This window comes from Paenibacillus sp. T2-29 (assembly GCF_052921365.1).
In genome coordinates this window covers 401210-458880 of sequence record NZ_JBREVE010000004.1, presented here as the reverse complement: position 1 = coordinate 458880, position 57671 = coordinate 401210, and the positions used below count along the sequence as shown (strand labels likewise).

At 46.7% G+C, this 57671-nt stretch carries 51 protein-coding genes and 2 pseudogenes (2 of these 53 running past the window's edge); 43 read left to right on the top strand and 10 right to left on the bottom strand.

Translation table 11 applies throughout. From position 1 onward, the window contains the following. The 20 genes from ACU1JV_RS14860 to ACU1JV_RS14765 all read left to right on the top strand — a co-directional run. A protein-coding gene (locus tag ACU1JV_RS14860) for an ABC transporter permease (protein WP_016822455.1) crosses the window boundary here: on the top strand, positions 1 to 748 show its 3' portion. The gene continues 215 nt to the left of window position 1, outside the view; the window shows 748 of its 963 coding nt (coding positions 216-963); its start codon lies off the left edge, out of view; its stop codon occupies positions 746 to 748. An 11-nt stretch (positions 749 to 759) separates the two neighbouring features. Further along, on the top strand, positions 760 to 1683 hold the full coding sequence (opp4C, locus tag ACU1JV_RS14855) for an oligopeptide ABC transporter permease (protein ID WP_013373903.1): 924 nt from the start codon (positions 760 to 762) through the stop codon (positions 1681 to 1683). Between the two features lie 13 nt (positions 1684 to 1696). Beyond that, complete coding sequence (locus ACU1JV_RS14850) at positions 1697 to 2680, top strand: ABC transporter ATP-binding protein (RefSeq protein ID WP_040102459.1); 984 nt, start codon at positions 1697 to 1699, stop codon at positions 2678 to 2680. Continuing rightward, a complete protein-coding gene (locus ACU1JV_RS14845) occupies positions 2677 to 3642 on the top strand; it encodes an ABC transporter ATP-binding protein (protein WP_025679381.1) in 966 nt (321 codons plus the stop codon). Before ACU1JV_RS14850 ends, ACU1JV_RS14845 begins: the two co-directional genes overlap by 4 nt. A 160-nt stretch (positions 3643 to 3802) precedes the next feature. Next, positions 3803 to 4744: a D-alanyl-D-alanine carboxypeptidase family protein gene (locus ACU1JV_RS14840; protein ID WP_413987267.1), complete on the top strand. Its 942-nt coding sequence runs from the start codon at positions 3803 to 3805 to the stop codon at positions 4742 to 4744. A 234-nt stretch (positions 4745 to 4978) separates the two neighbouring features. After that, entirely contained in the window at positions 4979 to 6040 is a 1062-nt protein-coding gene (locus ACU1JV_RS14835; RefSeq protein ID WP_413987526.1) for an LCP family protein, read from the top strand. Positions 6041 to 6085: 45 nt separating this feature from the next. After that, on the top strand, positions 6086 to 6514 hold the full coding sequence (locus ACU1JV_RS14830; protein ID WP_013373897.1) for a CBS domain-containing protein: 429 nt from the start codon (positions 6086 to 6088) through the stop codon (positions 6512 to 6514). 120 nt (positions 6515 to 6634) lie between these two features. After that, the gene (locus ACU1JV_RS14825; RefSeq protein ID WP_013373896.1) at positions 6635 to 6937 is read left to right on the top strand and encodes a MazG-like family protein; all 303 of its coding nucleotides are present in this window, start codon (positions 6635 to 6637) and stop codon (positions 6935 to 6937) included. A gap of 5 nt (positions 6938 to 6942) precedes the next feature. Further along, complete coding sequence (locus ACU1JV_RS14820; RefSeq protein WP_413987266.1) at positions 6943 to 7860, top strand: DUF2232 domain-containing protein; 918 nt, start codon at positions 6943 to 6945, stop codon at positions 7858 to 7860. 11 nt (positions 7861 to 7871) lie between these two features. Beyond that, entirely contained in the window at positions 7872 to 9860 is a 1989-nt protein-coding gene (locus tag ACU1JV_RS14815) for a DHH family phosphoesterase (protein WP_013373894.1), read from the top strand. Beyond that, on the top strand, positions 9857 to 10300 hold the full coding sequence (gene rplI, locus ACU1JV_RS14810; RefSeq protein ID WP_413987265.1) for a 50S ribosomal protein L9: 444 nt from the start codon (positions 9857 to 9859) through the stop codon (positions 10298 to 10300). The genes ACU1JV_RS14815 and rplI overlap by 4 nt, the downstream gene beginning before the upstream one ends. Before the next feature lie 2 nt (positions 10301 to 10302). Beyond that, complete coding sequence (gene dnaB / locus ACU1JV_RS14805; protein WP_013373892.1) at positions 10303 to 11661, top strand: replicative DNA helicase; 1359 nt, start codon at positions 10303 to 10305, stop codon at positions 11659 to 11661. Positions 11662 to 12037: 376 nt separating this feature from the next. Further along, positions 12038 to 13324 carry an adenylosuccinate synthase gene (locus ACU1JV_RS14800; RefSeq protein WP_040102464.1) on the top strand — a complete coding sequence of 429 codons (1287 nt, stop codon included), beginning with the start codon at positions 12038 to 12040 and terminating at the stop codon, positions 13322 to 13324. A 230-nt stretch (positions 13325 to 13554) separates the two neighbouring features. Further along, positions 13555 to 14211 carry a hypothetical protein gene (locus ACU1JV_RS14795; RefSeq protein ID WP_013373890.1) on the top strand — a complete coding sequence of 219 codons (657 nt, stop codon included), beginning with the start codon at positions 13555 to 13557 and terminating at the stop codon, positions 14209 to 14211. Positions 14212 to 14520: 309 nt separating this feature from the next. Continuing rightward, entirely contained in the window at positions 14521 to 16044 is a 1524-nt protein-coding gene (locus tag ACU1JV_RS14790) for a peptidoglycan DD-metalloendopeptidase family protein (RefSeq protein WP_413987264.1), read from the top strand. A gap of 234 nt (positions 16045 to 16278) precedes the next feature. Next, positions 16279 to 17010 carry a response regulator YycF gene (gene yycF / locus ACU1JV_RS14785; protein WP_013373888.1) on the top strand — a complete coding sequence of 244 codons (732 nt, stop codon included), beginning with the start codon at positions 16279 to 16281 and terminating at the stop codon, positions 17008 to 17010. Beyond that, the gene (gene walK, locus ACU1JV_RS14780) at positions 17007 to 18836 is read left to right on the top strand and encodes a cell wall metabolism sensor histidine kinase WalK (RefSeq protein WP_013373887.1); all 1830 of its coding nucleotides are present in this window, start codon (positions 17007 to 17009) and stop codon (positions 18834 to 18836) included. The genes yycF and walK overlap by 4 nt, the downstream gene beginning before the upstream one ends. Further along, complete coding sequence (locus tag ACU1JV_RS14775) at positions 18833 to 20173, top strand: YycH family regulatory protein (protein ID WP_013373886.1); 1341 nt, start codon at positions 18833 to 18835, stop codon at positions 20171 to 20173. The genes walK and ACU1JV_RS14775 overlap by 4 nt, the downstream gene beginning before the upstream one ends. Positions 20174 to 20191: 18 nt before the next feature. Continuing rightward, complete coding sequence (yycI, locus tag ACU1JV_RS14770) at positions 20192 to 20956, top strand: two-component system regulatory protein YycI (protein WP_013373885.1); 765 nt, start codon at positions 20192 to 20194, stop codon at positions 20954 to 20956. A gap of 6 nt (positions 20957 to 20962) precedes the next feature. Further along, positions 20963 to 21769 (top strand): MBL fold metallo-hydrolase, encoded by an 807-nt coding sequence (locus ACU1JV_RS14765; RefSeq protein WP_013373884.1) that lies wholly within the window; start codon positions 20963 to 20965, stop codon positions 21767 to 21769. Here ACU1JV_RS14765 and ACU1JV_RS14760 read toward each other — a convergent pair. Then, positions 21738 to 21944, bottom strand: coding sequence for a hypothetical protein (locus ACU1JV_RS14760; protein ID WP_446724577.1), 207 nt, complete (start codon positions 21942 to 21944; stop codon positions 21738 to 21740). The genes ACU1JV_RS14765 and ACU1JV_RS14760 overlap by 32 nt on opposite strands. Before the next feature lie 503 nt (positions 21945 to 22447). On the opposite strand from ACU1JV_RS14760, the gene ACU1JV_RS14755 reads away from it, so the two are divergent. Beyond that, complete coding sequence (locus tag ACU1JV_RS14755) at positions 22448 to 23683, top strand: S1C family serine protease (protein ID WP_013373882.1); 1236 nt, start codon at positions 22448 to 22450, stop codon at positions 23681 to 23683. Between the two features lie 86 nt (positions 23684 to 23769). On the opposite strand, the gene ACU1JV_RS14750 is transcribed toward ACU1JV_RS14755, so the two are convergent. After that, positions 23770 to 25488 carry a cellulase family glycosylhydrolase gene (locus ACU1JV_RS14750; RefSeq protein WP_413987262.1) on the bottom strand — a complete coding sequence of 573 codons (1719 nt, stop codon included), beginning with the start codon at positions 25486 to 25488 and terminating at the stop codon, positions 23770 to 23772. Positions 25489 to 25694: 206 nt separating this feature from the next. On the opposite strand from ACU1JV_RS14750, the gene ACU1JV_RS14745 reads away from it, so the two are divergent. From ACU1JV_RS14745 to ACU1JV_RS14730, 4 genes are all read left to right on the top strand, one after another. Then, positions 25695 to 26459 carry a class I SAM-dependent methyltransferase gene (locus ACU1JV_RS14745; protein WP_192442897.1) on the top strand — a complete coding sequence of 255 codons (765 nt, stop codon included), beginning with the start codon at positions 25695 to 25697 and terminating at the stop codon, positions 26457 to 26459. A gap of 105 nt (positions 26460 to 26564) precedes the next feature. Continuing rightward, positions 26565 to 26732 carry a CxxH/CxxC protein gene (locus tag ACU1JV_RS14740; protein ID WP_013373879.1) on the top strand — a complete coding sequence of 56 codons (168 nt, stop codon included), beginning with the start codon at positions 26565 to 26567 and terminating at the stop codon, positions 26730 to 26732. Between the two features lie 80 nt (positions 26733 to 26812). Continuing rightward, positions 26813 to 27721, top strand: a complete 909-nt coding sequence (locus tag ACU1JV_RS14735) for an AraC family transcriptional regulator (RefSeq protein ID WP_413987261.1) — start codon at positions 26813 to 26815, stop codon at positions 27719 to 27721. A 28-nt stretch (positions 27722 to 27749) separates the two neighbouring features. Next, positions 27750 to 28238: a DinB family protein gene (locus tag ACU1JV_RS14730; RefSeq protein WP_413987260.1), complete on the top strand. Its 489-nt coding sequence runs from the start codon at positions 27750 to 27752 to the stop codon at positions 28236 to 28238. Between the two features lie 82 nt (positions 28239 to 28320). Here the strand turns inward: ACU1JV_RS14730 and ACU1JV_RS14725 are convergent, their stop codons facing one another. Continuing rightward, entirely contained in the window at positions 28321 to 28665 is a 345-nt protein-coding gene (locus ACU1JV_RS14725) for a helix-turn-helix domain-containing protein (RefSeq protein WP_413987259.1), read from the bottom strand. A gap of 177 nt (positions 28666 to 28842) precedes the next feature. Here ACU1JV_RS14725 and ACU1JV_RS14720 point away from each other — a divergent pair, with 177 nt between their 5' ends. Beyond that, a complete protein-coding gene (locus ACU1JV_RS14720) occupies positions 28843 to 29676 on the top strand; it encodes a hypothetical protein (protein ID WP_058830910.1) in 834 nt (277 codons plus the stop codon). A gap of 178 nt (positions 29677 to 29854) precedes the next feature. Beyond that, positions 29855 to 30334, top strand: coding sequence for a 23S rRNA (pseudouridine(1915)-N(3))-methyltransferase RlmH (gene rlmH / locus ACU1JV_RS14715; protein WP_044786744.1), 480 nt, complete (start codon positions 29855 to 29857; stop codon positions 30332 to 30334). Between the two features lie 118 nt (positions 30335 to 30452). Here the strand turns inward: rlmH and ACU1JV_RS14710 are convergent, their stop codons facing one another. After that, on the bottom strand, positions 30453 to 31340 hold the full coding sequence (locus ACU1JV_RS14710) for an NAD(P)H-binding protein (protein ID WP_040102476.1): 888 nt from the start codon (positions 31338 to 31340) through the stop codon (positions 30453 to 30455). 148 nt (positions 31341 to 31488) lie between these two features. On the opposite strand from ACU1JV_RS14710, the gene ACU1JV_RS14705 reads away from it, so the two are divergent. Continuing rightward, positions 31489 to 32034, top strand: a complete 546-nt coding sequence (locus ACU1JV_RS14705) for a TetR/AcrR family transcriptional regulator (RefSeq protein WP_040102477.1) — start codon at positions 31489 to 31491, stop codon at positions 32032 to 32034. Positions 32035 to 32347: 313 nt separating this feature from the next. Here the strand turns inward: ACU1JV_RS14705 and ACU1JV_RS14700 are convergent, their stop codons facing one another. After that, positions 32348 to 32950 carry an isochorismatase family protein gene (locus tag ACU1JV_RS14700; RefSeq protein ID WP_413987258.1) on the bottom strand — a complete coding sequence of 201 codons (603 nt, stop codon included), beginning with the start codon at positions 32948 to 32950 and terminating at the stop codon, positions 32348 to 32350. A gap of 142 nt (positions 32951 to 33092) precedes the next feature. On the opposite strand from ACU1JV_RS14700, the gene ACU1JV_RS14695 reads away from it, so the two are divergent. Further along, a complete protein-coding gene (locus ACU1JV_RS14695; protein ID WP_413987257.1) occupies positions 33093 to 33935 on the top strand; it encodes a helix-turn-helix transcriptional regulator in 843 nt (280 codons plus the stop codon). A 796-nt stretch (positions 33936 to 34731) separates the two neighbouring features. On the opposite strand, the gene ACU1JV_RS14690 is transcribed toward ACU1JV_RS14695, so the two are convergent. Next, positions 34732 to 35154 carry a tetratricopeptide repeat protein gene (locus tag ACU1JV_RS14690; RefSeq protein ID WP_326051220.1) on the bottom strand — a complete coding sequence of 141 codons (423 nt, stop codon included), beginning with the start codon at positions 35152 to 35154 and terminating at the stop codon, positions 34732 to 34734. Positions 35155 to 35188: 34 nt separating this feature from the next. After that, positions 35189 to 35347, bottom strand: coding sequence for a hypothetical protein (locus ACU1JV_RS14685; protein WP_165082207.1), 159 nt, complete (start codon positions 35345 to 35347; stop codon positions 35189 to 35191). Between the two features lie 146 nt (positions 35348 to 35493). Here ACU1JV_RS14685 and ACU1JV_RS14680 point away from each other — a divergent pair, with 146 nt between their 5' ends. The 11 genes and pseudogenes from ACU1JV_RS14680 to ACU1JV_RS14630 all read left to right on the top strand — a co-directional run bounded on the left by ACU1JV_RS14680 (position 35494) and on the right by ACU1JV_RS14630 (position 50630). Next, positions 35494 to 36120, top strand: coding sequence for a hypothetical protein (locus tag ACU1JV_RS14680; RefSeq protein WP_413987256.1), 627 nt, complete (start codon positions 35494 to 35496; stop codon positions 36118 to 36120). A gap of 70 nt (positions 36121 to 36190) precedes the next feature. Next, positions 36191 to 36559, top strand: coding sequence for a hypothetical protein (locus ACU1JV_RS14675; RefSeq protein WP_040102481.1), 369 nt, complete (start codon positions 36191 to 36193; stop codon positions 36557 to 36559). 49 nt (positions 36560 to 36608) lie between these two features. Then, the gene (locus tag ACU1JV_RS14670; RefSeq protein ID WP_274597488.1) at positions 36609 to 37022 is read left to right on the top strand and encodes an AAA domain-containing protein; all 414 of its coding nucleotides are present in this window, start codon (positions 36609 to 36611) and stop codon (positions 37020 to 37022) included. 225 nt (positions 37023 to 37247) lie between these two features. Further along, entirely contained in the window at positions 37248 to 39212 is a 1965-nt protein-coding gene (locus ACU1JV_RS14665) for a GTP-binding protein (RefSeq protein WP_413987255.1), read from the top strand. A 293-nt stretch (positions 39213 to 39505) separates the two neighbouring features. Further along, positions 39506 to 40159: pseudogene (locus tag ACU1JV_RS14660) on the top strand (BBE domain-containing protein); the annotation flags it as partial. Between the two features lie 674 nt (positions 40160 to 40833). Next, positions 40834 to 46926: a DUF7601 domain-containing protein gene (locus tag ACU1JV_RS14655; RefSeq protein ID WP_446724576.1), complete on the top strand. Its 6093-nt coding sequence runs from the start codon at positions 40834 to 40836 to the stop codon at positions 46924 to 46926. Between the two features lie 19 nt (positions 46927 to 46945). Then, a complete protein-coding gene (locus ACU1JV_RS14650) occupies positions 46946 to 47725 on the top strand; it encodes a class B sortase (protein ID WP_193189567.1) in 780 nt (259 codons plus the stop codon). Positions 47726 to 47928: 203 nt separating this feature from the next. Continuing rightward, positions 47929 to 48521 (top strand): annotated as a pseudogene (locus ACU1JV_RS14645) (uracil-DNA glycosylase). Positions 48522 to 48697: 176 nt separating this feature from the next. Continuing rightward, positions 48698 to 49258 carry a DUF4303 domain-containing protein gene (locus tag ACU1JV_RS14640; RefSeq protein ID WP_165082199.1) on the top strand — a complete coding sequence of 187 codons (561 nt, stop codon included), beginning with the start codon at positions 48698 to 48700 and terminating at the stop codon, positions 49256 to 49258. Positions 49259 to 49309: 51 nt separating this feature from the next. After that, a complete protein-coding gene (locus ACU1JV_RS14635; protein ID WP_165082197.1) occupies positions 49310 to 49951 on the top strand; it encodes a hypothetical protein in 642 nt (213 codons plus the stop codon). A gap of 142 nt (positions 49952 to 50093) precedes the next feature. Next, positions 50094 to 50630: a hypothetical protein gene (locus ACU1JV_RS14630; RefSeq protein ID WP_413987253.1), complete on the top strand. Its 537-nt coding sequence runs from the start codon at positions 50094 to 50096 to the stop codon at positions 50628 to 50630. Between the two features lie 67 nt (positions 50631 to 50697). Here the strand turns inward: ACU1JV_RS14630 and ACU1JV_RS14625 are convergent, their stop codons facing one another. The 3 genes from ACU1JV_RS14625 to ACU1JV_RS14615 form a co-directional block, all read right to left on the bottom strand. Next, positions 50698 to 51078 carry a hypothetical protein gene (locus ACU1JV_RS14625; RefSeq protein WP_165082193.1) on the bottom strand — a complete coding sequence of 127 codons (381 nt, stop codon included), beginning with the start codon at positions 51076 to 51078 and terminating at the stop codon, positions 50698 to 50700. Positions 51079 to 51286: 208 nt separating this feature from the next. Continuing rightward, positions 51287 to 53281 carry a serine hydrolase gene (locus tag ACU1JV_RS14620; RefSeq protein WP_165082191.1) on the bottom strand — a complete coding sequence of 665 codons (1995 nt, stop codon included), beginning with the start codon at positions 53279 to 53281 and terminating at the stop codon, positions 51287 to 51289. A 166-nt stretch (positions 53282 to 53447) separates the two neighbouring features. Continuing rightward, the gene (locus tag ACU1JV_RS14615; protein WP_013373855.1) at positions 53448 to 54536 is read right to left on the bottom strand and encodes a GntR family transcriptional regulator; all 1089 of its coding nucleotides are present in this window, start codon (positions 54534 to 54536) and stop codon (positions 53448 to 53450) included. A 289-nt stretch (positions 54537 to 54825) separates the two neighbouring features. Between ACU1JV_RS14615 and ACU1JV_RS14610 the strand changes: the two genes are divergently transcribed. The 3 genes in view from ACU1JV_RS14610 to araA are tightly spaced (at most 41 nt apart) and all read left to right on the top strand, a layout consistent with a single transcriptional unit that may run on beyond the window. Next, positions 54826 to 56439 carry a xylulokinase gene (locus ACU1JV_RS14610; RefSeq protein ID WP_413987252.1) on the top strand — a complete coding sequence of 538 codons (1614 nt, stop codon included), beginning with the start codon at positions 54826 to 54828 and terminating at the stop codon, positions 56437 to 56439. 1 nt (position 56440) lies between these two features. Beyond that, positions 56441 to 57136: an L-ribulose-5-phosphate 4-epimerase gene (locus ACU1JV_RS14605; RefSeq protein ID WP_413987251.1), complete on the top strand. Its 696-nt coding sequence runs from the start codon at positions 56441 to 56443 to the stop codon at positions 57134 to 57136. A 41-nt stretch (positions 57137 to 57177) separates the two neighbouring features. Then, on the top strand, positions 57178 to 57671 hold the 5' portion of the coding sequence (gene araA / locus ACU1JV_RS14600; RefSeq protein ID WP_025678176.1) for an L-arabinose isomerase. It continues 931 nt past the right edge of the window; only the first 494 of its 1425 coding nucleotides appear in the window; its start codon is at positions 57178 to 57180; its stop codon lies off the right edge, out of view.

Sequence of the window (57671 nt, the reverse complement as noted above, 5' to 3'; positions counted from 1 at the left end):
GTTAAAGGGAAATATGGGGGATTCATTGCAGCATAAGCAGCCAGTAACGAAGGTCATTGGCAATTATGTATGGAACTCTTTTATTATCGCTTTTTTTAGTCTTATTTTTAGCTGGCTAATTGCAGTTGTTGCAGGGGTATTTTCAGCTAAGTTTCAATATTCGTTATTCGATAAGTTCGTTACGTTATTCATTTTCTTATGTATGTCACTGCCTTCATTTTTTATTGGTTTATTGGTCATCAAAATATTTGCCCTTGAATGGGGGATTCTTCCGGTTGGGGGCATGACCACAGCAGGGATGGAAGCAGGCTCGTGGGCTTATATGGTGGATGTCCTCAAGCATATGTTCCTGCCGACACTCGTACTTACGATGCTGAGTACAGGAAGCCTGACTCGTTATTTCCGTACAGGCATGTTGGAGGTCATCCGTCAGGATTATATCCGTACCGCACGCGCCAAGGGTTTGAAGGAACGGACGGTTATTTTCAAACATGCACTGCGCAATGCCCTGATTCCAGCAATCACACTGCTCGGGTTCGAGCTTCCAGCCTTATTTGGTGGGGCGATGATCCTGGAAAAGGTATTTGTATGGCCAGGTGTGGGGCAGGTTTATCTGGAGTCGATTAGTATGCGGGATTATCCGTTTATGCTGGGCTTCACCATTTTTCTGGCCGTTCTCACGCTCATCGGTAATCTACTGTCTGATGTATTGTATGGCATGGCAGATCCAAGAATTCGCTTGAAGTAGGAGGGATACTATTGTCCGCAGAAACAGTCACGATTGAAACGAATCAAAAGGCGGCGATCCGTCCTGAAGCGTCTCCATGGAGAATCGCCATTCGTCGTTTTAACCAAAACCGCCTGGCTTTGGCAGGTCTCGTTATATTAATTCTCATGGTTATCATTTGTGTATTTGGCCCCATGATTTCACCTTATCATTTAGATGATTACAAGCTATCTGACAAAAATTTATCCCCTAATGCGAAGTACTGGCTTGGTACGGATAAGTTTGGTAGAGATATTTTACTGCGTACGATGCTTGCCGGCCGTATTTCTTTGACAGTGGGGCTGGTCGCCACGTTTATTTCGGTCATGATCGGGGCGACGTTGGGTGCGCTGGCAGGGTTTTATCGTAAAGGCGTCGATACGGTTATTATGCGGATTGCCGATATTTTCATGGCGCTGCCTACATTGCCGCTGCTTATTATTTTAGGTGCTGTTCTGTCGGATTTGAAGGTTGATCCGTCGAACCGTATTTATTTTCTGATGCTTATTATCGGAATCCTGAGCTGGACGAGCTTGTCCCGTCTGGTCAGAGGGCAGATTCTTACACTGCGTGAACAGGAGTTCATGCAGGCGACGGAAGCGCTGGGGTTGAGAGACCGCCGTAAAATATTCCGACATCTGCTGCCGAACACGATTCCTACTATTATTGTTACGGCTACGCTTGGAGTAGCTGGTGCGATTATTACAGAATCTGCGCTCAGTTACTTGGGGATTGGCGTTGTGCCGCCCACACCTTCGTGGGGGAACATGATATCGGCTGCGAATAACCTGATTGACTTCCGCAAACGGCCCTGGATATGGGTACCACCGGGAATGTGTATTCTAATTACTGTTGTAGCGATTAATCTGATTGGCGACGGTTTGCGGGACGCGCTGGACCCTAAAATGAAGAAGTAGGAGACGAACGTTTATGGAAAATGCTTTGATTGAATTTCGTAACCTGAAAACCCACTTTCATACCTCTAACGGAACTGTCAAAGCGGTCAATGACGTCAGTTTTAAAATTCGTGAGGGTGAAACGCTCTGTGTGGTAGGAGAATCTGGCTGTGGTAAGAGTGTAACTGCGATGACGATGATGCGGTTGATTGATTCTCCCCACACCTCCGACGGACAAATCTGGTTTGAGGGCAAAGACCTCCTAAAACTCAATAAAGGTCAAATGCAGCAAATTCGCGGTAATGACATTTCGATTATTTTTCAGGAACCGATGTCTTCGCTGAATCCAGTGCTTACGATTGGGGAACAGATTACGGAGCCGTTGCTAATGCATACATTAATGAGTAAAAAAGAAGCACGCGCCCGGGCAATTGAATTGATTAATTTGGTGGGCATTTCGCGATCGGAGGAAATATTCCATTCCTATCCTCATGAATTGAGTGGCGGTATGCGCCAGCGGATTATGATTGCTATTGCTTTAAGCTGCAATCCGAAGCTGTTGATTGCGGATGAACCGACAACGGCACTGGATGTAACAATTCAGGCGCAGATTCTTGATTTAATGCGGGATTTGAAGGATAAGCTTAAAACGTCCATTATGCTGATTACGCACGACTTGGGTGTCGTGGCAGAAATGGCCGATTATGTGGTCGTTATGTATGCCGGTAACGTTATTGAAGAGGCTCCTGTCATTGAGCTGTTCAAAAATCCGCAGCATCCGTATACTCAAGGGCTATTAAAGGCTAAACCTGTCATTAATCAGAAAATGGATCGGCTGTATTCCATCCCAGGACAGGTGCCAAACCCCATTGAGCTGGGTGAAAATTGCCATTTTCATGATCGGTGCGCACATTGCATGCAAATATGCAAGGATCAGGCTCCTCCCTTAAATGAAAAGGAGAATGGTCATAAGGTTGCCTGCTGGCTATATGAGAAAGAAGGAGGGCAACGGATATGAGCGAGCCTTTGATTCAAGTGGAAGGGCTGAAAAAGTATTTCCCGATCACAGGAGGGGTTTTTCAGCGTACGGTCGGACATGTAAAGGCGGTCGATGATGTATCATTTCACATTCATAAGGGTGAATCCTTTGGTCTGGTAGGAGAATCAGGCTGCGGTAAAAGTACGATTGGACGCACGATTCTCAGATTAATGGATAAGACAGAGGGATCAGTACGGTACAAGGGCGAAGACTTGCACGCGTTAAACAAGGAGCAGATTCGTGCGCTTCGTCCGAAGCTGCAAATCGTCTTTCAGGACCCCTTTAGCTCACTGAACCCGAGAATTAAGGTTGGTGAGGCGATCGGAGAGGCTTTGCTGGATCACGGGTTGATTGATCGTAATGAGCTGCGGCAAAAGGTCAACGAAACGCTGAATATTTGCGGTCTATCCTCGTATCACTATGATCGTTATCCGCATGAGTTCTCAGGTGGTCAGCGGCAGCGGATCGGGATTGCCCGGGCCTTGATTTTGAATCCTGATTTTATTGTGGCTGACGAGCCGGTATCTGCTCTGGATGTATCGATTCAGGCCCAGATCATTAACTTGTTAAGCGATTTGCAGCAGGAACGCCAACTGACATACCTGTTCATCTCGCATGATCTGAGTGTAGTCGAGCATCTGTGTAGCCGGATTGGTGTGATGTATCTGGGCTCAATGGTAGAGTTGGCCTCCAAGGAGGAGTTGTTCAGCAATCCGCTTCACCCGTACACCAAGGCTTTGCTATCAGCAGTACCGATTCCAGATCCGACGATCAAAAGACAGCGGATTGTGTTAAAAGGGGACATCCCATCTCCGGCTAATCCGCCGTCAGGATGCAAGTTTCATACACGTTGTCCTATGGCGGAAGCACGCTGTAAAACAGAGGCTCCAGTATATCGAGATGCAGGCGACCAGCATTTTGTAGCCTGTCATTTTGCTTAATACGTCATACTGAAGAAGCAAAATATCCGCCTTCCTGTAACAGGGATTGGCGGGTATTTTGTTGTGAAATAAAAAAAGGTAAAAAAATTGTATCTTTTTTTCGAAAAATTGCAGACAAAATGGATTTTTCATCGTCTAATAAGGTATGGAGGTTATTACGATGATGAAAAAACATTGGTTACGTTGGGCTATTGTCGTCCCGGTACTTATTATATTGATTTTTATTACACTTGGACCCCGCTTGTTGATCGGAAAGCCGAATGTGGATGCAGACGCTGCAGTGCTAATGGACATGCATACCGGGGAATTACTGATGGATGTGAATGGCGATAAGCCTATGCCCTCCGCAAATATGTCCAAGCTCATGACCGAGCTACTGGTACTGGAGGATATTCGGACCGGACGGTTAGGCTGGAATGATGAGGTGCGCATTAGTCGTTATGCCAGTACGGTGGGTGGTGTGAATCTGTCTCTTCGGTATGGGGAAAGAATGACCGTATCTGAACTGTTCCAAAGTATGGTTGTGTATTCAGCGAATGACGCCGCTGTGGCATTGGCAGAGCGTTCATCAGGGAATGAATCCGCTTTTGTGAAGCGCATGAATGAAAAAGCTACTCAAATTGGGTTGTCGCCCGATAGCCGCTTTAGTAATGCCTCTGGGGCAGGTCAGAGTGAATTGGGGCCGAACCACCCTAAGGAGATTCGCGGAGAAACGAAAATGACAGCAAGCGACACTGCAAAGTTGGCCTCTTACTTGATTACGTCACATCCTGAGATTCTCAGAACGTCCAGCCGTACCCAGATGGAATTGAAGGATAAGGGCATTTACATCAGCAATACGAACTGGATGTTGCCTTCCTTGGCTGGACCGTACTCTTATGCGGGCACGGACGGATTGAAAGCAGGATACACAAGCGATGCTGGATATTGTTTCACGGGTACAGCTGAGCAGCATGGCAAACGGTTAGTTGCTGTAGTACTGGGTGCACCGAGCAAGGAGGAGCGTTTCGAGCAGACACGGAAGTTGTTCGATTATGGTTTTTCTCTGTCCACCTCTTTCCCTGTGCGTTTGCAAAATTTGGTGAAATTGGCTCCGCATTAAAAATAAAAGATAACTTTGAAGGCTACATAGAATACTTATATATACATTACTGAGGGCTTTGACCGTAAGGGCGAAGCCTTTTTTGTCATGAGTTTGAGGAACTGACCACGCCATGGCACTTTTGACAACAAGGTAGCAGACCTTTTATGCTTTGAGGGGAAGTTTCCGCTTCATGAGGGATCAATCCGGTTTAATGAAGAGATGGGATTTGTGGACGAAAGAAGGAAGGAAGCCATGATGGAGAGAAGACATAAGAGAAGGACCCGTGGAAAGCCCAAAAAGAAAAAGAGGTTTACCGCTCTATATATTTCATGTATTGTCTTGCTTTTAGTTGCAGTAGGGGGCTATCTATTCCGCAAACAGCTGACGCTCGTGGCTTTTGACTGGTTTGTGTCACCGACGCTGGAAAGCAAGCTGGAGAAATCCTACCAGCCTCGTCAATCCAAGGAACAACAGCCCCAAGAGACCGTTGCTTACCAGAAGGAGCCATTTTCGGTGTTACTACTGGGGACAGATCAACGACCCAATGAAAAGGCACGTGGTCGCTCAGATACGGTGATATATGCTGCTGTACGGCCCGCAGAATCGCGTGTGCTCTTGGTTTCCATTCCAAGGGATACGTATGTACAGATTGCCGGACATGATTCCAATCGAGATGGCGAGGATGATTTTGATAAGTTAGGGCATGCTTATGCGTTCGGAGGCGAGGATATGTCCATGGCCACTGTAGAGAAGCTGATGGAGCATAAGGTTGATTATTATGCTACGATTAATTTCCAGGGTATTCAGGATGCCGTGAATGCAGTGGGCGGAGTAGTGTTACCTATCGACCAGCCCATCGAGAATAAAAACCCGCTGCATATCAAGTTCCGTATTGAGGCGGGCAAGCCGCTTTATAATGGTGAAGAAGCGATGTATTATGTTAGGTATCGGGAAGATAGCGACTTCAACCGTACAAAACGTCAGCAAATTTTTTTGAATGCTATGGCCGATAGGCTGCTGAATATCGATGGAATCACCAAGATCCCGGAGTTGCTCGATATTATGGGGGCCAATTTCACAACGGATATGGAACCTGCCTTTATTACTGGGCTTGGCAAGCAAGCTATTTCACAGGGGAATCCACAAATTTCAAGTTTTACGATTACGGGGGAAGGGTTCAAGAAGAAGGGGCTATACTATGACCGGGCTAATGAACAGGAGCTTGAATATGCCAGACTTATGATTGCGAACTGGCTAGACTCTGATACAACCCCGCAGACGCTGAGGCTTCCCGACAAGCAGGACATTCAGTGAGTAATCAATGGATTTATATTTGATTTTGAGGGGGATTCGTTTCTCATGAATATCGCTTTTTTCTTGCTTCCCAAACAAGAGGTCGCTTGTGTAACGGCGGATGCTACTCTACGGCAAACATTGGAACGAATGGAATATCACCGGTTCACAGCGGTTCCTATTTTGGATAAGGAAGGTAGATATACGGGTACGGTTACAGAGGGTGACCTATTGTGGCATATGAAAGAGTCTGAGGGGAAAATAACCTTTGAAAACGCTTCTAAGTTTATGCTCAAGGACGTTCCGCTGCGGGTTTCGATGAAACCTGTATCCATTGATGCCAATATGGAGGATCTGATTAATTTGGCGAAGGTACAAAACTTTGTGCCCGTCGTGGATGATATGGAACGGTTTATCGGTATCGTGCGCCGCAGCCAAATTATTGAGTATTGTGAGAAATTTGTGTCTAAGGAATCGCTTAATACTTCAAGCTAAAATAAGCAGCAGAGCTGCTATGAAATAACGATTTACCCTATGGGGTAACAGTTATTTTCAAAATAGGATATGCTATAATGGAGAATAAAGCTTTTTCAGAGGGGTGTGACTCTTCATCATATGCCTAAAGAAATGGATGTAGTTAAACGAGCCAAGGTTATTGAATGGCTTAAAACAGAGGTGCTTGACCAAGTCTCCCGTCTGTTTAAGGCGATGTGGGAAGGCAGTACAGTCCGTATTGGTGACTGTTTGGCCAGCCTGGTGATGAGTAGTTATATTCTGGGGAGGCGTCTTGGGGTGTCTTACCGTGAATTGGATGATCTACTCATCGACAAGCTAAGAAAGCACAGAAAAGAAGGACACCAGCTGGAGGATTGGTATCAGGACATTTCCGCACTGGAAGAACATATGCGTAAGAGGTGAAAACGTTGAAATTCCGCTTGGCCACTGTAGCATGGAGCGTTATTTATTTGCTTCTGCTGCTGACTCTATTGACACCATTTAGAATTATTACCGTATTTTTTCTGATTGTGCCTGGCGCTGTATTGTTTTCATCGCTGCCTTTCAAAGGATTTCTGGTTCACGTCATACCGGTGCTTTTCATTATAGCGCTACTCGATGTGTATTCGCTGCTTCCTGCGATTTACTTTCTGATTCCTTCTATATTGATGGGACGGATATATAAAAAGGGAGGATCTGCTTTTCAGGCGTTGATGACCGGAACGGGCATTATTTTAGCCGAATTGTTGTTTGTACTGTTTATCGCTACGTATTCCTTCGGGTTTGATCTTTCACAGTCCCTTCGTGATCAGGCTGAGATGTCGGCCAGTATTGTACAACAGATTTTGAGTGCGAATCCGATGTTTGCGAATATGAGCTGGACAGCTGAAGATACGCAGAAACTCGGTACAATGCTGATTGGTAAAGTTCCATATGTGATGATTGTCAGCTCGTTCATACTGGCAGTGATCACACATGCTTTGGCACGTCCAGCATTGAATAGTCTCGATGTGCCGGTACGTAAAATGAAGCCTGCCCGCGAGTGGATGCTACCGCGTACGCTGATCTGGTACTATCTGCTGGCAATTGTAATTGGATGGATAGCGGATTCTTCCGATAGCAGCTGGATTCAAACGGTCTCCATTAGTATGCTACCGCTGATCCATGCATGTTTTATTATCCAGACAATTGGTTTTGTATACTTCTGGACGCATAGCCGTAAAAAGAGCCCGGTGATTGCGTTGCTGCTGTCGCTCGTCGTTCTGGTGTTCCAGCCGCTCCGCATTATAGGTATTATTGATTTGGCCTTTCCGCTGCGTGAAGCTATTACAAGATCAAAGAAATAGGGTGAACAGTCATGCCTAAATTTCTACAAAAACGCTGGCACGGCTATCAGACGGTCTGGGCGTTTTTACTGCTGCTGGTGCTTGTCATATGTATTTCCATGTACAACTGGGAACTGGGTGTGATAGGACTGCTGCTATCATTCTTGCTCGGCGGACTGATGCTGAAGACGGAGCTGGATTTTCGTCGGGAACTGAATCAATATATCAGTGGTCTTTCCTTCCGGATTAAGCGGGTGGAGGGAGAAGCGATCAGTACACTGCCGTTCGGTATCATTTTATACAGTGAAAATCGAACCGTAGAATGGCACAATCGCTTTGCCAGTGAGATGTTCGAGGAGCAATCGTTGATTGGAGAGCCACTTCAAGATTTGTTTCCTCAACTCGCAAATGCTCTAAGCACTAAAAAGGAAACGAAAGAGCCTGCTCGTGAACTAAAGGTGGAATTACAGCATGATGAGCGTCATTATCAGTTTCTAATCGTGCCTGATGAGCGTCTGATATATTTGTATGAAGTGACGGAGCTTGCGGTACTGCGCAAGCAGTATGAGAACGAGCGGTTGGCGCTTGGTATCGTCATGCTTGATAATATGGACGAGGCTGCTCAGGGAATGGACGATCAGCAGCGCACCGCGCTTATTGCGAAGGTTTCCAGCGAGATTACGTCTTGGGCCAATCAGTACAATATTTATTTGCGTCGGTTGTCATCTGAGCGTTATCTGATTATGCTGAATCATAAAGCACTCCAAGAACTGGAGCAGAGCCGATTCGTCATTTTGGATACCGTGAGGGAAATGACGGCGGATTTGAAAGTACCGATGACATTGAGCATTGGCTTGTCTTTCGGCGCAGAGAGTATCAAGGAGCTGGGCGAGTTGGCCCAGTCCAGTCTAGATATGGCGCTTGGACGCGGGGGGGATCAGGCAGCAGTGAAAGCGGGACAGCGCCTGTCCTTTTATGGAGGCAAGTCCAATGCTGTCGAGAAGCGTACCAGGGTGCGAGCCCGAGTCATTGCACATGCGCTGCGTGATCTGATGCAGGAGAGCGACCGCGTGCTGATTATGGGACACAAAATACCGGACATGGATGCAATAGGAGCAGCTATCGGTGTATGGAAGGCCGCGGCACTTTACAATGTAGAGGCCCATATCGTACTGGACAAATCCAATCCGTCTATTGACCGAATGATGGAGCAGGTAAACAAGGATGAGAAGCTGTCGCAAGCGCTCATGACACCGGAGCAGTCGCTTCAGGTGATGACCGAGCACAGCCTGCTGGTTGTGGTGGATACGCACAAGGCTTCAATGACGATTGAGCCTCGTCTGGTGCAGACGGCCAGCCGGGTGGTGGTTGTGGATCATCACCGTCGGGGCGAGGAATTTATTAATGATTCTGTTCTAATCTATTTGGAGCCATACGCGTCATCGGCCTGTGAACTGGTGACCGAGCTGCTGCAATATATCCATGAGAAGGTCCAGCTGACACCGCTGGAGGCAACATCACTGCTGGCGGGGATTACGGTGGATACCAAGCATTTTTCCCTGCATACAGGCTCACGTACGTTTGAGGCTGCTGGCTTCTTAAGACGTAGTGGAGCAGATACAGTCATGATCCAGCGCATGTTAAAAGAGGACCTGGATGAATATATTGCTAAGGCGGAAATTATTAAGCATGCTAAAATGATATATGGGCATATCGCAATTGCGGTGACCGAGCCCGGACAAAAAATACCGCAGCTTCTGATTGCTCAGGTGGCGGATTCATTGCTCAATATGACGGATGTACTGGCCTCCTTTGTGGTCAGTGAACGTCCTGACGGCCTGGTGGGGATCAGCGCCCGTTCACTCGGACGCATGAACGTACAGGTCGTCATGGAACGGCTAGGCGGCGGAGGACATCTGACAAACGCAGCGGTTCAGCTGGATTGCTCGCTGGAGGAAGCTAAGCGCAGAGTGGTCGACGTTCTGGCCGAAATTGATGGGGAAGAGGGGTTATTTGAATGAAAGTAATATTCATTAAAGATATGAAGGGCCAAGGTAAGAAGGGGCAGATTAAGGAAGTGTCGGACGGTTATGCAGCAAATTTCCTGTTGCCACGTGGGATTGCCCGCCCAGCAACGGAAGGAAATATGAAGACGCTGGAAAACCAAAACGCTGCTGAGGAAAAACGCAAGCAAGAGGAAAAGGAAGAGGCACAAATACTCGGCAAAAAGCTGGAAGAGACAACAATTCAGCTCAAAGCAAAGGCTGGAGAAGGTGGACGTCTGTTCGGCGCGATTACAAACAAGCAAATCGCAGAGGCTGTTGCTAAAACAGGCATCAAGCTGGACAAACGCAAAATCGAACTGGAAGAACCGATTCGTACGTTGGGCGTGACTCAAATGACCGTCAAGCTTCATCCTGAGGTCAAAGCTACGCTGAAAGTACAGGTGACTGAAGAATAATTATGGGCGGCGAATTTTTTGATCGGATTCCTCCGCAAAATCTGGAGGCTGAACAGGCGGTTATCGGGTCTATTTTGCTTCAGTCCGAAGCACTGATTACCGCAATGGAGCGGGTGCAGACCGAGGACTTTTACGATAAAGCTCATCAGATGATTTACGAAGCAATGATTGAGCTGGGTGAATCCGGACAGCCGATTGACTTGGTTACGCTGACCTCGAAAATTCAAGACAAGGGACAGCTAGAGGATATCGGTGGTGTCAGTTATCTGGCGAAGTTGGCTCACGGGGTGCCAACAGCGGCTAACGTGGATTACTATGCCCAGATCATTGAAGAAAAAGCGATGCTTCGTCGCTTGATTCGTGCAGCTACACAGATTGTGAGCGAAGGCTATAGCAGTGGCGAGGATGTCGCCGGTATGCTGAGCGATGCCGAGCGCAAGATTATGGAAATCTCCAACGGGCGCTCAGGCAGTGGCTTTATTGCCATCCGCGATGTCGTGATGGAAGTGTTTGACCGCGTTGAATTGCTGCATCAGAACAAGGGCAACACGACCGGAATTCCGTCCGGCTTTGTTGATTTGGATAAGATGACAGCGGGTTTCCAGCGCAATGACTTGATCATTGTGGCTGCTCGTCCATCTGTAGGTAAAACGGCATTTGCCCTGAATATTGCACAAAACGTTGCAGTACGGGCAAAAGAGACGGTTGCCATCTTCAGTCTGGAAATGTCGGCGGCTCAGCTCGTGCAGCGGATGATCTGTGCCGAGGCTAACTTGGACGCGAACGTCATGCGGACAGGTGAATTTAAGGGCGATGACGATTGGGCGAAGCTGACGATGGGCATTGCAGCCTTGTCAGAGGCGGAAATCTATATCGACGATACGCCCGGCATCACTGTGGCTGATATCCGAGCCAAATGCCGCCGTCTCAAGGCGGAAAAGGGACTGGGTATGATCGTTATTGACTACTTGCAGCTCATTCACGGACGCGGCAAAGCGGGCGAGAACCGGCAGCAGGAGGTATCCGAAATTTCACGGACATTGAAACAAATCGCCCGTGAACTTGAAGTGCCTGTAATTGCCCTTTCCCAGCTGAGTCGGGGCGTGGAGCAGCGTCAAGATAAGCGGCCAATGATGAGTGACTTGCGGGAATCGGGTTCCATCGAGCAGGATGCTGACATCGTTGCGTTTCTGTACCGGGATGATTACTATAATCAGGAAACAGAAAAGAAAAATATTATTGAAATTATTATTGCCAAGCAGCGTAACGGCCCGGTCGGTACGGTAGAGTTGGTATTTCTTAAAAATTATAATAAATTCGCTAATTACGAGCGTGCCCATTCGGATGCGTTCGCCGGTTAATATATTAGTATGTTTAGAAAAGGCTCTTTCGACGCGGGTATCGCGGTTTCGAGAGAGTCTTTTTTATAGAATTCATATATTTTCATAGAACGATTGAAACTCTCAATTACGAACAATACTATTTTCATGTAATATAATGTTCGCTTTTTATTTGACTTTGAAAAATGGTACTGGTACACTTATAGTGCTGCTTCAACGTAGCGGGAGATCATTACGCCCGGGGCTTTCCGAACTTGTGGAATGTCTGCGACGGACGTTTTTTCCTGCTGTCCGAGAACGCTTCATATCTGCCCGCTGAGGCGGCTGAAGCCAGATATGTGTTAGCGCGTCAGCTCAAAATCAGAGTGTCTGTGGGCACTCCACGGAGGAATGAAACATGTCAACTGTAGTCGTTGTGGGAACACAATGGGGAGACGAAGGCAAAGGTAAAATCACGGACTATCTGGCGGAAAGCGCTGAAGTGGTGGCCCGTTACCAAGGCGGAAACAATGCTGGTCATACGATTCTCATTGACGGTAAAAAGTATAAGCTGAGCCTGATTCCATCCGGCGTTTTTTATGAAGATAAAAAGTGTGTTATTGGCAACGGCATGGTAGTGAATCCAGCCGCTCTTATTGAAGAAATTACTTATATTCATGATAATGGATTTTCCACAAAAAATTTGGTCATTAGTGACCGCGCACATGTCATTATGCCTTACCATATGACGTTGGATGTGCTGGAAGAAGACCGCAAAGGTCCTAACAAAATTGGTACTACCCGTAAAGGGATCGGTCCTGCTTATATGGATAAAGCTGCACGTAACGGTATTCGTATTGCTGATTTGCTGGATGCAGAGGAATTCGAAAAGAAACTGCGCCATCTAACGAAGGAAAAGAATCAAGTGATTGAGCAAGTATACGGCGGCGAGCCGCTGGATGTTGAAGAAATATTGAAACAGTACCTGGAATATGCTGAGTTTATCCGTCCTTATGTAGCGGACACGTCTGTTGTGCTGAACGATGCAATCGACGCTAATCGTAAGGTGTTGTTTGAAGGTGCGCAAGGCGTTATGCTCGATATCGACCAAGGTACGTATCCATATGTTACGTCCTCTAACCCGTCGGCTGGCGGCGTATGTATCGGTTCCGGTGTAGGCCCGTCCAAAATTCAACAAGTGATCGGTGTAGCTAAATCATACACAACTCGTGTAGGTGATGGACCTTTCCCAACGGAGTTGAACGATGAAGTTGGCGATTACATTCGTGAAACAGGTCATGAGTACGGTACGGTTACAGGACGTGCTCGTCGTGTTGGCTGGTTTGACAGCGTCGTTGTGCGTCATGCCCGTCGTGTCAGTGGATTAACGGGTCTTTCCCTGAACTCGTTGGACGTTTTGACAGGTCTGAAAACAGTCAAAATCTGTACAGGCTACAAATATCGCGGTGAGATCATCACGCATTATCCAGCTAGCTTGAAAATGCTGGCGGAATGCGAAGCGGTATATGAGGAATTGCCAGGTTGGAGCGAAGATATTACTGGCGTAAAAACGTTGGAGGAACTGCCTGAAAATACACGCAATTACGTACAACGCGTATCCGAGCTGACAGGCATTCCAATCGCTATTTTCTCGGTTGGTCGTAACCGCGATCAAACGAACCAAGTGCTTCCAATTTATTTGTAAGACATCTATAGGATTCTATGAAGGCGTCATGCCTGTTCTAAAATATAGCTATTCCTGCACGATTAGGAGAGAGAGGTGGTTAATTCCTTTCTCTCCTTTTTTCTGTGTAGTTGTGTTTGTGCTAGTTTTACATATTCCAAGGGTTAAAAATCGTCATATCTCGTCAATACTGGTCTATATGCACTTCATGATGTACACATGGCAAGATGCGTATAAGGAGGTAACGGGATATGAGGTGGCTTGGATGGCTACTTAAAAAAGGAATGACGGTGGTGCTGGTCAGCGCGCTGACACTGGCAGTGACCGGTGTGGTCGTGAATGCCTATGTTCAATCACTGCTGCGGCAGTTTAACATTCAGCTTGATCACCAGCCGACATGGGGATGGAGTTGGCTAAAAGGCAGCGCTGGTACTGACCAAAGTACAGGCACAGGGAAGAGCAAGACGACAGGGAGCGACTCTGGAGGTGTAACACCGCCTGATAATGCTTTGCCTGTCATGGGACAGGGCTTAGAGGAAAGCGGACGTGAAGCTGGAGGCTCATCCAATGGAACGGTATCCCAGGAAGGGGCCACGTCGGCGGGAACATCAGGCAGCGAGTCGCGTCAGCAGGCAGAAGGTACAGCTACTCCCGAAACGAGTATCGAAGGTCATGATTTGGTCATTACGCCCGACCATCTGACAGAGAAAAAGAACAATTTACCGGCGGCTCAGAAGCAGGAGATTTTTACGATTCTCATGAGTAAACTACCGCCGGAGGAGATGCAGAAAATATCAGCCGCGATGGAAGGCGGCCTCACCGAGCAGGAGCTGCAAGATATTCAGCAGGTGCTTGCGAAGTATTTGACCAAAGAGGAATATAACAAGCTGATGGGTATGCTTAAATAATGCATGAATAAAACACAAGAATGTATGGGCAGTGTTAATGCTCAAAACAGGACTGTAGAATCCGCGCTAGGCGCGGATTTTTTTGCGTTCAAGGAAGTAATTGGGGTGTAGTTGAATTCTTTGTAAAAGCTATGTTAAAGTAAACTGTGTTGTGAAAAGGTTAAATTTTTGAAACCTTTTACGTAACTATGCAATGCTAGATAGCGACTATTATCATAGATAAGCTTGTAAAAGGGCTACTTTTATCATGTAAAAAAACAATAATGAACGCATTTAATAGAGATAGGATATGCTGAAAAGGAGAGAACCATGGAGGTTTCTAAGGGGAAGTTATCACCAGACCACAGGAGTGGAAATTCAAGTGTTGAGGGCAATTCTGCTGATAAAGCAGGGAAAATAGCAACATGGTGGAGCGGACGGAAAAGATGGTTAAGTTGGACGGCAGGCGGCATTGTGATTGTTGGCGGTCTTATTTTTGCTAGCAATCAGTATGTTGGAGCCAATATGGTTCCTTATTATAAAGTGTATGTTAAAGGCGTTGAGGTCGGCGGTATCCTGAATGAGCAGCAGCTTAAGCAGTTGTATACAACGAAGATCAAACAGTATAAAGACAAATATCCTGACGTGGAAATGGTGCTCAATACGAGTGCGGTAACGACGAGCACGGAAAAGGCTTATAAGGCGGATATCGACAGCGCAGCCACACTGAAGAAGCTGGATGGTATGCTGACTGCCTATGCCAAAGGAGTAGAAGTGAAGGTCAACGGACAGACGGTTGGCATTGTAAAGGATAAAGCGACAGCACAAGCGGTTTTAAAGAAAGTGCAGAAGAAATACATACCTGCGGGTGAAGGCACGGCTACAGGCATCAAGGGGCTGGTTCGCAAAACATCTGTGGGTAGTAGTCATGCTAGCGCAAGCACTAAAACGCCTAAGGCATGGCTGGAGTCTGCCAGTATCCGAGAAAAAATTGCGTATGAGCCAGTAAAAGCAGATCCCAACAAGGTGCTGACGGAGGAAGAAGCGGTTAAAGTGTTGACCGAAGGGCGTGAAGCTCCTACAACCTATACGGTGCAGGAAGGCGATTCATTGTCGTCGATTGCCACCAAGTTCAATACGACGGCTTGGGAGATTAAGCAGAACAATCCCGGTCTGCGTGAGTTGTATTTGCAAATTGGGGACGAGTTAAAGGTCACGGCTCCAAAGGTACCTGTCACGGTACGAACGGTAGAAAAGGTCGTTGAGCAGATTGCTATTGAGCCTGAGGTGGAGATTCGCCAGAGCGATGAATTGAAGGCAGGGGTTACGAAAGTCGTTAGACCGGGACAAGCAGGTCTTAAAGAGATGGACTATCGTTTGACCAAAGAGAACGGTGAAGTTATACAAGAGGAATGGCTCGGCCAAAAGGTACTGCAACCGTCTGTAACCGAGGTGGTTCTTAGAGGAACGAAGGTTATGGGAGAGGGCTCTGGACAGTTCGCTTGGCCAGTGTCCGGTGCTACGATGTCGAGCAGCTTTGGCGCACGTTGGGGACGTATGCACGAGGGGGTCGACTTGGTCGGCAGTCCTGACATTCACGCATCTGATGAGGGTGTGGTGTCTTTTGCAGGTCAGCAGAATGGATACGGCAATGTTATTATGATCGATCATGGCAACGGCTATCAGACGGTGTACGGGCATTTGAGCAGCATTGGCGTTCATGTAGGACAGGTTGTTCAACAAGGCGAGTCGATCGGAGTTATGGGGAGCACAGGACGCTCAACAGGAACGCATCTTCATTTTGAAATTCGCAAGGATAATACGGCACGCAATCCCATGACGTATTTAAGATAGATTTGATGCTTATATCGTTAGCTACATGATTGACGAAGAACAAGGAGAAAGGCCATGTTTTTCTGCATGCTTAACAGCAGGTGCAGGCATGGTTTTTTTCTGCGTAAAGAAAAAGGGTCTGGAAAAGTAATGGAATAGCGTACGGGTATGATAGAATAGAATAAGCATCTTATGGGCGCTAACAAACGAAAAGTTAATGATAGATGATGATCCGTGAGAAGAGGTGAACGCTGTATGCAGGGGACGATTCTAGTAGTGGATGATGAACAACCTATCGCTGATATTTTGAAATTTAATTTGGAAAAAGAGGGCTACGAGGTCATTTGCGCCTTCGATGGAATCAGTGCAGTGGATATTGCGGTTAAGCAACAGCCAGACCTGATTTTGCTGGACCTGATGCTGCCGGGCATGGATGGTATGGATGTATGCCGCGAGGTACGCGGACATCAGCTTCAGACGCCAATTATTATGCTGACTGCCAAGGACGGGGAAATCGACAAAGTGCTAGGGCTGGAGCTGGGCGCGGACGATTATGTGACGAAGCCGTTCAGCACACGGGAATTGCTGGCACGGGTGAAGGCACAGATGCGTAGACAGCAACGCGGCGTGGCGGGCACGCCGGAAAGCCGCCCACAGGAGGATAAGCAGGGGCTGCGCGTAGGCGATCTCTTTTTTGATGCGGATATGTATACAGCCTATAAAAACGGAACTCCACTTGACCTGACGCATCGCGAGTATGAACTTCTATATTATATGGCGAAAAATGCAGGCAAGGTCATGACTCGCGAGCATTTGCTTCAAGCGGTATGGGGATTTGAATACTACGGGGATGTGCGGACGGTAGACGTGACGATCCGGCGGCTACGCGAGAAGATTGAGGAAAACCCGAGCAAGCCGGAGACCATCCTGACACGCCGTGGCCTCGGATATATCGTTAGCGGGGGCAAAGGTGGCCTGCGGGCATGAGATGGCTGTCTTTCTTTCGCACCATTCATGCCAAGTTGATTATTATCTATGTACTACTTATTTTGGTGGCCATGCAGTTGATTGGAGTCTATTTTGTCAGCTCGATGAAGAACTCTTTGACGAGTAATTTTACGCAGGATTTGCAAGCACGGGCGGAGATGCTGTCCGTGCTGGCGGAGCAGGATCTGAGCGGCAGTGATGGCAAAATGGAAGAAGATAGCGTCGAAAGTCTGCGTGCACGCGTAAATAACTTGTTTGATTTCAGCGGCGCGGAAATTCAGGTGCTGGATGCCAGCGGCAAAGTACTGATTACTTCTCAAGGCTCCCACGCTGACTATGTCGGACGTAAAAATACGCAGACAGTGGTTAGCCGCGCCCTTCAAGGAATCCGTGATAACGAGGAATATATGGTGGACGAGGATAACGTGCGCAAGAAGGTCGTCGCCAAGCCTGTCATCAGCCAAGGCAAAATCGTCGGTGCGGTGTACATCGCTGCTTCGATGGCTGAGCTGTACGATACGATGAAACGCATTAACAATGTGTTTCTCTCAGGTATGCTGATTGCGCTCGCATTAACGGCTGTGCTGGGCGTGGTATTGGCCCACACGATTACGCATCCGATCAAAGTGATGACACGTCATGCAACAGAGGTCGCTGAGGGCAAATTTGACCAGCAGATGCCGGTGTTTGGCGAAGATGAAATCGGTAGGCTGAGCGTGGCCTTTAACTATATGACAGGACGTCTGCGTGAGGCACTGTCGCAGAATGAGGAGGAGAAGGAAAAGCTCTCCTCCATCTTGACCAATATGAGCGACGGTGTGGTCGCTACCGATGATCATGGCCGGGTCATTCTGGTCAATCGCCGGGCCAGCGCCATGCTGGGCGTGAACGAGAATGAAATGACTGGCAGACATATCGCGGTACTGCTAGGGATCGATCCGGAGGAAACCGAGGCTCTGTATAGCGGCTCGTCCGCTTCTACGCTCTTGCAGCTGGAGCCAGCCGGTCAGGATGAACCCATCGTCATCCGTGTGACCTTTACGCCAATTCATCGGCGTGAATTTGGCATTACGGGTACGATTGCCGTGCTCCAGGACGTGACAGAGCAGGAGGAAATGGAGACGACGCGACGGGAATTCGTAGCTAATGTATCCCATGAGCTACGCACACCGCTGACGACGATCCGCAGCTACGCTGAAGCGCTGGATGACGGCGCGATGGCTGAGCCGCAGCTCGCAGAGCGTTTTGTGGGTGTTATACGCAATGAGACGGAGCGTATGATCCGGTTGGTTACAGATTTGCTGCATCTATCGCGGCTCGATTCCAATGAAGCGCCTTTGCGGATGCAGCCTGCCGATGTGATGGAGATGCTGGACGAGGTCGCGGATCGGTTTTCTTTTCAGATGAAGGAAAATCACATTCGCTCAGGCATGTTCGTAGAGCAGGGGATTGGCAAGGTCGTAATCGACCGCGATCAGATTGATCAGGTGCTGGACAATCTGATGTCCAATGCATTGAAATATACGCCAGAAGGTGGAAGTATTCGGATCGAGGCTCGCCGCAACAATGAGGGCATGCTGGCTATTTCGGTGCAGGATACTGGAATTGGTATTCCCAAAAAAGATCTGGACCGGATTTTTGAACGGTTTTATCGTGTGGACAAGGCGAGATCGCGCAATATGGGTGGCACGGGACTGGGGCTGTCGATTGCCCGGGAAATTGTAAAGGCCCATGGAGGCCAGATTTTCCTGGAGTCCGAATATGGTCAGGGAACTTGTACGACTTTTACGCTGCCTATGTCGGGTGAAGGGAGGGAAGCACAGTGAAGGAACGTTTGAAGTCCTGGACGCTTGTTTTGCTGGTGGCTTCCAGCCTGGTTCAGACTTATTTTTTGATCTACCGTCTTCCGGGCAGTGATTCTGTAATCACCTCAGAAACGAACTATGTCAAAACCGAAAGCATGGGGCAGGAGAAAAAGATTGAAAATCTTGTATTCCCTGATAGGATGCTAATTCATCAAGGTGAGAAGAAACATACCGTTTTTTATCCGGGGGTTACTTTTTACGATTTAATTTATACACGGCTGGAAAGTCGAAGTTTTAACAATTTCCAACGTCGGAGTATCCAATCAGCGGACTGGGCACGGATCCGCAGTGAGAATGAGGGGATCGAACTATCATTTTCAGGCGGAGTTCCGGTTTCATTACTGGAACGGGTTATGCGTCTGACGCCGGATTCGGTGTTTCAGGGAGAGACGATTAACCGCATCTGGATCTATATCGACGAAAAGAATGCCAAGCCGCACGCGCTTTTTTTTAGTGCCAGAGGCGATGTGGTGTATGAGGCGAACCAGTTCGATATGACGGTAGAAGACATTCGGCAGCATGTGAATTTTGGGAAAAATGCTCCGTTGTACAAGCTGGTGAATAATCAGTACTACATTCCCGTGAATAACCTGGAGACTGTACAGCCTGTGGTATATGCCGGGTTGTTTACGACGGAACAGATGCAGCGAAATTTATTTTTCGATCCAGGCATTACGCGCAATATTCAGGAAAAAGATGGTTCCCAAATTTATACAGATAGCAAGCGTAGTCTACAGATCAAGCAGGATCAACGTTGGATGAGCTATACCGATCCCAGTGCACCAGGGGCAGATGGAAGCAGTCCGATTAGGGACGTATTGGCCGCAGTTGATTTTGTAAATCAGCATGGCGGTTGGGATGCTTCATATCAGATGAAATTGAGGAGCAGCGATGAAAATCGCACAAGTGTGATGTTCCAGCAGTATTATGGTGCTTATCCGGTGCTGGACACGCCATCGTTCCGCTTTGGTACGATTTCATTGCAAATCCAGCAGGAAACGGCATCTGTCTATGATCGTTCGTTGCTGTATCTCAAGGGCGGGGAGCAATCCTCGAGAAAGGTGTTGCTGCCAGGTGGCGAAGCCTTGGAGAAGCAACTGCAAATGGTAGGCGATGGCAAGTCGATTAGGGATCTGACTCCTGTATATCAGCCGGAGCTGATCAATGACGGATTGAAGCTTGTCCCTGAGTGGCGTGTTACGTTCAGCGATGGTTCTGCGGCAGAGATTCATGCTGTTCCTGTAACGACAGCATCCAATACAACACCAACGAAATCAGACCAAGAGACAAAGCGATGATAGGAAGGGGGAACGGGAATGGATTGGAGCCGCGCTAAAAACGTACTGATCTGTACATTTTTGCTGCTCAATGTGGTATTGGGTTATCAACTGTGGCATGATGCGCAGGAAACGGCCGGGCCGAATCTGGATTTTACTTCACTGGATGAAAACACGCAGCGTTTAATGGAAGAGAAAAGCATTCAGGTGTTGGCTCCGATTCCCGGAGATACCCCGCAGCTGCCCAAGCTGTCTTACACCTATGTCCATAGTGGAGAGAAAGATGAACTTGTGCAGCTGCTGAGACCGGTGGACAGCAAGCTGGTATTTACTCATGATGCGCTAGTGGAGGCACTGGAGCCGCAAATCAAGGATATCGATAGCTATCAGTATGATCCGCTGGATGTTCAGGAGGAGCTCGTATCCGGACAGGCAGATGCTTTTGTGCTGCATCCATTGGTACAGGGCAAGTGGCCGCTCTTTAATGTGAAGCTGGCTCTGTTTTACAGCAATCAGAAGATTACAGGGTATCGCAAAATTCAGGTGGAGCTCCAGCCCTCGGATGAGGCAAAGAAAATGCTGCCTGCGTCCAAAGCCTTGGCGAGGTTGATCGACGGCTATTTGCCGCGTGACTCCGTAGTGAAGGATATCCGGCTCGGATATTATGGGCAGACCTTTAACTCCGATAGCCAGGTGGCTGCCCCGGTGTGGCGGTTTATGCTGGACAACGGAAAAGGTGTGTATTATGTACAGATGAACGGAGATGTCATTAGTCCAAAGACAGAACATACAGAAGGGTCTTGAACAGATATGGGGATTTCTTTTACCGTGCTGTCGAGCGGTTCGACCGGCAACGCTACCGTTGTGCGGAACGAAGACACGACATTGCTCATCGATGCAGGTCTCAGCGCAAAGCGTATTGACGAATTGCTGAAAGAACGCGATCTGAGCGGAGAAGAGTTGGATGGTATTTTGGTCACACATGAGCATTCCGATCATGTTAAAGGACTAGGCGCCATGGCGCGTAAATATAATTTACCTATATATGCTAACGAGAAGACATGGTTTGCCATCAGCAACGCTGTTGGGCAAATCGCGGATGATAACCGCAGAATATTGGAGACAGGCGCGACAAGGGAATTTGAGTCATTGCGTGTAGAGTCTTTTGGCATCTCCCATGATGCGGCTGAGCCCGTAGGGTACAGCTTTTATGATGGGGCAGAGAAGCTTAGCGTAGCAACCGATCTCGGCTATGTCAGTGATAAGGTAAAACAAGCGATATCAGATGCAGATGTATTGGTGCTGGAGGCTAATCATGATGTAGAAATGCTGCGTATGGGTCGTTATCCTTGGAACATCAAGCGCCGTATTCTCAGTGATATCGGCCATTTATCCAATGAGATGGCAGGAGCGATTCTTAGCGAGCTGTTGACCGGACGGACAAAGCGAACGTATCTGGCACACTTGAGCCGCGACCACAATATGATGGAACTTGCGAAGATGACTGTACGCGATGCGATGGAAGACCGCGGCTGTTTTTACAGGGATAGTGAGTTTCGATTGTGTGATACGTATTATGATCGTCCTACACCTTGGGATAAGGTAAGTGAGCCATAAAGCTGTTCAGCTCGGCGGCTTTGCGCTCGACCTCTTCACGGGTCACTATGCCTTTGTCTACCAGTAGTTCAATCAATGTACTTAGTGCCAGTGTATTCCGGCAGTGCTCGTCTTTCAAATCCGCAAGCTTGGCAGCCATGCGAACTTCATCCATAGCGGAACGATGGGAATTCATCTTATATTCCTCCTGTAAAAATATTTTTAAAATGGCGTGCAATAAGCTTGGTTCTGCCTGTGGTTTTGCCAGGTGCTGTGATACAATAAAGCTAACAACAGAAAGCTTTCTGAAGGAAGGCTCTCATCGAAAGTATAGGCTGCTTTAAGCGGACGGGAACAAGCCAGAACGTCTCTATGAGACGATCATTTTGTAATAGAATAGAAGACTTGTTACTATTGTAGTCCATTGGTTTGGAAATCATTCCTCTTTTTCCCTCTATTCGGGGTCAAATTTGGCGTGTATGCTAATTTATGAGATTTGGTTGCTTAGGAAAGTGCTATTTGTGGTGATTAATAAGTAGACCGAAACGATTAGTTGCTGAATTCCGATGGTGGGGGATATTCAATCCATTTGTGATGTTCAACAGAGCAGGTTCTCTGTAGCATAGGTTGGCGCAAGCCCGAATAGCCCTAATTTTTTAGTGAGTGTCGGTGCATGACAACGAAGGGGAGAGGATTAGCATGGGCTTGTTTGAAGATGATTTTTATTCAACGAAGGTGTCCACACGTGCGGCTAAAAAAACAGCATTTAAAGCACGTCGCGGAGGACGGGGACGTTGGCCGCACAGGAATCGCCGGGTAAGTCCGGTGCAGGCTGCTGTCATCAGCGGTGCGGTTAGTGCAGTGGTTGCCGTGCTGCTGTTCAGCTTTATTACAGGTCTTCCCTCCACTACAGCAGTAACCGGAGCAAGTCATTATCCCTTGCGGCAAGCAGCGGGCGATCCGTATGACCGGATTGTGCAAGCGGCAGCCAAGATACGCCCAGCTGTCGTCAGCATCGTAAACCTAAAAGGGGAAGACGGTAACAGTACGGAACAATCAGCGCTTGGATCGGGCGTCATTTTCCGTGTGAGCTCAGGCAAAGCCTTTATTATGACGAACAACCATGTCATCGAGGGATCGGATGATCTGGATATTGTAACCGTAGACGGTGTCAGAAAAGAAGCGAAGCTGGTCGGAAAGGATCGCATTAGTGATATCGCTGTACTGGCCGTTGATGATAAAGGCATTAGCACAGTAGCGGATATCGGGGACTCCAGCAAACTTCGTCTGGGCGAGACGGTCATTGCGATTGGCAATCCACTCGGATTGGGAGACACGCTGACCTCTGGCATTGTGAGCTATACGAATCGAATTATTCCGATTTCCATCAATCAGGATGGTGTATATGACTGGGAGCAGCATGTGATTCAGACCGATGCAGCGATTAATGAAGGAAACAGCGGTGGAGCGCTGGTCGATCTGGACGGACGCGTGATTGGCATCAATACGATGAAAATCGCCGATACAGGTGTGGAAGGATTGGGCTTTGCCATTCCCGCCAATGAAGTAATGAAGACGGTGAATGAACTGGTTGAGGACGGCAAGATCACCCGCCCTTATCTGGGGGTGTACACGGTGGATCTTAATAATGAATATGCACCGCTGGATGAAACTCAGCGCAAGGAACTCAAGCTGCCTGACAGTGTGAAAGATGGGGCCGTTGTTCTGGAGGCCCATGGTCCTGCCAAGGAGGGCGGCTTGAAGCTGAACGATGTCATTACGGCGTTTGATGGCGAACCGATTAACTCTACGCTTGATTTGCGTCGCTACCTGTACGATAACAAGAAGATTGGCGATGAGCTGAAAGTTACCTTTTACCGGGCAGGCAAGGAAGAGTCGGTGACGTTAAAATTAACAGATAAGCCGGAAGGCTAAGGTTGAATGATAGGCTTAACTATAAAGAAGGCGCTCTCCGGCTTATTTCCGGGAACGCCTTTTTTCGATTTCTGCTGTGCCTTAGTTTAAGACGTCACGCCCGTCACACGGGTTCCGCTCTTGGTGATTTTGTATGTCACCACATCTCCGCTCCAGAAGTGGAACTTCAGTGTGACTTCGCCATCCTTCACACTGTTGAAGAATTCAGGCAGCAGCTTGATGCCATGGGTATCATAGGCAGGGGCAAAAGTATTGCCAAATTCTTTATAAGGTGTCCAATCCTGTGGACCGGCATTGCCACCATTCGTATACACGGCTTCCATCGTCGCAAGCTGGCTACCACGGAAGTCTGTTGGAATGGTAAAAGCTTGAGTAGTCCCTTCGACAGCACTTAATTTTGGTGTATCATACACAACGACTCTAAAATTCCAATCCGCCCCCTTATTAAACTTGGCGGTCATTACGGCATTCTCACCATATTTACCGGAAGTTATTAGGCTGGTGAGCAAGCTGGCTTTGAAGGTTAATGTGTCTCCACTCAGCGTGTAGTCGGTCCCCTGTTTCAGTTGCTTGCTGTTGGCATGGAGTGATTTTAACTGGTTGCCGTTCAGGTTTAGAGTGACCTTGGTTTCCTGAACAGGAGAGCCTTTTTTCAAATGAATTAGATCACTAGCTGCATTGGAGGAACGTCCTTTCAGGCTGGCCTTAATAACATTAAAGAGTTCAGGATCAGACCACTTGTACGTTGTCCGGTTCAGGTGCTGGCCGTTATCCCAGAGCATACCTGTTACTTTCTTCTTTTTCATATAATAGGTCACAAACTCAAAAAATTTCAGCTTTTCGCCCTGTTCAATAACACCTGTATGCTTATCGAAGCCGAGCAGGCCATATTCACCGACAATAACCGGAATTCCCTTGGCTACAAAGGTGTTATAGACATTATCAAACATTTGAATAATATCATCTTGGGCAACTTTATCAAATGTTGTATTCCCGGCAATGTTTACACTGAAAGGCCAAAAGCCATAATAGTGAACGGTCGCAATCAGATTGGGATCGTTCAGCCCAGTAATTGTGTTGTAAAGCTGGCTGATCTTGGCTTGGGCAGGTGAAGCATCCAGACCGGATAGAACAAGAGGACGAGTGGCATTCTTACCACCGGAGGCGCGAACGATTTTGTGGAAGGATACATTTAGCTCATGAAGCATCTGATTCATTTTCGCTTCATCTGTTGTTCCCCCTTCAGAAAACCGGGGCTCATTAATACTTTCAAACATCAACTTGTGAGGCTGATCTTTAAAGTGGTCGGCAATTTGTGTCCATAATGCGTTATAGCGAGCTAACACTTCATCATGCTTGGGCTCCATACTGCTTACCCACGTCCATGAATCATGATGAACATTAATCATGACATACAGATTGGCATCCAGTGCCCAGCGAACGACCTCTTCTACACGGTTCATATAGGTAGATTCAACGGTATAATTGGGTGCGGCTCCAATATGCTTATCCCAGGTGACGGGAATGCGAATACTTTTGTACCCTTGTGCAGCAATTTGCTGAATCAAAGCTTGGGTAATGCGCGGATTGCCCCAGGCTGTCTCATCCGCCCCGACAGCATCCAGCGAATTTCCTAAATTCCATCCGGGCTGCATGGCTTCCACATATGACTGCATATTGCCGATGGCAGCGGCTGGCTGTGCTTGTCCGTCCGTTTCAGCAGCGGCAACGGATGCGAACGTGGATAACAATAAGGTAATGGCAAGCGTCAACGACAGCAATGAAATGGGTCTTCGTTTTAACATAACAGGCCCCTTTACAAAGTTATTTTTGAAAGCGCTTTCCATTAAACACTATCATATTATTTTAATATGGAATACCTGTATAATTCATGTAAAAATCATGTGCTAATTAGATATTTTAATTTTGTAAGCGTTATTATTGAAAAAATACAGAAATGAGTGTAGAATCTATGGCCCCCTCAAATACCAAAAGAAAGAAGGAGATGAATATGAATAAGTGGAACACCGAAGAGGCCATTCGACGCTGGAACATGCATGCAGAAAACTTTACTGCCAAGTACACCGAAGAAGGGGATCGGTCTCGTGAAGTGCTGCTAAATCCTGCTTTGCAAGAGTGTATGGGACTGATCGCAGGTAAAAAAGTGCTTGATGCCGGGTGTGGCGAAGGTTACCTGAGCCGGAAAATGGTTCAGGAGGGCGCGTTGGTGGAAGCTATCGATTACTCGACAGAGATGCTGAAGCTTGCAAGAGAGCGGACACCGTCAGCAATGGGAATTACATATCACCACGGCAATCTGGAGAGGCTGGAGATGTTCGAAGACCAGAGTTTTGATCTGATCGTATCCAATATGGTCATTCAGGATTTGGCTCATTATGAGCTGGCGATTGCCGAAATGCGGCGGTTATTAGTTCCAGGGGGCAGCTTTATTTTTTCTATTCTGCATCCGTGTTTTCTGACACCGCAGAGTGGATGGGTGAAGGATGAGACAGGGAAAAAGCTGTATTGGAAAGTGGATCAGTATTTCAACGAAGGTCCCCTGGAGCAAGCGATTCCTTATGATCAGGAGGAAAAACTTTTGTATTTTCACCGTACGCTGGGCAGCTATGTACAGACCATTGTGGAGGCGGGTTTGTTGTTGGAAGGGATGATCGAACCGAAGCCGTCTGCTGGTATGCTGGACAAATATCCTCATTTCCGTGAAGACCTGAACGTCAGTAATTTCCTCATTTTTAAGACCAAACGTCAGGGATAGTGGGCAAGCCCTTTCCTTTCCGCGTCAAGTGTGGTAGAACAAAAGAAGGCGGTTTTGACACACCTACAACAGGAAGAGCTTCAAACGGAAAGGGATGCAACTGGAATGTACGTGGTATGTAAAGAGCATGTGGAACTGGCAATTGATATGTTCGTCGATGAATACGAGGATGCACCGGATGTCGTCGATCTCAAAGAAACGAAATTTTCGGATTGGGACCCTCCAGTGAAGTGCAAGGAATGTGAGAAGAAAGCCGAGTTTTTGGTCGTCTAAAAAACAAGCACGGGCGTTTCGGGGAGAAACGTCCTTTTTGTATTTATTTCTACCACATCTGAGACAGGAGTGAACGATGGATGGACCCTTTGCTGCATTCACTGTTTCGTCCGCTTCAAGTCAATGGAAGTGACCCCTATACATATTATATTGAGCAAAAACCGTCTGCTGCGCTGAGAGCCTACGTAGCCTGTTATTGGGAGTCTGGCCCGGTTACTAAAGAAGTCCCTGAAGGGAATATGAGAGTATCGGGTAGAGAGGCAGTGGACCGAGTATTACCTGACGGTTGTACGGATATTCTATTAGAATACGACCCGGTGAGTAAGCATCAGGAACTCTCATATTGCGGGGCATTTACGCATCCGTTCGTGTCTACCAGACAAGCAGGGTCCGAGACACGTATTTTTGCAGTAAGATTTTTCCCCGGTGGAGCACATTATTTTCACGGCATGCCGACTCATTTGTTTACAGGTGGTAATTATCGCTTGGAAGAAATATGGCCTGAGAATGTCGAGATCATAGGTGAGCGTATTTTGGAGGCACGAGACTTTAATGAACGGGTGCGCATAATGGATCAGTATCTCAACCAGCTGCTACTGAGTCGTAGGACAAGCGATTGTGACCTGATGAAAAACCTGCTGCATCGCATCTTTATGAGCGGTGGGAGTGTGGGGGTTAAGGAACTGGCGGAGCGTGAGGCGATCAGTGAAAGACAACTCAACCGCAAATTTGGACAATGGATCGGGATTAGCCCCAAGAAGTTCAGTGAAGTCGTCCGCTTCCAGAGCGTTCTGCACAGTATTCAGAGTGGTGGTTCTGTCGATTCAATGGAGCTTGCATTGAAGCACAGCTTTTTTGACCAAGCGCATCTGATCCGTGATTTTCGTAGATTTTATGGAGCTTCTCCGCTTACTGCGGCTAAAGACTTTCGGAAGTTGTCCGTTTTTTACAATACATGTTCGGAGCCCTCGGCTATACTCAAAATATGAAGAAGAATAGCAAAGGAGAGATGAGAATATGAGTGGAACACTGCAAGTTCGCGATCATCTGCTGAATGAACTGGAGACCGGAGTACGGACGGGGGAAGCCTTGATTCGTAAAATACGCCCAGAGGATTGGAGCTTTCGCCCACAGGACAATTTCCGCTCGTTGCTGGAGTTAGTGCATCATTTTGTGCTTATTCCGGCTTCGGATCTTGCGATTATGCAGGAGAAGTCCGAGGCAGAAGTGGGAAGCATTGAAAATAGCCTGTCCGGAGTGGAAGATCCAGAGCGCTTAGCTACGACCTTCAGGCAGAATTTTGAGGCTTATAAGGCTTACATTCTTTCGCTCAGCGAGGACGATTATCTGAATCGTTCAACGAAGGCCTTTTATATGGAGAATGGGCATTTACAGGTTCAATGGCAGATTGAGACCGTGACCCATGTATTCCATCATCGTTCGCAGATCTATAATTATCTAAAGCAACTGGGACATGAAGTGAGCTTTTTTATGTTGTATGCTTGAGTATTTTTTATAAAAAGCTTTGGAGGGCACCTGTTGGGTGCTCTTTTTTGGTTTTATTCAAGGCTTTTTAGGGTGAAATGACTTAGTCGAACGCGCGTGAAACTTCTTTACTAACACGTCTAAGAATGCTGATCTGCTCATCATTTAATCTGCTGGTCAACGCTACAAACTCATCTATCGCCTCTTGTCTTATAGTTTCATCCGTAGTCATATGTTCTTTGGAAAACATCAATTCACTGATCGACACGTTTAAGGCGGTTAGCACTTTCTCCAAGGTATCAATCGAAAAGTTTCTTTCGCCTCTTTCTAATGCACCAATATATCGATAGTCCAAGCTTGCGATGTCAGCTAGGTTTTGCTGTGTAAGTCCCTTTGCATTTCGAATAGCCCGGATTCTTGTACCGATTTGCTTGCGTAATTCAGCCATACTACCACCTCATAACAAGCTTATGGAAGATGAAGTGTAAAAGTCAGGTCAAAATATATAGTAAAAATGGTTTATATTACGCATATTAAGTAGTATAATTAGTCTGTTTAGTCACTCCTCACGAGTGGTTAGCAGCTCTAAATCGATAAAGAGGATATACTAGAGGAGGTAATATTTTTGCAGGAGGACATTCTTAAATCACTCAAACCAGATGTGATTGTACAACTGTTAAAAATGGCTTATTCCTTCGAAAACTGGACTCAGGTAGAGACTACATCTGGCATTTTATATAGCCGTGTCCAGCGTATCTACGAAGAGCGGCAGTATCATAAAGCAATGAAATTACCCATCCCGCATGTCAATTTAGAGCGTCCGTTGGTATATTATTTTGGGCTCAGTCACCTGATGTGTGGAATGGCTCACCAGAACCAAGGTGCATATGAGCAGGCAAGGGAATGCATTTACAAGTATGCTGAGCTGGGGTGGATGGAGGATCTAAAGGGTGAAGATATTCAGGTTGTCGAGGAATTCAGGTTTTTAGCTAAGACTAATTTATATGCAGTGGATATTTTGTCTGGAAATATAGAGCTGATTGAGGAATATGTAGCCTTTTTGCAGGATAATCTAGAGGAAATATTACCGGGGCTCAATACCATATTACAGGCAGCGCTTATGTATCATTTGGATGTGGCAGATATCTTACATACGTTTGCAGAGCAGATTGATGAATTCGAGAGTTATGAAGACGCAGAGAACATATCTTACTATTATAGCTACTGCTATCACTTGGCTTTGTACTATCGGAAGTACGATAGATTACAGGATGCAGTGGGACTTACTTTACAGGCGATGCAACTAGCTGATCAGTCGGGTAACGATCGTAATTTCAAGAAATGTACAGCATTGTTTGAATCATTACGGGAGTCAGCGACAGCGGAGCAAATCAGCGAATATCGACAGATGCTAATGCAGTGTCTTGATGAATACGGAACTGAGAGCATTCCATTGTGAAGAGTGTAAATGAATGATCCGCTATAACCTGAACAGGGGATAGGCTCGTAACGGAGAGGAAATAGATAGGTAAGAGACGTTTCAGGTGCTAAAATAGCTATGTTACAGATATGTTTTTAAGTTAATGATCGTAAATACGATTTTACATTATTATTCGACATAGATAGGGGTATGGAATTTGTTTATTCAGCTTATAGGTGTGGGGAAGTTAAAAGAGAAATATTTGGTCATGGGTATTCAGGAATACGCTAAACGGCTGGGACCATACATCAAGTTCCAAATGATCGAAGTAGCCGATGAAAAGGCTCCAGACACACTGAGCGAGGCGGAAGTCCGACAGGTTAAGGAGCGAGAGGGCGAGCGTATTTTAGCCCATGTGAAAAGTGAAGCACACGTGATTGTACTTGCCATCGACGGCAAACTGTGGAGTTCGGAAGAACTCGCAGAGGAATTGGACAAGCTCGGCACCTACGGTACAAGCCATGTTATCTTCGTTATTGGCGGCAGTCATGGTCTCTCTGACGAAGTTCTCCGCCGTGCCCAGCAGAAGCTGAGCTTCGGAAGGATGACCTTGCCACATCAGCTGATGCGATTGGTACTGGTGGAACAGATTTATCGGGCGGTGAAGATTAATCGGGGGGAACCGTACCATAAATAAGGGCAAGTTTTAGTGGAGGTATTAAGAACGGTTTGTAATCCAAAATAAAAATTAGCTGTTAACGAAAGGAAAAACGCGCTATGGCGCGTTTTCTTCCTTAAACAGTCTCCAAAATGGTTTAAACTGATTTTTTATATACATCTGCAAAAACCTTTGCAAAGTCTCCAATCTTGACTTTGCCGAGGTGGTAGTCGGTGGCACGGAGGCTGGCGTAGAATTCGTCGGCGTTTTCACCCGCGCGGTACAATTGGGCGAAGCCGTTGGCGGTATTTTCATGGAAGCCGATTTTCTTCATATTTTCAGCGAGAGCTTCGACGGGAATTTGTTGGAATTTGGCTTCGACATCATTTTCAGCAAGAGCATTTAGCCAGTCGTTGCTTGTGGCCCAATCGCTTACTACGAATTTCGTGCTTTTTCCCGCTGGGGTGTGAGAAATCAGAGCGTAAGCGACGTCCGCGATATCAACTGGGCTGACCCACCCTTGCGGGATGTCGGCTGAAATTGGACTGAAGAGGATTCGCTGGGCTTTGAGGCTTTGCATGTCGGCAAAAAGATTGCTGTAAAAGCCGACAGGGCGGATATGAACAACGTTCACGCCTTCGAGCGAGTTGAGCGCGTCTTCTGCAAAATGATAGCTGTAAAGGATGCCGGCGTTGGGGTTGTCAGCGCCGACTGAGCTGAGGTTGATGACGTTTTTCACGCCTGAGTTTAGAACGGCAGTCTTGTAATCTTCAGAAAGCTCGATGGCGGTCTGCCACATATCGGTGCCAGTGGCAAAATTGATGCCAGAAATCATGAGGTAAACGACGTCGCTGCCTGTGAAAGCCTTGGTGAGGAAGTCGACGTCACGGTTTGAGCCGACAGCAGCCTTGGCGCCGAGCGCCTCGATGTCGGCGATCCGATCTTTGGAGCTTGTGATGACGGTGACATCGTGACCATCTGCGATGAGGCGTGGAAGGTAGACACGATTGATATTGCCGAGTGAGCCGAGAACTGTGATTTTCATTGTGTTCTCTCCTTCTTTTTGATAAAGTGATGTCAGTGACTGACATTCGAGATCATTATGCGCTTGCTGGATACTGTTGTCAAGAAAAAATGTCAGTTACTGACCTTTTTGATAAATTGTAAAAAACCACAAAAATGGGAATGGTAAAATGAATAGTAAAGAGAAACTGCAGGCGGCGGCCACGAAATTATTTATGGAAAAAGGCTATGAAAATACGACGGTGCAAGAGATTGCAAGCCTTGTAGGTGTGACGGAGAGAACCTTTTTCCGGCAATTCAAGGACAAGTCTGACGTGCTTTTTGACACAAGAAATGAGATGGGGCAACAAGTCGCGGCTTTTATCACGGACCATTTTGACGTCGAGCAAAAGCCGCTGAAGCTTGCGGTTGATGGCTTTGCCTCGGTTTTTAGTTTCTTTGATGGCGAGCGGGAGAGGGTGCTGGCGCGGAATCAAATTATTCAAAGTAACCCTGATTTGCAGGAGCGTGAGCTGCTAAAAAGCCAGGCGCTGATTGAGTCTGTCACAAACGTCTTGTCTGTCAAATATGATAGCGAGCTGTCAGAGCTTGCGGCACGATTTGCGGTTGAAATTTTTCACATGGCTTTTTTCAAATGGATTGAAAGTGCCGAGAAAGGCTTTGTGGAGCAGGTGCTCGCAGTTTATGAGGTGTATCAAAAACTCTGTCAGTACTGACAGAGTTTTTGATTATTGCGGCGCCGAAAGTCAGGTGACAAGAACATTGCCCAAATGAAGTCCTCATATCGAAGGCTTTTTAATTATCGAATCAAATTCTTGTCATGTCCGCCGTGCAGCTCGATAACCCCGAGGAATAAGAGAGACAAAAAACTTGGCGTTACAGAGAGTGCGGAGAACCCTATCACAAATGACGCAAATTTGCTTCACATTCGACCTCATACTGTGACGGAGTAGGTTGGTGTGAACTTGGTGAATAAATGGCAGAAAATATGGCTAGCCATAGCCAACCATATTTTTAAAAGTATTTTTCCTAAATCCCTTCTAGGATCTCTTCCGTTGTGCGAATCCGGCCAATCCTCGGAAAAATAACGTTCCGTACATGCTCATGTTCGGCCTTGGTGAACCCAGTCATGGCGTCAATTGCAAAAATAAGTTGATAGCCGTGCTGGAATGCCTCTCTTGCGGTTGTATCGACTCCGATACCTGAGGATATACCGCATAAAACGATCGTATCAATATTTCGGCGGCGCAGCTGCAGATCAAGGTCTGTTCCATGGAAAGCCCCCCATTGTTTTTTGGAGATGATATGGTCTGTCTCGGTCACTCCGAGCTCGGGAACAAATTCATCCCAGCCCTCTATCAGGTTCAGTCTAGGTACCGTGGTATCGAGCTTGGGAGAAGGTATATCCTTGAAGTCTTTACTGGATACGTGTACAAGATTCACAAAAGCCCCCTTGTTACGAAAAAGATTGGCCAGCTTAGCTGAATTTGCAATGACCATCTCGGCAGAATAAGGAGCATACTGACTGCTAATCCATTTTTGGAGGTCAATGACGACCAGAGAAGTCTTGTTCCAATCCAATAACGGTGCTCGTTTCTCACCCTTCAAATGATTGCCATTTAGTTGATTCATATAGAATCTCCTCCTAACCTTATCTTGTAATAAAATGATGACTACGTCAGTATATAATCGATGATATAGAATAACGAGAGAGGGAATTAACCTAGGAGCGTTACTCCCAGAATACAAAGAAATACTGGAGGGATGAGATGAAATGCAGGAGGAACGCGGAAAGACCGGAGAATTAGCTGAATTTCTCCGTACCCGACGGGCCCGTCTGACTCCGGAGCAGGTAGGTTTGCCTTCCGGTGAAAGACGGCGGACACCTGGTCTTAGAAGGGCAGAGGTTGCCATGCTCGCTGGTATCAGTGTGGATTGGTATACATGGCTGGAGCAGGGTAGAGACATTCAGGTATCCATCCAGGTGCTTGATAGCTTGTCCCGTGCGCTGCGAATGAACGACATTGAGCGAAAACATCTCTTCTTGCTCGCTGCAGGACACTTACCCCCGAGTAATCAAGCGCCACAGAACAAGGTAAGCCGGCTACTGCAGGATTTTTTGGACAGACAGGGGGAAAGCCCTGCCTTTGTGGTAAATTCAAGGTGGGATGTCGTAGCCTGGAACCAGGCCGCGATTCTTGTTTTTGGAGATTACGAAGCAATGTCGGCAAGAGACAGAAATTCGATATGGCGCCTATTTACTACGAATAATGCGAAGCGGATGCTGGGTGACAGTTGGGAAGCGAACGCCAAACATCGGTTAGCCCAGTTTCGGGCCAACTATGCAAATACAGTCGGGGATCCTTGGTGGGGAGAGTTTATTGAGGACCTGCACCAGCAAAGTAAGGAGTTCCAGGAATGGTGGCCGTTGCATCAAGTTATAAATGTGCCGGAAGGTGAAAAGCTGCTTAATCATCCTGTTGTCGGTTCCCTTCGTTTTGGTCATCTTTCCTTCCAGGCTATGGACTCCGTTGACCTCCAGGTTACAGTTAATATTCCTTTGGATACCCCAACAATTGAAAGAATGAGAAAACTTCTTTCTGCGGTTAATCGATAATTCAGCATTTGCCACGTCCGTTGAAGTTATTCCATTTTGGCAGGTGACCTTTCTTTAGCGGTATGGAATAATGAACGAACATCGTGATGTTAGTATGATTTCAATCTTGTGAAAAAATTCAAGTTGGTGAGTTGGGAATATGTCTAAAATCGTCAGCGCATGGACCTAGCCAAACGTAACGGTCGTCTCATCGTTCGGATTAATGACTCACAGGATTGCTCTAAAGTGGTTGTTTAAGCGAGACACTGTAAAGAGACCCTTTTTATTTGCCGTTAGACCCGATACGGTGAACCGTATCACAAATAATGTGAAACTTGGGACCTAATCTTCGGACAGGGGGTCGACTCCCCACGCCTCCGCCAACCTTAATAAAAACGAACATAACATACTTAGTTGGTGGATTTTCAGTAACAGTTTGGTTTAGTTAGTAAAAAGACAGTTAGGGCACATTGACCAGCCTTAACTATCCTTTTATTTATGACTCCAAACAGATTGTAGAAATCGTTAGAAATGACGCCAGCCGCTGTTGACAGCGCCTTGCAAAGAGCCAGAGAACGATAGGGCGAAACTCCGTTCAGAAGAATAATGGATACGATAGCTAACCAGAACTTTCATACAACAGGTCTGCACCGGATGGCATACAGGATGTTTATTCGTGCACCTGAGAAATTTTACTAAAGCGATGGAGAGTGAGTTTTTTTGATTTCGCCGTTGAATTCGAAAATAATATTATGGAATGGTTTGAAGGTAAAAAAATATAAAAGTACCGTAATCAGCTCTTGCGTAGTCTGAAATTTCAAATCTCTATGTTTGTCTCCAAAAACTCAAGATATTTTGGGTCGTCTTCCATAAAAATCTCAATACCGGCGCCCATGTAAGCCCGGGTTAACTCGTCAGCCGCCTTTTCAAAGTTTTCCTGTTCATAATATAATTGCCCCAGCCGAAGGTGAATATACGGATTACCCAACCCCTTCGGACACTGTACGGCATTAAAAAAGCACTTGAAGGCCTTATCGTAATTCTTCATACGATAGTGGACATCCCCAATAGCTACATATATCCAAGTAGCGGCCTCCCATTCTTGATGATTTTCAGGCAATAAACGGAGGGCGGCAATATAATTTTGCTTGGCGGCATCAAGATCGCCTGCCTTCACTAAGTCATCGCCTTGTTTACATAGAGCCCTAATTGCGGAATAAGTGGAATCTGAGAGCTGCAAAGTGATCTCTCCTGTTCTATTGGATTAAGGAGTTTTAGCCAATGATCGTTTGTTGGCTTTCATCAAAAATGGTGGCGTCCAGTATTGCCGATAAATAGCCTATCGCCCAAATGATATGATCTGTAAATTCTTCTCCATGATCAGGCGGGAATATGAAGCGAATGCGCTCGACACAGTCTTTGACTTCAGGCAATCATATGAAGAGTCTACCAAATTTTTAAGCCTATTCATAGATTGAAAGCGCGTTCTAGTTTATGTGAGTACTATTTTCAAAGGGGCCATGCATGGCATGTAGTATTTTAAATGGCTTGATATAATTTAGAAGAAAGGATGATAGAGATGCCAAATGATAAACAACAGCTTCACAAGGAATCGATTAAGTACCTAACGACTGCCCCCCTTCGCGAAAATGATCCTAAGTTTAGCTGCGTAATAAGTGATGTAGCCTATGAGCTTTTAACCACAGATGAAGTAGGTTTGATAGAGCAACTGTATTTTAAAATGAAGAATATTGCCCTACGAAATAAGATTCTGTATGGTTTAATCCGGTGCAGACATTTGGAACTGAAGGATTTCTTTCAGAAAGCCTATAAAAAAGAACGATATTTGGATATGAGGCTGCTCGCGATCCATGGATTAGTACAGTATGCGCCAGAAGAAGAGATCGAAAAGGTCACGGACCATTTTCTTAAGATCTTGATAAAGAGGCCGGAGACTACTCCTTATAACTACTATGAATATGAGTTTCTAAGGTCTGCTTTCGGGTTTCCTCTTCTAATTAAAAAATACGGGTATTCCTGTTTTGAAAAGGTATATCAACAAGTCGAGAAACAATATCAGGATATGCCAGAAGCATTTAAGGGGCATTTGACCTTTGATGAAGATGGGAAGCAAGTTTCGTTGAGAACTCCGATGAAAATAAAGCAAATGATAGATCGTTTTTATGAATCACGAAATCTTCGATAAGCTGAGTCCAAGAAGTTGAAAAGCAGCGACGACTATAACAATGATGAGGTTTGTTGAAAGGAGAATAGAGATGACCGTAAAGTTTACTTTGAATTATACGGATGGAGATTTCATCGAAACCATAGAAGTTCCAATTTATAAAGCGTATCGCAAGGGTACTTCTTTTCAACTGTATCATTTAAATCGCAACCCTACTCGTATTGAACACAAGGAATTGTTGGTTATCGATGAATCGGGGATTGCCCCAGAGTGTATGTTTAAAAGTGTTACAGAATTTTGTGAAAAAATTATCCCTTATTTATTGAATAGGAAAAATGAGTCATTGTTTTTATTCGGGGAGTACTATGATGCAGAAAAAGATAAGATGATGGACATTGATGATATTGAGATTCCCTGTTTAATAGGCGGGGCAGCCACCTTACAAGAAGAGGAAAAATAGTCTGGGACCTACAGAGGTAGTCGCTGAGGAACCTGAATCAATAGATTTATTGAAAAAAATGATTGATAAACGTTTGCAGGAAGATCCGGATTTAGCGGATGAAATCTATGTGATCACCCCATTTAGAAATGTGGCTTATAAGCTTGTTCAGGTTTTAGACGAAATTAAATTCACAAAACGAGAAAACGGGAAGACAACGAATATTGGTACAGTTCATACTTTTCAAGGGAAAGAAGCCAAGGTCGTCTACTTTGTTCTTGGCGCGGATTCTGATAGCAGTGGGGCAGCAAGATGGGCTGTCTCTGATCCCAATATGATGAATGTTGCAGCGACGCGAGCTAAAGAAGAATTTTATGTGATTGGCGATAAGAAATTGTATGCCTCACTCGGTAGTGAAGTGGCAAATAAAACGATGTCAATTATTGACGACTATAACAATAATAAGGTCGGGAATGATGGTTAGGCGAAGTTCTCCAAGTTGGAGTAGATTCGAAGGGTAGTTTCCTTTAATAGTATATTAATTATATTTTAATCTGGAGAAATCGTTCAGTATAAATGCAATTCGTTATTTTTATCTTCCGTCTATGAAAAAAGACCCTATCTCAAAACCAACTCCTACCCACTCTCCCGATTTCTATGCTTTAATAAAATGAGCAGTATCAACAAGAAGCGTTGAAAGTGGGGTTCTATGAAGCGACTAACGATTGGCCTGTTCGCCCATGTGGATGCAGGTAAGACAACCTTTGCGGAACAGCTGCTGTACCATACGAACAGTATCCGGTCGCGGGGGCGGGTGGATCATCAGGATACGTTTCTGGACAGCCACGACATCGAGCGGGCAAGAGGTATTACGGTGTTCGCAGATCAGGCGGTAATAGAATATAAGGGAGATAGCTATTACATAATAGACACGCCCGGACACGTCGATTTCTCCCCGGAGATGGAGCGGGCGATTCAGGTCATTGATTATGCCATCCTGATTGTAAGCGCAGTTGAAGGTGTCCAGGGTCATACGGAGACGGTCTGGCAGTTGCTGCGCAACCATCGGATTCCGACGTTCTTTTTTATCAACAAGACAGATCGGATCGGAGCGGATGTAGACAGAACCGAGGCGGATATCCGTCAGCAGTTGACGGGGGAAGTATGCTGCATTACACAGAGCTTCGCTGACGGCATAGTCGGCGAGCCGCTGCGGGAGGCCATGGCGGAGCGGGACGAAGCCCTGCTGGAAGCATTCCTGGAGGGGAGAGAGGATTCCGGCTTCTGGCTGGAGGCTTTGCAGAGGATGATAGCGGCGGGTCTTCTCTTCCCCTGTGCTTACGTCTCTGCGCTTCAGGATACAGGCGTCATTGAATTTCTGGATCAACTGCATCTGCTGGCGACAACCACTTATGATGAGAATGCTTCGTTCCAGGGGCGGGTTTATAAAATTCGGCACGATGCAGGTGGAGCGAGACTCACATTCATTAAGGCGCTGGGTGGTCGGCTGAAGGTGAGAGGACAGCTTAGTTACGAGAGCGGCGGGGTTCAGTATGACGAAAAAATTACGCGGCTCTTCTTGTTTAACGGACTTAAATCGCAGCCGGTGGAACAAGTAGAAGCCGGCGATTTGTTTGCGGTTACCGGATTGTCCGCCGCCGGGGCCGGACAAGGCCTGGGGTCGATATCAGACAAGTTAGCTTACGATTCGGAGCCGACGTTACAATCGAAGGTATTATTCGACAATTCGCTACATGTACAGAAGGTGCTCGGTGCTTTTCGCACGCTGGAGGCGGAGGAGCCGTCTCTAAACGTCGTTTGGGATGAGAAATTGCAGGAGATTTCTATCCGCGTCATGGGATTGATTCAACTGGAAGTGCTGGAGCAGCTTGTTAGAGAGCGGTTTGGCTTGGCTATCTCTTTTGGACAGCCGGAAATCTTGTATAAGGAAACGATCCAATCGGCTGTAAAAGGGTACGGCCACTTCGAACCGCTCAGGCATTATGCAGAAGTGCATCTGCTGATTGAACCGGGAGAAAGGGGCAGAGGCATCATGTTCGATAACAGATGTCATGCCGATGAACTGAATGTCAGCTATCAGAATCTGATTCGGAACCATCTCTACGAACGGGAGCATCACGGACTGCTGACCGGCATGCCGGTCACCGACGTGAACATTACGCTACTGAAGGGCCGCGCGCATAAAGAACATACCCATGGCGGCGATTTTCGTGAGGCTGCCTTTCGAGCACTACGGCAGGGTCTGGAGAAGGCGGACAACGTGCTGCTGGAGCCTTATTACGATTTCAAAATCAAAGTCACTATCGATGAAATGGGCAGAGTACTGTCCGATATTCAGCGTGCTTCAGGTATTTTTAATCCGCCGCAGACAATCGGAACGCAAGCGGTGATCACGGGCAGGGTGCCTGTATCGACTTTCATGAACTACAGTGCCGAATTCGCATCCTTCACGCATGGACGAGGCAGTATCCGCTACGTGTTCAGCGGCTACGACCGCTGCCATAATACGGAGGAAGTTATAGAGCGGATGGGCTACTGCAAAGGGGCAGACCCACTGTATACCTCCTCCTCCATCTTTTGCGCCAAGGGGGCAGGTTACTCGGTGCCATGGGATGAGGCGGAAGCTAAGATGCACCTTGAATTAGAACCTTGAGTGATCTTTATTAGGAAACTAAGCAACTAAGAAATTATCGTGAGTAGTACATCTAATACTGTGCTACTTTTACAATATAAACTGGGCAGTTGCCGTTACTAGGACAGGTGTCCCTACATAGAAATAAGCTGATGAGAAAGGCTTATGTCATGAGCGGGGATGGTGTAAAGTAAATGGCACAAAAGTTGCAAAAGAAAAGTACACGATTAACCGGAAGGATCGTACTTCCGGGCAATCCGTCATACAATACGGCCAGAATGGAGTTCAATAGGCGCTTTTCCAAATTTCCAAGCTTAACCTCAACCATTGAGGTGGCTGCCAAGCAGGTAGGAACCATTGTATCTACTGGGCAATTGCTTGGCGGTGCAGAGGAGCTGCGTCGATTGATTAGACCGCTCTTGCGAGCAGGCACTCCGGTGAAGGTGATGGTGAAGACAGTACCTTTTATTAAAGCAACCCATTTTTTTGCCGAATCGGACCTGAATTTAGAACCAAAGTTTAAAATAACCGGGGCCTACGGATTCCAACCTTTGCCGCCTGAAGGAGTACGAATTATACGCGACTTTTTAGCCAAAGCACCCAACCGGCATTCTAGCGTGTGGAGTCAGAGCTTAGGCGGTGCAGGAAGCGCGGTAAGTCGAGTATCGCCTACTGCAACGGCCTATCCTCATCGGAAGGCTGAGATAATCTACGAGCTGTCAGCCCGCTGGAGAAACAACGGGGAGCAGGAGCGGAATATTCAGTGGGTGGAAAGGTTCCGCAGAGCGTTGCGTCCCTTTGTTAAAGGGGATTATGTGAATTTCCCCGATCTGCAGATTAAGAACTGGCCCAAGGCGTATTATGGCGAGAACTTTGGCAGATTGAAGCAGGTGAAACGAAAGTACGATCCTCATAATGTGTTTCGTTTTGCTCAGAGTATTCCGGTGGGTAAACAGGTCAGAAAATAACAATACGCACACCAGATCGAATTAAAACAAGGAGCTGCCGGCGGCAGCTCCTTTAGCAATTTAGCTGATAGCGACAATAAGCTGAACCGTTCCTAAGAGACGCCGAAAAAGTTGAACTTTCGCAAGCGATTTTAGACTCCTTTGGTATGTGAAAAAGTAATTTCCCAATACACTTACCAACTTAGAAGGAAGATTACATAGTTTGTATATGATAAATATATTTATGTTTTATTTACAGATTTTTTGAATGAGGACTCTTAGGTCAAGAGTATTACTTTTAGCCAATGAAAGGATCCTTGAACTTAAAAATATTAAATTTTAATTAATAAAAATCCGATAAATAAGAATGGTCAATCTTACCATACGCAGTCTATTAAAAATCTCATAGTACTGGTGGATGCAGCATCAGAGGGAGGTAATATGAGAAATGAAGAAGGGAGGAATCCATGTCTAGCTTACCATGTATAGTTCCTTAGACTTGGTATCAAATCGGGTCTAAAGTCTGGCAATTGTTTAGAATTTGTCTAGGTCTCTATATTATAATGATCGGACACGCCATATAAATATGGCGAATTTGGTAACTTTCTGTTGTAAGCGGCGAAGATGACCAAAGATGAAGGGAAAAAGTTACTGGCCGCTCCCAAAAAAATTTAGAAATGGAGGAGATTTTCGTATTGAAACAAAAAAGCAGTTTAGGTAAAACTATGCTATCTTTCTGCCTGGCAGTTTTGCTTGTCTTGCAGACAGTGGTATTCCCTGCTGCTGCATATGCGGATGACGAATCCGGCTCGCAGAACGCGGCTGAATCGCCTTCGGTATCTGAGGCGGTGTACGGCGCGCCAGGTCAACCGTCGTCGGCAACTGAGGCGGTGTACGCTCCGCTGCTCACTTTCGCGGCGTTGACGGCAAATCTGACGGACAAAACGGCGGTGCTGGCGAACGCCAATCCGACGTTCAAGCTCACAGTGAAGCAGGGTAACCCTGAAGCTGTGGTTCCGACAGGGGGCGAGATTAACGGCCGGGAGAACTTTATCCTTGAGCTGGATAGTATCGCTGTGCCGACCAAGGGCGACGATCTCAATGCTCCGCCCGAAAGTGTGATTCAGCAGGGAGATTATGCCGTCCTGGATAAGGCAACCTACTTCCCTGGTGTGAATTTGGCGCCTACAGGTCCTATGCCAATCAATCAGGGCGGACTGAAAATTGCTACCGTCCAGTTTTTTGCCGATTCTATCAAAATTACGTTTGATGGCGCAGGGGTATATGACGGCAGTAGACGCGACGTCAAAATCGGCTTTTCCGCTGCTGCTAGAGCGGCAGATCAGACCCCTGGCGGTGGCGGGGATACGACCATTTTTGGAGATGGCTATAAGTTTAAAAACTCGGATTTGGTGCCCGAGTATACCATTACTGTAAGCTCCTTAAGCAACGGCGGCTATGACAGTGGGATTAACAGCCCTTCTTTTCAAGAGGGTACCATTACGTGGCGAGCGGTAGTAACTGCAACTGACACGGACGATAAGACCATCCCCATGCGGCTGGACGGGTTGACTTTCTCTGATGAGCTTGCGAACGTCGGTGTATATGTGCCTGGGTCCTTCACTGTGGATGGAAATGCGGCAGATCCTGATTATGCTGCTGATCGCACACTTTTCTATAAGTTCCCAGACGCATCCACTGTAGATAACGTCAAAAGCACGGCGACTATTACTTTCAAAACGTGGATTCCTAAGAATAGTTATTACTACGAAAAGAACGGCAATTTTGCTGATCAGTATGGATGGAACCGCATTGATAATACCGCAAAGCTTTTGGGTGACGCTACCGATGTGAAGGCTTCATCAAATACCCATCGGATTGCTATACGTCCCAACTGGATTGCGGCGAGCGGCAAGCCGGGCAAGAGTGGAAACGATACGCTCATCACGTGGACGGTTGAGGTCAACAAAAGGATTAACAATAACGGTGTACTGTCCAGAACCGGCTTGCAGAACGTTAAGATTACAGACGTCCTGCCCGACGGGACGGAGTTTGTTTCCGCAACCTATAAGAATGGGGACAGCGGTACGGATACCCCAATTACCCGTAACGCCGTAGGGGAGTACGAGATCGGAACCGCCATCGGCGGGAATCTGGACGGGCCCCTCTATATGACAGTTGTGACGAAGGTGACAGACAGCAGCAAGTCAATCTTCGATTACAAAGCGCGCGCAAACTGGGAATTGGATGTGAAGGATGGAGGAACTGCCATCCAGAACAACGATGCAACCGGCTGGGTCGCTCCTGCTGCCGTTGTGGACACTGCACAGGTTAGAATTGGCGCACATGCCTTCACAAAAAGTGCGACCACAACCACCGCGCTGCACAACGTCGCAGGCACCAAGTGGACGATAAACTTGACGCTGCAGTACAATCTGGATGCTCCAGTCGTCTATGATTTGCTGGTTCACGGCGATTCTCTCGATGTACTGAATAATCTGGATGCCAATCCTAAGGTAACGTCGACAACTCTAGAAGCAATCAAGAGCCAGATCGACACCAAGCAGCTTTGGCAAAAATACCGCGAGAATACGTTGACTGTGAGCAATGGGTTGAATGGTGAAGTGATCCCCTTGACGGTGAACGGCGAGCGGGTGGCGGACCTTATCAAAGTGACCGGGTACAAAGGAGATGTACCAGGGAGCGTTTCCTTTGAGTCTGTCACTACCAACCCGGATAACCTGTTCCGCCAGGATAACGCTGGAAACACATGGAGCAACCGGGGACTGCTCTTCGACGGTGACGATTATGTGAGTCGCGCCGAAGCCAACACCTCGAACCTTGTGCGGATGCTGAACAAGGAGATGCTGTATGCGAACACGGCGGGTTTAGAGGGGGTTGCAGCCGATTGGAACCGAAACTATTCAGGCCAATGGAGCGACAGCATATGGAAAAGAACGCCCGTGGCCAGCGACCCGAATTGGTATATGGACAACTCCCGTCCTGACAATTACATCCTGGCAGGCTATGACCGCAAGGATAGAACGGTCACCTTCCGGCTGGCGGTGAACATGCCAGGATTTAATACGGAGGAGATGGCCAAGGATGGCGGCACCCGTGTAGCCAGCGACATCAAGCTGGTGGATGTATTGCCGGAAGGCTGGGAGTTTGTAGATTATGCTCCGGGCGAGGCTTATAGACTTTATAAAGGTGGTACCGGCTATAGAACCGATGGTAAAGGCGGAAGTGGTAGATATGCACAGGCCATTTCAGTCATTGCGCCGGGTACGCCTCAGCATGTGGTGAGCTTTACCAAGGATGGCAATGAAGGAACCTTCACCTTCTCCAAGCTGGAGAGCCCCTACGTCATTTTGGTGAAGGCGCGTCCAACCAACGCCGCGCTTGCCAATTACAAGCTAGGCAATAATAACGCCGGGGAGAATCAGGCTATGTTCTCCATGAAATGGGGAGACAAGCCGTATAGTGCTACCGAAGCTCACAGAATCATTGTACCTGTGCAGTCTCTGAGCAAGACGGTGCAAAAGCCTGTTTCTGGTGTACAGGAATGGACGGTGAATTACACACCTCCGTTCGAGATGAAGCCGGGCGTTTATCTGCTGGATACTCTCGCCAAAGGTCTGAAGCTGCGCCAAAATGCGGAGGGTGGCCTATCCCTCGAACCTTCCGACATCGCTGTCTATCCCGGCAAGTTGAAGCCGGATGGCACTTTGGAGCGTAACGGAGGACCGCTGAATCTTGCGGATCCGAATAGTGAGGTGAAAGTCACCGTAGGCACAGACCCGGCAACCGGGGGATCGACGCTTAGGTTTGATTTTGTCGATCCGAACAAGTTCTATCAGATCGTTTACCAGACCGAATCCCAGGGCATGCAGCCGGGAACAGCTGGGAATTCCATCAAGCTGATGGGCGATGATTCCCTTCCGCCGATCGGAGCGCAGAGCAGTATTATGCTGGACGCGAACGATGTAGCGGGAAGTGCCAATGAAAACGGCCTGCTCTTCCTTAAAAAAGTCGGTCCCGACGGTATAACACCGCTGAAGGATGTAAAGTTCCAGTTGCTCAATCCTGACGGTACACCGGCTAGGGATAAAGAAAATAATGTAATGGTGGAAAAAACGACGGGCACGGACGGCAAAACGAATTTCATTATTCAGGTGCCAGGGGATTATTTGCTCAAACAGACATATATTGATCTCCTCACTTACTTGCCTACGACTACGATATACCGGGTACGTGTCATCGATGCGCCCGGCAAGCCTGTCCTTGTTGATGGACAGAAGGTGGAATCGAACAATCCGCTGATCGTTCCTACACCGGCCGAAGGCAAGCTGACCATCAGCAATAAGGTGGAAGGCAACGGCAGCGATCCGGACAAAGAGTTTGAGTACACCGTGACCTTCAACGGCGAAGGCAAGGACGGAGAGTACACCTATAAGAAGCCAGATAATACGTATGGCAAGATCAAAAGCGGTGACAAGATTACCCTCAAGCACGGACAAACTGCGATGCTGCCGATATTGCCTGCGGGTCTGGTTTATACCGTAACCGAGGGCGATTATACGACCGTTGACGGCTACACGACTGATCCGGAGACGAGAGAATGGTCCGGGACAATTGTGAATAAAGGCGACCACAAGGCGGACTTTGTTAATGAACGGGTTGTCAACAAGCTGACCATCAGCAATACGGTCATGGGCAACGGCGGCGACAAGGCAAAAGAGTTCGAATACACCGTCAGCTTTGCGGGTGCAGGTAAGGATGAAAGCTACTCTTACGTGAAGTCGGACGGCGACAAAGGTTCGATCAAGTCCGGCGGTACGCTCCGGCTCAAGGATGGAGAGACACTGGATGTTTTGGACCTGCCTAAGAATCTAACTTACACAGTTACCCAGAAAGACTACACAACCGATGAATACATGACTACTCCTGGGGAGCGGTACTATACCGGAGTCATGAAGGGTAAGGATGAAGTTGCCCCATTCAAGAACATGCGAGTCATGACGGGGAGCCTGCTAATCAGCAACAAGGTTCAAGGTAATGGCGGTAACAAAACGAAGGCATTCAAGTACAAGGTCACCTTCACAGGCGAGGGAGCAAACGGCTCCTACTCCTATGAGAAGTCGGACGGCAGTAAGGGCACCATCAAAAGCGGGGATACCTTTGAGCTTAAAGATGAGGAATTGTTCATTGTGGAAGGACTTCCTACGTATCTCCAATATACGGTGACCGAAGATAATTACACGGACGACGGCTATGTGACAGATCCTGCTAGTCTCATTCGCACGGGTACCATTCCGGTGAAAAGCGCGGCTGAAGCACACTTTGTGAATACCCGCCAGCTTCCAGTTCTGGAAGGCGTACTGCGTGACAACAACACAGGAGAAGTCATTCCGAATGCGTCCATCACAGTGACCAATCTGAAAACAGGCGAGAAGCAGACGATTCAGACGAATGAGAAGGGTGAGTATTTGGTCATTGCCGAGGCAGCTACCGACTACACGATCACATTTACGAAGTGGTATCCGGTAGGCGGAAAGGATGTGCCTGTCGAGTTCACGCAAAAAGCAAATGTGGACAGCAGTGTGACGGACGAGACCGTTCCGGCTGATATTACGGCGGTAGGTATTGTGCTTCTGAAGCAGCCTGAAGGGCAGACTTCGCTGCTGGACAGCAAGCTCGCTGGCAAGATGCACATCTACTTGCGGGATGCCAGCAACCAGTATGTAGTGGATAAGAATGGCGCTCCCAAAGCGTTCAACCTAGAGTCGAACGGCGTCTTCTCAGCGGACGGTTTAGCCGCGAAGACTTACAAAATGGAAGTGCGCTACGAAGTGGCGCCAGGTCAAGAATTAACGGTCCTTCAAGCGGATCTGGATGTGAAGGCCAACGGGGAATTGAATATTTCCCAGGGGCTCGTTGACCCGTATGGCATCATTACGGATGCAACAACCGGCATGGTGATTGAAGGCGCTGAAGTGACGCTATATTATGCTGATACGCCAGGAAACACAGCGAGCGGCATCGTGCCGGGCACGAAAGTAACGCTGCCAGTGATTCCGGGCTTTGCACCGAATGATAATGCCAGCCCAAGTCAGAACAGTGACGTAAACGGCGCATATGCATACATGGTATTCCCGAACACGGATTACTATCTGGTTGTAACCAAAGCCGGGTATGATGCGTACACAAGCCCAACTATCTCGGTCGGAAGCGACATCGTACGCCACGATATACAGTTGAAGCCGATAAGTTCCGGCGGCGGTGGTGGCGGCAATAGCGGCAGCAGTGGCGGCGGAACTGGGTCCGGCAGTGGCAGTAGCGGTACCGATAACAGCGACGACGGAGCAGGCAACGTGAACAACGGAGCAAGCAACGTGAACAACGGAGCAAGCAACGTGAACAACGGAGCAAGCAACGTGAACAACGGAGCAAGCAACGTGAACAACGGAGCAAGCAACGTCGACAACGGAGCGGGCAACGTGAACAACGGAGCAAGCAACGTCGACAACGGAGCGGGCAACGTGAACAACGGAGCAAGCAACGTTAACAGTGGAGCAAGCAACGTGAACAACGAAATCAACAAAGGCAACAACGCAAGCGGTAGCGTCGACAATGAAGTCGCCAATGGCGATTACGAGCTGGACGATGCTCCGAAAACAGGCGATAGCAGTCCATCGCCAATCTTCTATATGGTTTTGGCGCTGATATCCTTGATTACGATTGGATTCTGTTTACTCAGCGGCAAGAAGAAAAAGCATATTCAGTAACCGGAAAGGCGGTAAGAAAATGAGTAAAACTAAAAAAGTTCTTATCGCCGTTTCCTTCCTTGTGTTGGTATTCTCTCTCGCCAATATAGCGAGAATTTTCCTGTGGGGTTATGCCGATCAAGTGAAAATTGAAGAGTTAGCAAAAGTTTGGGAGGAACAATCGGACAAAGGAGGAGGGGAGGCGATCCCCTCCCCTTTGATTACGAAAGCGAATGAGCCGGTCATGCTTCCCGAATTTCGAGAGCTTTACGAGAGAAACCCGGACATCGTCGGTTGGCTGAAGATTAACGGCACCCGAATTGAGTACCCGGTTATGCAGAATCCACAAGATGAGCAGTACTATCTCGATCATGATTTCGATAAAAAGAAGAGCAAACTCGGTCTCCCCTTTTTGGACGAGCACAGCCGAATCAACGGTTCCGATATTTTACTGATTCACGGACATCATATGAAAAACGGCTGGATGTTCAAAGATTTGATGAAGTATAAGCAAGAAAGCTTCTATAAGGAGCATGCTACGTTCCAGTTCAGTACACTTTATGAAAAGGAAGAGTATGAGGTTGTTGCCGTTATTCTGTCACAGGTTTATCGCAAATCAGATGATGTATTTAAATACTACCAGATTGAGAAAGTAAGTACGCCCGTCGAGTTCGATTCGTATGTTCAGAACATCCAAAAACTTGCTCTATATGAAACGGGTATAACCCCCCGTTATGGCGACAAGCTTATTGTACTGTCTACGTGTGAGTACTCGACCGAAAACGGTCGGTTAGCGGTGGTTGCCCGAAAGCTTAAATGACGATGTTGAAATACGGAGTCAAGCTGGTTTATATCGCGTTCTCCTTTGGAGGACGCGATTTTTTTTTACGCTTCTTTTGATCCAGTTTAGCTGCCCTTACTTTTTCCGATGGACCCGTTATGCTGAACCTTAGGCAAGTTTTTGCTTGAGGTGGGCATAATAGATTCATTGTGTGTGAAAGGAAGGAGCGGCACGACAAGGAAATGGATCATCCCTTTGTAATTTTACCTGAAGAACAAGCACCCAATGTATAGAGCATTGTGAAATTTGCGGACTATCCAAGCAGCGGAATCGTGTGATCTGGGGTGAAGGAAATCCGAAGGCTCCGCTTATGATGATTCTGGATAATCCCGGAGCCCGGGAGGATCGGGAAGGAAATTCGTTTTTATGCGGTACCCGAGAAACACTACAATACGGCATGAGAGAGGCTGGGATAGACGTAAATGATGTTTATGTCACCTATTTGCTAAAATGCCGACCGATGCGTGCCTATAATAAACCCGAGGCTAGAGCGGCGTGTCTCCCTCATCTACAGATACAGCTTTTTCAGAAGCAGCCGCTTGTATTATTTGGATTTGGTAATGTCGTAGCGGGAGCCATATTTACAAATAAGGAGGGTGCCAGTGTCAAGGAGTTACGAGGCAGCTGGTATGAGTTGCAGGGTACGCCCATCAGCTTCACCTATCACCCGCTTGCAGTAAGAAGACGACCCAATTTATTTAGGTTCTTCGTAAAAGATTTAAAAGCTTTGAAGGAGAAGTGGAAAGAGATTCAGCTCAAGCAGGATATAGATTGACGAGAGCATTATAGAAGAGGGGCTGGTTGTGCCAGCCCCTCTTTCATTTCCTTTTCTCCAACTCTGTTTTTAAGCGCTTATTTCTAGGATTCAGGCAAGAAGTAGGTAGATTTAGGACAAACAATTTTTATAATGGAAATAAGATATATATTTTATGGGGCTAAGGGGCGAATGTCATGAAACCGAAGCAAGAGATAGAGGCGCTGACGGCAGAGATTGCCGATGTGGCTAGGACGTCCTTTCGCACTCTGTTTGAAAATGGCGAACGTTACTATTACTGCACGCTATTTACGACTGGAGAGGGACATGCGCCAAGCATCTCCGCCTGGTCATGGGAGGCCTTGGAGAGGGAAGCGGCCAGACAAGGAGAAGAAAGCGGCACGCCGGGATCAACGATTGCGGAACTCATCAAATGGTCCTATGCCGATTCACCCTACTGTTGTTTCAGGGATGAGAACTTCGATGATGTTAAACAATTGTTTATGGAGCGTCCTTCCATTGCGGAACTTGAAGCTGACGAATGGAATCGTGAATTTGATTCGAGGCTGAAGGCCATGGAGTTGGCGATGAAAAGGCTCGATGATGAAGGCATATTTGCCTTGAATCAACCGCGAGAGTCTGTATGCGTCCTTGTCGAGGTCATGCCGCCAGATGAGATCAATACCGAAATCGCCTTACGTTTGAATCGGGCGGAGTCTCCGGCTATGCAAGCATGGCTGGCGGAAGCGGCAGAGTAAGGGTATTCGCATTTAAGCACCTTGTTAAGTTTCTTGAGGGAGAGTTGTAAAATGCCTAATGAAAATCAAATGAATATTTTAGTTGAGAGAACAGACTGTATTCTTTATTATGCGGGATCGGATCTATCGAACGAACATAGTGCAGGCTGGATCGGTGGGAATGCACCTGAATGCTTTGATGATCAAGAAGACCTCATTCACGAAGGTAACCAAAAATATGTTTTTTACTTGAGCCTCGTCCATCCCTTTAAACCTGAGAGCATGATTTCGATCTTCATCCCTGAAGACTATGAGGAGTATTTGGAAAATAACATTTATCCTAATTGCTCGATCAAGGTGATTGAGCATCCCATTTCGACTGAAAGCGTTAAAGATATGTTTACTAACCCGGGACTTATAAAGCATACAATTTCAAACGGGGAACTAAGCCATGACGAAAAATCGATGGATCAGCCTTTTTTGATCAAAGTAGGCGGAAACCCGAGACTTATTCAAAATGAAGACTATTATTTTGCAAAGCTGAAGGAGGAATCATTCTCTTTTTTATTTCAGGTAGATGAAGATGGTTACCCCGAAACGTTGCTTCAAGAGGATTACAATTATCCTTTTGGTTTTGGATCACTATATATTTTCGCCAAAATGGGGATGACTGAGATACAATATCCAGTAGCAGGTTTTTGGCAATTCTCTTGATATAGCGTGGGGACCCTCGGGAGGACTTGAACGGCGGTGAGCCCATCAAACGATTTTCGGCGTGCGTATGCCCCATTCGCACAAGCAGGCAGCCCGCCCCTGGCGTAAACTGGATTATAATCAGTGAGCGAGGTGAACTTCCATGGCACAATCGAAAGAGATGCGTGCACGGGCTAAGAAGTTTCAGGGCCGTCCGGTCTGTGTCACCCTGCACAGCGGAGAGACTTACGTCGGCTACATCACTGACGTTAATCGTGGTGGGTTGGTACTTGCGAGTGCTGGAGCTCCCCCACGTGCTTCTTCCGGAAAGCAAGATTCCCGATCTCTCAAACGCAGAGCTGGTGCGCATGCCCCAGGCATCCGTCTCGGCAATCGGAGAAGCGGCGCAAGCAAACCATCTGGCCGTTCGCGCTCCCGCAAGCCGGATGCCAAGGTGTCGGCATTCCTACCGATGATGGGCTCGCTGTTCGGCGGACTTGGTGGACTTGGCGGTGCAACTGCGGGCGCAGGAGGGCTTGGAGGTATGCTCGGCGGCGGCCTACGGCTGTTCGGTATGATCCAGAAATTTGTCCCGGTTGTGAAGATGGGCTACGGTATGATCAAGTCCATTCGCCCGTTTCTCGGCGCCGTTAAAGGCTTGATGCCCTCGGCTAGTCCGACCACGCCGAATAACGAATAATCGTTAACCTGTGGACTTTAAGCTCCCTTTGAATGGTCAAAGGGGGCTAGTCCACAAACCATTATCACTACCACTGTCTAATCCAAATCGGTTTTAACTCGGAATAGCCCATTTCCTTTAGTGAATCCCAGGCATGATCCAGAACGTGAGGCTTCCCCTGGCCCCAAAGTTCTTGTCGTTTTGCTATCAAGTAAGAGATGATTTCAGCGATATGCTTGGGTTTACCCAGATGAATAACAGTTTCCATTCCATTAATTTGTGCTGAAATGTCATAAAAGGACCAAGAAGTGTGAGGCTCTTCTTCAGGAGGGTCTGCCTGGAAGATTAACGTAATCTTGATGTTTTTATTTTCTTTCGGAGATAGGTTTAAGATGAAGCTAGACCCGCCTGTATACCAATAAACGAATGCATAACCGTCAACCGTAATATTTCTTAATTGGCTTTTCATTATTTTCCCCCTCACTATATGTTGGTTAAAAGATGATCGGCACCTGCGAGCTCACCTTTGATTTAATTATGGCGTGGCAGAGCCTGAACATTACGAAATCGGATTTACGAGGAATCCGAAAAATGTAAAACGCTACTGATGTTCCGTTGTCAGTAGCGTTTTTGTATATTAGGAGTATTATTTTACTTTTTCTATTTAATCTTTTGAATTAGTGACTGATTGGCAACGTATAGTAATTAAATGCTTGATCCAACAAGGCACTGGCTTCTTGACGCTTCAAAAGCTGTTTGGAGCGGAAGTCTATGGAGCCGTCTACATTGATCTTGGTATTCGGGTCCATGATACCTTGGGAAACCAAAGCTGTGACTGCTTTAACTGCCCAAGCATCCGTTTCGCCACTCAATTTAACCTTAATTCCAGGCTCAACCTGTTTCAGGTTCTGGATCATTACCGCCGCCATTTGTCTAGTGATAGGAGAATTAGGCTGATAATTACGTAGTCCGGCCATCATCTGCTTCTTATTCGGTTCAATCATGAAAGGTTGTTTATACCACCCGTGGGCGCGCAGTAGCACTTCTGAGAATTCTCCCTGAGTCATCGTTCCTTTCGGATCGAAGAGGTTGGCTGACTTTCCGCTCATGACTTCCAAAGCATTAAGGTTGTTTATATATGAAATATATTTACTATCCGCAGGTACATCAGAAAATGGTGAATCAATGTTTACTTTTTGCGCATAAGCAACGAGGTCTGGGAGCTGCATGTAATACAAATATGCAATATGGCCTGCTTCATTTTTATTAAACGTCAATTTATTACCTGATTCATCTTCAAATAATAAAGGGTGGATCATTTTTAGTGTATGTTTGCCTGATGTTCCTGTCTCCATTATTAGTTTCCCGTCCGAATACGAAACCTTCGTCCTTAAGGCAGCGATACGCGTGTTTTGGTATAATCCCACGTAGTCTTGGGCCTGCTGCTTACTTAATGTCGCGTAGGTTGACTTTGGAACCTCTGATTTTCTCGGATAATAATGATTCATAAATTCTTCATATACGTCAAGACTCATCATGGAGTCGTTATTGTAGGACATGTACATCGCTGTATTCTTCTCGGGCAGAATAACAATCAAGGAAGAATGCCCTGTAACATTCCCTCCTTTTAGAATCACATGCTGATTATTCATCTTCTCTTTGAAGTAGCCTTCGAATCCAATTGTTGTAACCGGGAACTCCTTGTCAGGGAATAATTGGTATGTGTGCATTTGCTCTATGCTCTTTGGACTCACCACTTCTTTACCTTTGTACTTGCCTTTGTTCAGGTGCATAATGAGGTACTTTGCCATGTCATCTGCGGTTGAGACGATACCGCCTTCAGGTTTTTCCGTTGGTTTAAACCCGTCCAAGGGAATCAGTTCACCTGTTGGTCCATAGTGAGCAGCCATTCTGCTTAACAATTGGGGTGTAAACCGCACACTCGTCGAATTCATGCCTAACGGTTTGAAAATATTCTTTTCCATATATTTGGAATATGACATACCCGTTACGTTTGCTACTGCATATCCCGCTAGCATGAAACCAAAATTGTCATAAGTGTACGCTTCTCCTGGAGGCCTGACCACAGTTGGCATATTTGATGCAATGTACTTCTTCATTGGAAAATATTTGTCCGCGTATTCTGGATGCATCTCCATGAGAATATCTGGTTCATCAAATCCACTTGAATATGTAAGTAGATCAAACATCGTCAGTTTTTTTCCTGTTTTATTCGGAATCTTTATTCCTCCTAAATACTCTTGGATATCGTGTTTTAAATCCATTTTTCCTTTATCAACCAACTGCATAGCTGCCAATGCAGTGAATGACTTTGTAACAGAGCCGATTTGAAAAACGGTATTTTTATCAACAGGGATTTTTTTGCCTTTGTCGGCATACCCGTAACCTTTGCTTAGTATCACTTTCCCACCTGCGACGACCACAAAATTAGAACCCACGGTATTAAACTTTTTCATCTTGTCCGCAAAAACACCATCTGCAAAAGCCTCTAGTTCCTTGGCATCTCGCGGCCCCTCCAAGCTAGCCTTTTCAGATGCAACTGGTATGTTAACGGGTGCGGCAACTGACGCGCCGTTGGGTGCCATACATGCGGTAGTTATCGTAGTAGATAATAGTAGAACCGCGAGAATGGTGTAAATCATTTTTTCCATGAATGGTTTCTCCTTGAAATGTATTTTTGCCTTATTGTCCGGCAAAACCCAGTATGGCAAAGGATTTGTCATACCAACAAGTTACATTTCGTCACCCACCATACCAAATCACTCCAAAGTGTCATATGACAATTAGGCACTAGGTTTAAAGGGGCTATGAACCCCTTCAATTCAGTTTCTTCTTTACTGTCTCTCCTTCGATTAACACGGGCTGGTAATAGGTGTTGTTGCTTAGATCCTTTTTCCCTTGCAGTTTCTTAATTACCCAATCGGCGGCATCACGGCCCATTTGTTCCTGTGGGTGTGTCAATGTCGTGAGTTTGATGTTCGCATTTTTGGAAATATAGGAATTATCTTGACCAATAATGGACAAATCTTCGGGAACGGATATTCCAAGTTGTCTGCATACATGTACAACTTCTAATCCGACCTCGTCGTTATAGCAGACAATTGCGGTTAAATCGTCCCTTTGTTCGGTCAGGAATTTCTTCAAGTTGGTGGATAGGTCCTGCTTTGTCTCTGTATAGAATGAGAGCACTTGCTCTGGGTGAAACCGTAATTTGGCTTCTCCAAGCGCTTTGATATAGCCCTTCATTCGATACTTTCCTTGTAAATCGTCCATTTTGGCAATGATGCCAATCTGTGTGTGTCCGTTAGCGATCAATTCTTTGGTTGCCAGATAGCTGGACTGTACGTCATCAAGACAAAAGAAGGGCACTTCCAACTCTTCATAATAAGCATTAATCATGATGAATGGAACATCCTGTTCCTTGAACGTCAGGTAGTAAGCGATATTGGGATTATATAGATTGCTCTTTGTAGGCTCAATGATCAAACCGTCTACACCAAAGGACAACATCATCTCCAAAGCTTTCTTTTCCTGTGCGACATCATTATTGGTGCTCGCTAATAGTAATGAATAATTATCTTCATTTAATCTGGCTTCAATCCCGCGAATAATAGAGGGGAAGATGTAATCAGAGATGTAAGTCGTGATGACTCCAATGGTTTTATTACTGGAATTCCCACCGGTTTTTGATCGGAATTGGTTGCTGACATAGGTGCCAGATCCCTTTTCACTTCTTAAAAAGCCTTCGTTGGATAGTTCTAAAATAGCCTTGCGAACCGTCTGGCGACTAACTTTATACTTATCCTGCAAAGCCAATTCCGTTGGAATTTGTTCTCCTACGCTGTATGCTCCTGAAAGAATGTTGCTTTTTATATCCTCAAGGATAACCTGATACTTTGGTTTCACTTTATTCCTTCTTTCCAAGTTGTTCTAATACTAATTGATGCATCTATAATATTTGTATGTACATATTTTAGCATAATTATGAGTTTATTATAATCTATTGTCCTATCTGTATAAATACTAAAGATAAAATAGAAAAATACTCGGTTCATCATACTATTTGTAGGTATAACTATGTTTTCGTGTTGACAAATGTACGCACAAAAAATATACTAAGGCTGTAAACAAAAGAAAGCGCCTTCTTTGATTATTGCAGTTATAACAGTTGTTCAGAGAGAGGAGTAACGTGAGCATGGATCAAGACATTAAACAAGCGATTACTAAGGGAGAAACCTCACTTGGTATCGAATTTGGATCCACACGTATCAAGGCAGTACTGATTGATCATCGTTTTGAAACAATCGCATCTGGAAGCTATGAGTGGGAAAACCTCTTGGTAGACGGATATTGGACGTACAACTTAGAGACTATCATTACGGGTCTGCAAGAGGCCTATAGTGAAATGAAACAAGAGGTTGGACAAAAATATGGAGTCACCCTTCATACGGTTGGTTCTATAGGATTCTCTGCAATGATGCACGGATATATGGCTTTTGACAGCAAGGGTGAGTTGCTTGTTCCGTTCCGGACTTGGCGGAATGCGACAACCGGGGCTGCAGCAAAAGCTTTAACTGATAAATTCCAATTCAACATTCCTGAGCGATGGAGTATTGCTCACTTGTATCAAGCGATATTGAACGAAGAACAACACGTTCCTCATATTGATTTTATGACGACGTTGGCTGGATATATCCACTGGCTGCTGACTGGCAACAAAGCAATTGGTATCGGAGACGCTTCGGGTATTTTCCCAATTGATGAGACTACACATGATTATAACGAGTCGATGGTTAAGCAGTTTGATGAACTCATTGCAGCCAAAGGCTACGATTGGAAATTACAAGACATTATTCCTAAAGTTCATATCTCGGGCGAGCAGGCAGGTGTACTAACCGCAGCGGGAGCCAAAATCTTGGATAAATCTGGCGATTTACAACCAGGTATTCCGCTTTGTCCTCCAGAAGGTGATGCGGGAACAGGAATGGTCGCTACGAATAGTGTGAGAAAACGTACTGGCAACGTGTCTGTGGGAACCTCGGTTTTTGCAATGATTGTATTAGAGAAGGACCTTTCAGCGGTATATCCGGAAATTGATCTGGTGACCACACCGAATGGTAATCCGGTCGGAATGGTTCATGCCAACAACTGTTCAAGTGATCTCAATGCTTGGCTGGGCTTGTTCCGTGAATTTTATGAGGCCATGGGGCAAAAGACAGACCCGAATCAATTATTCAGTGTGTTGCTGAACAAGGCTTTGGAAGCAGACCCAGATGGCGGCGGCTTACTTAGCTACGGCTATTTGTCAGGAGAGAATATCACCGGAATAGAGAAAGGCCGGCCATTGTTTGTCCGCTCCCCTGAGAGCCGTTTCAATTTGGCCAATTTCATGCGCATTCATCTGTTCACTGCGTTTGCTGCTCTGAAAATCGGGATGGATATTCTGACAAAGAAAGAAAACGTCGCAATTGACAGCATTCTAGCTCACGGTGGTCTATTTAAAACCCCTATCGTCGGACAAAAGATTGTTGCGGCAGCCATGGATGTTCCGGTATCAGTGATGGCAACAGCTGGAGAAGGCGGAGCGTGGGGTATGGCTATTCTGGCTTCTTACATGATGAATAAGGATCAACAAGAAAGTCTGGAAGACTTCCTCGACCAAAAAGTATTCAGAGATGTTGAGGGACAAGAAATTCATCCTGACCGTTCCGATGTTAAGGGATTCGAAACATTCCTAGAACGCTACACACAAGGCCTGGCGATTGAGCAGGCTGCTGTAGATAATCTAGTGGAAAACTGGAGGAATTGACGTGTTAGAGCAGCTGAAAGAAGAAGTATATCAAGCCAATCTGGATTTGCCTAAACATGGACTCGTGAAATACACCTGGGGTAACGTAAGCGCGGTTGATCGTGAGCGTAGCTTATTCGTTATCAAACCGAGTGGTGTTAGTTATGACACGATGAAACCTAGCGATATGGTAGTTGTTGATTTTGACGGCAATGTTGTTGAAGGAGAGATGAGACCTTCATCGGATACACCGACTCATGCCGTACTTTACAAGCACTACGCAGAGATCGGCGGTATTGTGCATACGCATTCGACTTGGGCGACGATTTGGGCTCAAGCAGGCCTGGATGTACCTGTAATGGGAACTACTCATGCAGACACCTTCTATGGTTCTGTTCCCTGTGCTCGTTTCCTGACACAAGAGGAGATTGATCGTGGCTACGAAGCCGAAACCGGCCGTGTCATCATCGAAACTTTTGAGCAGCGCGGGCTGGATATTTTAGCAGTGCCGGGTGTCCTGCTTAAGGGTCACGCTCCCTTCACTTGGGGGAAAGATGCGAAATCCGCAGTTATGAATAGCGTCGTGTTGGAAGAAGTTTCGAAAATGAACTTATTCGCACGGGAATTGAATCATTTTGCTGAAGAATTGCCGCAGCGTATTCTAGATAAACACTATTTGCGCAAACATGGGAAAGACGCTTACTACGGACAAAAATAAGACCAACTAAACTAACAAATGAAGAAAAGAGGATGAATGTTATGTCAACAGTAAGTACAAAACAGTTCTGGTTTGTCGTAGGTTCACAACATCTGTATGGAGAAGAAGCATTAGCAGAAGTCAAAGCACACGCACAAGAAATGACCGATGCCCTAAATAAGAGCGGCGTTCTGCCTTATCCGCTTGTATTGCAGGATCTGGCAGTTAGTGCAGACAAAATCACCAGCCTTATGAAAGAAGTCAACTATCGTGACGAGGTTGCTGGTGTCATCACTTGGATGCATACTTTCTCACCTGCAAAAATGTGGATTCGTGGTACTAAATTGCTGCAAAAGCCGCTGCTTCATTTGGCTACACAGTATAATGAAAGCATTCCTTGGGCTACGATTGATATGGACTTCATGAACCTCAATCAGGCAGCTCATGGTGACCGTGAATATGGATTTATCAACGCCCGCTTGAAGAAACAGAATAAAGTGGTTGTAGGTTACTGGGAACGTGCAGAAGTGCAAAAGCAAATCGCAGAGTGGATGGA

What these genes read in the sequence shown, in the direction of transcription:
- ACU1JV_RS14850 (WP_040102459.1), top strand. Translation starts at nt 1,697, where the DNA reads ATGGAAAATGCTTTGATTGAATTTCGTAACCTGAAAACCCACTTTCAT.
- ACU1JV_RS14845 (WP_025679381.1), top strand. Translation starts at nt 2,677, where the DNA reads ATGAGCGAGCCTTTGATTCAAGTGGAAGGGCTGAAAAAGTATTTCCCG.
- ACU1JV_RS14840 (WP_413987267.1), top strand. Translation starts at nt 3,803, where the DNA reads ATGATGAAAAAACATTGGTTACGTTGGGCTATTGTCGTCCCGGTACTT.
- ACU1JV_RS14835 (WP_413987526.1), top strand. Translation starts at nt 4,979, where the DNA reads ATGATGGAGAGAAGACATAAGAGAAGGACCCGTGGAAAGCCCAAAAAG.
- ACU1JV_RS14830 (WP_013373897.1), top strand. Translation starts at nt 6,086, where the DNA reads ATGAATATCGCTTTTTTCTTGCTTCCCAAACAAGAGGTCGCTTGTGTA.
- ACU1JV_RS14825 (WP_013373896.1), top strand. Translation starts at nt 6,635, where the DNA reads ATGCCTAAAGAAATGGATGTAGTTAAACGAGCCAAGGTTATTGAATGG.
- ACU1JV_RS14815 (WP_013373894.1), top strand. Translation starts at nt 7,872, where the DNA reads ATGCCTAAATTTCTACAAAAACGCTGGCACGGCTATCAGACGGTCTGG.
- rplI (WP_413987265.1), top strand. Translation starts at nt 9,857, where the DNA reads ATGAAAGTAATATTCATTAAAGATATGAAGGGCCAAGGTAAGAAGGGG.
- dnaB (WP_013373892.1), top strand. Translation starts at nt 10,303, where the DNA reads ATGGGCGGCGAATTTTTTGATCGGATTCCTCCGCAAAATCTGGAGGCT.
- ACU1JV_RS14800 (WP_040102464.1), top strand. Translation starts at nt 12,038, where the DNA reads ATGTCAACTGTAGTCGTTGTGGGAACACAATGGGGAGACGAAGGCAAA.
- ACU1JV_RS14795 (WP_013373890.1), top strand. Translation starts at nt 13,555, where the DNA reads ATGAGGTGGCTTGGATGGCTACTTAAAAAAGGAATGACGGTGGTGCTG.
- ACU1JV_RS14790 (WP_413987264.1), top strand. Translation starts at nt 14,521, where the DNA reads ATGGAGGTTTCTAAGGGGAAGTTATCACCAGACCACAGGAGTGGAAAT.
- yycF (WP_013373888.1), top strand. Translation starts at nt 16,279, where the DNA reads ATGCAGGGGACGATTCTAGTAGTGGATGATGAACAACCTATCGCTGAT.
- walK (WP_013373887.1), top strand. Translation starts at nt 17,007, where the DNA reads ATGAGATGGCTGTCTTTCTTTCGCACCATTCATGCCAAGTTGATTATT.
- yycI (WP_013373885.1), top strand. Translation starts at nt 20,192, where the DNA reads ATGGATTGGAGCCGCGCTAAAAACGTACTGATCTGTACATTTTTGCTG.
- ACU1JV_RS14765 (WP_013373884.1), top strand. Translation starts at nt 20,963, where the DNA reads ATGGGGATTTCTTTTACCGTGCTGTCGAGCGGTTCGACCGGCAACGCT.
- ACU1JV_RS14760 (WP_446724577.1), bottom strand. Translation starts at nt 21,944, where the DNA reads ATGAATTCCCATCGTTCCGCTATGGATGAAGTTCGCATGGCTGCCAAG.
- ACU1JV_RS14755 (WP_013373882.1), top strand. Translation starts at nt 22,448, where the DNA reads ATGGGCTTGTTTGAAGATGATTTTTATTCAACGAAGGTGTCCACACGT.
- ACU1JV_RS14750 (WP_413987262.1), bottom strand. Translation starts at nt 25,488, where the DNA reads ATGTTAAAACGAAGACCCATTTCATTGCTGTCGTTGACGCTTGCCATT.
- ACU1JV_RS14745 (WP_192442897.1), top strand. Translation starts at nt 25,695, where the DNA reads ATGAATAAGTGGAACACCGAAGAGGCCATTCGACGCTGGAACATGCAT.
- ACU1JV_RS14740 (WP_013373879.1), top strand. Translation starts at nt 26,565, where the DNA reads ATGTACGTGGTATGTAAAGAGCATGTGGAACTGGCAATTGATATGTTC.
- ACU1JV_RS14735 (WP_413987261.1), top strand. Translation starts at nt 26,813, where the DNA reads ATGGACCCTTTGCTGCATTCACTGTTTCGTCCGCTTCAAGTCAATGGA.
- ACU1JV_RS14730 (WP_413987260.1), top strand. Translation starts at nt 27,750, where the DNA reads ATGAGTGGAACACTGCAAGTTCGCGATCATCTGCTGAATGAACTGGAG.
- ACU1JV_RS14725 (WP_413987259.1), bottom strand. Translation starts at nt 28,665, where the DNA reads ATGGCTGAATTACGCAAGCAAATCGGTACAAGAATCCGGGCTATTCGA.
- ACU1JV_RS14710 (WP_040102476.1), bottom strand. Translation starts at nt 31,340, where the DNA reads ATGAAAATCACAGTTCTCGGCTCACTCGGCAATATCAATCGTGTCTAC.
- ACU1JV_RS14705 (WP_040102477.1), top strand. Translation starts at nt 31,489, where the DNA reads ATGAATAGTAAAGAGAAACTGCAGGCGGCGGCCACGAAATTATTTATG.
- ACU1JV_RS14700 (WP_413987258.1), bottom strand. Translation starts at nt 32,950, where the DNA reads ATGAATCAACTAAATGGCAATCATTTGAAGGGTGAGAAACGAGCACCG.
- ACU1JV_RS14695 (WP_413987257.1), top strand. Translation starts at nt 33,093, where the DNA reads ATGCAGGAGGAACGCGGAAAGACCGGAGAATTAGCTGAATTTCTCCGT.
- ACU1JV_RS14680 (WP_413987256.1), top strand. Translation starts at nt 35,494, where the DNA reads ATGCCAAATGATAAACAACAGCTTCACAAGGAATCGATTAAGTACCTA.
- ACU1JV_RS14675 (WP_040102481.1), top strand. Translation starts at nt 36,191, where the DNA reads ATGACCGTAAAGTTTACTTTGAATTATACGGATGGAGATTTCATCGAA.
- ACU1JV_RS14665 (WP_413987255.1), top strand. Translation starts at nt 37,248, where the DNA reads ATGAAGCGACTAACGATTGGCCTGTTCGCCCATGTGGATGCAGGTAAG.
- ACU1JV_RS14650 (WP_193189567.1), top strand. Translation starts at nt 46,946, where the DNA reads ATGAGTAAAACTAAAAAAGTTCTTATCGCCGTTTCCTTCCTTGTGTTG.
- ACU1JV_RS14640 (WP_165082199.1), top strand. Translation starts at nt 48,698, where the DNA reads ATGAAACCGAAGCAAGAGATAGAGGCGCTGACGGCAGAGATTGCCGAT.
- ACU1JV_RS14635 (WP_165082197.1), top strand. Translation starts at nt 49,310, where the DNA reads ATGCCTAATGAAAATCAAATGAATATTTTAGTTGAGAGAACAGACTGT.
- ACU1JV_RS14630 (WP_413987253.1), top strand. Translation starts at nt 50,094, where the DNA reads ATGGCACAATCGAAAGAGATGCGTGCACGGGCTAAGAAGTTTCAGGGC.
- ACU1JV_RS14625 (WP_165082193.1), bottom strand. Translation starts at nt 51,078, where the DNA reads ATGAAAAGCCAATTAAGAAATATTACGGTTGACGGTTATGCATTCGTT.
- ACU1JV_RS14620 (WP_165082191.1), bottom strand. Translation starts at nt 53,281, where the DNA reads ATGGAAAAAATGATTTACACCATTCTCGCGGTTCTACTATTATCTACT.
- ACU1JV_RS14610 (WP_413987252.1), top strand. Translation starts at nt 54,826, where the DNA reads ATGGATCAAGACATTAAACAAGCGATTACTAAGGGAGAAACCTCACTT.